This window comes from Burkholderia sp. SIMBA_062 (assembly GCF_046534765.1).
Classification (GTDB): domain Bacteria; phylum Pseudomonadota; class Gammaproteobacteria; order Burkholderiales; family Burkholderiaceae; genus Burkholderia; species Burkholderia ambifaria.
Genome location: NZ_JAWRYD010000034.1, coordinates 1 through 55,551 on the forward strand (window position 1 = coordinate 1; position 55,551 = coordinate 55,551).

54 protein-coding genes, 2 tRNA genes and 1 pseudogene (1 of these 57 only partly in view) are annotated in these 55,551 nt (G+C 66.8%); 34 read left to right on the top strand and 23 right to left on the bottom strand.

Going from position 1 to position 55,551, the window contains the following annotated elements; genetic code table 11:
- Positions 1-260: 260 nt before the first annotated feature.
- The 4 genes from SB786_RS28520 to SB786_RS28535 form a co-directional block, all read right to left on the bottom strand.
- Positions 261-2,627 (bottom strand): RelA/SpoT family protein, encoded by a 2,367-nt coding sequence (locus tag SB786_RS28520; RefSeq protein WP_006756190.1) that lies wholly within the window; start codon positions 2,625-2,627, stop codon positions 261-263.
- Between the two features lie 63 nt (positions 2,628-2,690).
- Positions 2,691-2,894, bottom strand: coding sequence for a DNA-directed RNA polymerase subunit omega (gene rpoZ, locus SB786_RS28525; RefSeq protein WP_006756189.1), 204 nt, complete (start codon positions 2,892-2,894; stop codon positions 2,691-2,693).
- A gap of 58 nt (positions 2,895-2,952) precedes the next feature.
- The gene (gene gmk, locus SB786_RS28530) at positions 2,953-3,636 is read right to left on the bottom strand and encodes a guanylate kinase (protein ID WP_006750850.1); all 684 of its coding nucleotides are present in this window, start codon (positions 3,634-3,636) and stop codon (positions 2,953-2,955) included.
- An 81-nt stretch (positions 3,637-3,717) separates the two neighbouring features.
- Positions 3,718-4,641 (bottom strand): YicC/YloC family endoribonuclease, encoded by a 924-nt coding sequence (locus SB786_RS28535; RefSeq protein ID WP_006756187.1) that lies wholly within the window; start codon positions 4,639-4,641, stop codon positions 3,718-3,720.
- Between the two features lie 174 nt (positions 4,642-4,815).
- Here SB786_RS28535 and rph point away from each other — a divergent pair, with 174 nt between their 5' ends.
- The 9 genes from rph to SB786_RS28580 all read left to right on the top strand — a co-directional run bounded on the left by rph (position 4,816) and on the right by SB786_RS28580 (position 11,188).
- Positions 4,816-5,556, top strand: coding sequence for a ribonuclease PH (gene rph, locus SB786_RS28540; protein WP_410730404.1), 741 nt, complete (start codon positions 4,816-4,818; stop codon positions 5,554-5,556).
- Complete coding sequence (gene rdgB / locus SB786_RS28545) at positions 5,549-6,178, top strand: RdgB/HAM1 family non-canonical purine NTP pyrophosphatase (protein ID WP_006756185.1); 630 nt, start codon at positions 5,549-5,551, stop codon at positions 6,176-6,178. The genes rph and rdgB overlap by 8 nt, the downstream gene beginning before the upstream one ends.
- Before the next feature lie 34 nt (positions 6,179-6,212).
- Positions 6,213-7,427 carry a radical SAM family heme chaperone HemW gene (hemW, locus tag SB786_RS28550; protein ID WP_006756184.1) on the top strand — a complete coding sequence of 405 codons (1,215 nt, stop codon included), beginning with the start codon at positions 6,213-6,215 and terminating at the stop codon, positions 7,425-7,427.
- Between the two features lie 42 nt (positions 7,428-7,469).
- A tRNA-Ser gene (locus SB786_RS28555) sits at positions 7,470-7,557 on the top strand.
- Positions 7,558-7,715: 158 nt separating this feature from the next.
- A complete protein-coding gene (locus SB786_RS28560) occupies positions 7,716-8,117 on the top strand; it encodes a hypothetical protein (protein WP_006756183.1) in 402 nt (133 codons plus the stop codon).
- Between the two features lie 154 nt (positions 8,118-8,271).
- Positions 8,272-8,565 (top strand): hypothetical protein, encoded by a 294-nt coding sequence (locus SB786_RS28565; RefSeq protein WP_410730405.1) that lies wholly within the window; start codon positions 8,272-8,274, stop codon positions 8,563-8,565.
- Positions 8,566-8,803: 238 nt separating this feature from the next.
- Positions 8,804-9,295: an energy transducer TonB gene (locus SB786_RS28570; RefSeq protein WP_410730406.1), complete on the top strand. Its 492-nt coding sequence runs from the start codon at positions 8,804-8,806 to the stop codon at positions 9,293-9,295.
- Positions 9,296-9,590: 295 nt separating this feature from the next.
- Positions 9,591-10,904, top strand: a complete 1,314-nt coding sequence (locus SB786_RS28575; RefSeq protein ID WP_410730407.1) for an MFS transporter — start codon at positions 9,591-9,593, stop codon at positions 10,902-10,904.
- 104 nt (positions 10,905-11,008) lie between these two features.
- Positions 11,009-11,188 (top strand): hypothetical protein, encoded by a 180-nt coding sequence (locus tag SB786_RS28580; protein ID WP_410730408.1) that lies wholly within the window; start codon positions 11,009-11,011, stop codon positions 11,186-11,188.
- A 48-nt stretch (positions 11,189-11,236) separates the two neighbouring features.
- On the opposite strand, the gene waaC is transcribed toward SB786_RS28580, so the two are convergent.
- Positions 11,237-12,235, bottom strand: coding sequence for a lipopolysaccharide heptosyltransferase I (gene waaC / locus SB786_RS28585; RefSeq protein WP_410730409.1), 999 nt, complete (start codon positions 12,233-12,235; stop codon positions 11,237-11,239).
- A gap of 170 nt (positions 12,236-12,405) precedes the next feature.
- Here waaC and SB786_RS28590 point away from each other — a divergent pair, with 170 nt between their 5' ends.
- A complete protein-coding gene (locus SB786_RS28590) occupies positions 12,406-13,965 on the top strand; it encodes a chloride channel protein (protein WP_410730410.1) in 1,560 nt (519 codons plus the stop codon).
- Positions 13,966-14,082: 117 nt separating this feature from the next.
- Here SB786_RS28590 and SB786_RS28595 read toward each other — a convergent pair whose 3' ends face one another.
- The 5 genes from SB786_RS28595 to SB786_RS28615 all read right to left on the bottom strand — a co-directional run bounded on the left by SB786_RS28595 (position 14,083) and on the right by SB786_RS28615 (position 17,370).
- Positions 14,083-14,484: a YXWGXW repeat-containing protein gene (locus tag SB786_RS28595; protein WP_410730411.1), complete on the bottom strand. Its 402-nt coding sequence runs from the start codon at positions 14,482-14,484 to the stop codon at positions 14,083-14,085.
- 168 nt (positions 14,485-14,652) lie between these two features.
- The gene (minE, locus tag SB786_RS28600; RefSeq protein ID WP_006750836.1) at positions 14,653-14,907 is read right to left on the bottom strand and encodes a cell division topological specificity factor MinE; all 255 of its coding nucleotides are present in this window, start codon (positions 14,905-14,907) and stop codon (positions 14,653-14,655) included.
- Between the two features lie 12 nt (positions 14,908-14,919).
- Entirely contained in the window at positions 14,920-15,735 is an 816-nt protein-coding gene (minD, locus tag SB786_RS28605; RefSeq protein ID WP_006750835.1) for a septum site-determining protein MinD, read from the bottom strand.
- 59 nt (positions 15,736-15,794) lie between these two features.
- Positions 15,795-16,559 carry a septum site-determining protein MinC gene (gene minC, locus SB786_RS28610; protein WP_105831597.1) on the bottom strand — a complete coding sequence of 255 codons (765 nt, stop codon included), beginning with the start codon at positions 16,557-16,559 and terminating at the stop codon, positions 15,795-15,797.
- Positions 16,560-16,716: 157 nt separating this feature from the next.
- Positions 16,717-17,370, bottom strand: a complete 654-nt coding sequence (locus SB786_RS28615) for a GNAT family N-acetyltransferase (protein WP_229061854.1) — start codon at positions 17,368-17,370, stop codon at positions 16,717-16,719.
- 539 nt (positions 17,371-17,909) lie between these two features.
- Here SB786_RS28615 and SB786_RS28620 point away from each other — a divergent pair.
- Entirely contained in the window at positions 17,910-19,070 is a 1,161-nt protein-coding gene (locus SB786_RS28620) for an alkane 1-monooxygenase (protein ID WP_410730412.1), read from the top strand.
- 33 nt (positions 19,071-19,103) lie between these two features.
- On the opposite strand, the pseudogene SB786_RS28625 reads toward SB786_RS28620, so the two are convergent.
- The 3 genes and pseudogenes from SB786_RS28625 to serS form a co-directional block, all read right to left on the bottom strand.
- Positions 19,104-19,310 (bottom strand): annotated as a pseudogene (locus SB786_RS28625) (methyl-accepting chemotaxis sensory transducer); the annotation flags it as partial.
- A 102-nt stretch (positions 19,311-19,412) separates the two neighbouring features.
- Positions 19,413-19,503, bottom strand: a tRNA-Ser gene (locus SB786_RS28630).
- Positions 19,504-19,617: 114 nt separating this feature from the next.
- A complete protein-coding gene (serS, locus tag SB786_RS28635) occupies positions 19,618-20,919 on the bottom strand; it encodes a serine--tRNA ligase (RefSeq protein ID WP_410730413.1) in 1,302 nt (433 codons plus the stop codon).
- A gap of 251 nt (positions 20,920-21,170) precedes the next feature.
- On the opposite strand from serS, the gene SB786_RS28640 reads away from it, so the two are divergent.
- Positions 21,171-21,437: a DUF2164 domain-containing protein gene (locus SB786_RS28640; RefSeq protein WP_006750829.1), complete on the top strand. Its 267-nt coding sequence runs from the start codon at positions 21,171-21,173 to the stop codon at positions 21,435-21,437.
- A 37-nt stretch (positions 21,438-21,474) separates the two neighbouring features.
- On the opposite strand, the gene SB786_RS28645 is transcribed toward SB786_RS28640, so the two are convergent.
- From SB786_RS28645 to SB786_RS28655, 3 genes are all read right to left on the bottom strand, one after another.
- Positions 21,475-22,785: a replication-associated recombination protein A gene (locus SB786_RS28645; RefSeq protein ID WP_410730414.1), complete on the bottom strand. Its 1,311-nt coding sequence runs from the start codon at positions 22,783-22,785 to the stop codon at positions 21,475-21,477.
- Positions 22,786-22,978: 193 nt separating this feature from the next.
- Positions 22,979-23,668, bottom strand: a complete 690-nt coding sequence (gene lolA / locus SB786_RS28650) for an outer membrane lipoprotein chaperone LolA (RefSeq protein WP_410730415.1) — start codon at positions 23,666-23,668, stop codon at positions 22,979-22,981.
- Between the two features lie 46 nt (positions 23,669-23,714).
- Positions 23,715-26,024, bottom strand: a complete 2,310-nt coding sequence (locus tag SB786_RS28655) for a DNA translocase FtsK (protein WP_410730416.1) — start codon at positions 26,022-26,024, stop codon at positions 23,715-23,717.
- Between the two features lie 416 nt (positions 26,025-26,440).
- On the opposite strand from SB786_RS28655, the gene trxB reads away from it, so the two are divergent.
- The 3 genes from trxB (at position 26,441) to SB786_RS28670 (ending at position 28,929) form a co-directional block, all read left to right on the top strand.
- Entirely contained in the window at positions 26,441-27,403 is a 963-nt protein-coding gene (gene trxB / locus SB786_RS28660; RefSeq protein WP_006756164.1) for a thioredoxin-disulfide reductase, read from the top strand.
- Between the two features lie 136 nt (positions 27,404-27,539).
- A complete protein-coding gene (locus SB786_RS28665) occupies positions 27,540-28,319 on the top strand; it encodes a Smr/MutS family protein (protein ID WP_410730417.1) in 780 nt (259 codons plus the stop codon).
- Complete coding sequence (locus SB786_RS28670) at positions 28,306-28,929, top strand: trimeric intracellular cation channel family protein (protein WP_006750823.1); 624 nt, start codon at positions 28,306-28,308, stop codon at positions 28,927-28,929. The genes SB786_RS28665 and SB786_RS28670 overlap by 14 nt, the downstream gene beginning before the upstream one ends.
- An 87-nt stretch (positions 28,930-29,016) precedes the next feature.
- Here SB786_RS28670 and SB786_RS28675 read toward each other — a convergent pair whose 3' ends face one another.
- The 4 genes from SB786_RS28675 to SB786_RS28690 all read right to left on the bottom strand — a co-directional run bounded on the left by SB786_RS28675 (position 29,017) and on the right by SB786_RS28690 (position 33,416).
- Positions 29,017-30,132 (bottom strand): ABC transporter ATP-binding protein, encoded by a 1,116-nt coding sequence (locus SB786_RS28675; protein WP_006750822.1) that lies wholly within the window; start codon positions 30,130-30,132, stop codon positions 29,017-29,019.
- Positions 30,133-30,244: 112 nt separating this feature from the next.
- Entirely contained in the window at positions 30,245-31,102 is an 858-nt protein-coding gene (locus SB786_RS28680) for a carbohydrate ABC transporter permease (RefSeq protein WP_410730418.1), read from the bottom strand.
- Positions 31,092-32,030 (bottom strand): carbohydrate ABC transporter permease, encoded by a 939-nt coding sequence (locus SB786_RS28685; protein WP_006756156.1) that lies wholly within the window; start codon positions 32,028-32,030, stop codon positions 31,092-31,094. Before SB786_RS28685 ends, SB786_RS28680 begins: the two co-directional genes overlap by 11 nt.
- 138 nt (positions 32,031-32,168) lie before the next feature.
- On the bottom strand, positions 32,169-33,416 hold the full coding sequence (locus SB786_RS28690; RefSeq protein ID WP_212061260.1) for an ABC transporter substrate-binding protein: 1,248 nt from the start codon (positions 33,414-33,416) through the stop codon (positions 32,169-32,171).
- Positions 33,417-33,845: 429 nt separating this feature from the next.
- On the opposite strand from SB786_RS28690, the gene zwf reads away from it, so the two are divergent.
- From zwf to SB786_RS28720, 6 genes are all read left to right on the top strand, one after another.
- Entirely contained in the window at positions 33,846-35,315 is a 1,470-nt protein-coding gene (gene zwf, locus SB786_RS28695; RefSeq protein ID WP_410730419.1) for a glucose-6-phosphate dehydrogenase, read from the top strand.
- Between the two features lie 87 nt (positions 35,316-35,402).
- Positions 35,403-36,083 carry a 6-phosphogluconolactonase gene (pgl, locus tag SB786_RS28700; RefSeq protein WP_410730420.1) on the top strand — a complete coding sequence of 227 codons (681 nt, stop codon included), beginning with the start codon at positions 35,403-35,405 and terminating at the stop codon, positions 36,081-36,083.
- Positions 36,061-37,989, top strand: coding sequence for a bifunctional transcriptional regulator/glucokinase (locus SB786_RS28705; protein ID WP_410730421.1), 1,929 nt, complete (start codon positions 36,061-36,063; stop codon positions 37,987-37,989). The genes pgl and SB786_RS28705 overlap by 23 nt, the downstream gene beginning before the upstream one ends.
- A 575-nt stretch (positions 37,990-38,564) precedes the next feature.
- Positions 38,565-38,996: an STM2901 family protein gene (locus SB786_RS28710; RefSeq protein WP_410730422.1), complete on the top strand. Its 432-nt coding sequence runs from the start codon at positions 38,565-38,567 to the stop codon at positions 38,994-38,996.
- A complete protein-coding gene (locus tag SB786_RS28715) occupies positions 38,996-39,352 on the top strand; it encodes a DUF1493 family protein (protein ID WP_410730423.1) in 357 nt (118 codons plus the stop codon). The genes SB786_RS28710 and SB786_RS28715 overlap by 1 nt, the downstream gene beginning before the upstream one ends.
- 73 nt (positions 39,353-39,425) lie before the next feature.
- A complete protein-coding gene (locus SB786_RS28720) occupies positions 39,426-39,887 on the top strand; it encodes a type VI secretion system amidase immunity protein Tai4 (RefSeq protein ID WP_410730424.1) in 462 nt (153 codons plus the stop codon).
- Between the two features lie 173 nt (positions 39,888-40,060).
- Here the strand turns inward: SB786_RS28720 and SB786_RS28725 are convergent, their stop codons facing one another.
- Entirely contained in the window at positions 40,061-41,278 is a 1,218-nt protein-coding gene (locus SB786_RS28725; RefSeq protein ID WP_410730425.1) for a Bcr/CflA family multidrug efflux MFS transporter, read from the bottom strand.
- A gap of 247 nt (positions 41,279-41,525) precedes the next feature.
- Between SB786_RS28725 and SB786_RS28730 the strand changes: the two genes are divergently transcribed.
- The 9 genes from SB786_RS28730 to SB786_RS28770 all read left to right on the top strand — a co-directional run bounded on the left by SB786_RS28730 (position 41,526) and on the right by SB786_RS28770 (position 49,520).
- The gene (locus SB786_RS28730; protein WP_410730426.1) at positions 41,526-41,978 is read left to right on the top strand and encodes a hypothetical protein; all 453 of its coding nucleotides are present in this window, start codon (positions 41,526-41,528) and stop codon (positions 41,976-41,978) included.
- 183 nt (positions 41,979-42,161) lie between these two features.
- The gene (gene hemL / locus SB786_RS28735; protein WP_124834138.1) at positions 42,162-43,445 is read left to right on the top strand and encodes a glutamate-1-semialdehyde 2,1-aminomutase; all 1,284 of its coding nucleotides are present in this window, start codon (positions 42,162-42,164) and stop codon (positions 43,443-43,445) included.
- 12 nt (positions 43,446-43,457) lie between these two features.
- Positions 43,458-44,579: a bifunctional diaminohydroxyphosphoribosylaminopyrimidine deaminase/5-amino-6-(5-phosphoribosylamino)uracil reductase RibD gene (gene ribD / locus SB786_RS28740; RefSeq protein ID WP_410730427.1), complete on the top strand. Its 1,122-nt coding sequence runs from the start codon at positions 43,458-43,460 to the stop codon at positions 44,577-44,579.
- Positions 44,580-44,593: 14 nt separating this feature from the next.
- Positions 44,594-45,223, top strand: a complete 630-nt coding sequence (locus tag SB786_RS28745; RefSeq protein ID WP_166726307.1) for a riboflavin synthase — start codon at positions 44,594-44,596, stop codon at positions 45,221-45,223.
- Between the two features lie 181 nt (positions 45,224-45,404).
- Entirely contained in the window at positions 45,405-45,923 is a 519-nt protein-coding gene (locus SB786_RS28750) for a DUF1993 family protein (protein WP_410730428.1), read from the top strand.
- Between the two features lie 185 nt (positions 45,924-46,108).
- Complete coding sequence (ribBA, locus tag SB786_RS28755) at positions 46,109-47,251, top strand: bifunctional 3,4-dihydroxy-2-butanone-4-phosphate synthase/GTP cyclohydrolase II (RefSeq protein ID WP_175672105.1); 1,143 nt, start codon at positions 46,109-46,111, stop codon at positions 47,249-47,251.
- Positions 47,252-47,303: 52 nt separating this feature from the next.
- Entirely contained in the window at positions 47,304-47,819 is a 516-nt protein-coding gene (gene ribH / locus SB786_RS28760) for a 6,7-dimethyl-8-ribityllumazine synthase (protein ID WP_006754953.1), read from the top strand.
- The gene (gene nusB, locus SB786_RS28765; RefSeq protein ID WP_006754954.1) at positions 47,816-48,253 is read left to right on the top strand and encodes a transcription antitermination factor NusB; all 438 of its coding nucleotides are present in this window, start codon (positions 47,816-47,818) and stop codon (positions 48,251-48,253) included. Before ribH ends, nusB begins: the two co-directional genes overlap by 4 nt.
- A gap of 70 nt (positions 48,254-48,323) precedes the next feature.
- On the top strand, positions 48,324-49,520 hold the full coding sequence (locus SB786_RS28770; protein WP_006761431.1) for a pyridoxal phosphate-dependent aminotransferase: 1,197 nt from the start codon (positions 48,324-48,326) through the stop codon (positions 49,518-49,520).
- 111 nt (positions 49,521-49,631) lie between these two features.
- On the opposite strand, the gene SB786_RS28775 is transcribed toward SB786_RS28770, so the two are convergent.
- Entirely contained in the window at positions 49,632-50,747 is a 1,116-nt protein-coding gene (locus SB786_RS28775) for a transglycosylase SLT domain-containing protein (protein ID WP_410730429.1), read from the bottom strand.
- A gap of 595 nt (positions 50,748-51,342) precedes the next feature.
- On the opposite strand from SB786_RS28775, the gene SB786_RS28780 reads away from it, so the two are divergent.
- Positions 51,343-52,899, top strand: a complete 1,557-nt coding sequence (locus tag SB786_RS28780) for a UbiD family decarboxylase (protein ID WP_410730430.1) — start codon at positions 51,343-51,345, stop codon at positions 52,897-52,899.
- Positions 52,900-52,933: 34 nt separating this feature from the next.
- Positions 52,934-53,605 carry a LysE family translocator gene (locus tag SB786_RS28785; RefSeq protein ID WP_410730431.1) on the top strand — a complete coding sequence of 224 codons (672 nt, stop codon included), beginning with the start codon at positions 52,934-52,936 and terminating at the stop codon, positions 53,603-53,605.
- A 117-nt stretch (positions 53,606-53,722) separates the two neighbouring features.
- Here the strand turns inward: SB786_RS28785 and SB786_RS28790 are convergent, their stop codons facing one another.
- Positions 53,723-54,016, bottom strand: a complete 294-nt coding sequence (locus tag SB786_RS28790; RefSeq protein WP_006754959.1) for a hypothetical protein — start codon at positions 54,014-54,016, stop codon at positions 53,723-53,725.
- 516 nt (positions 54,017-54,532) lie between these two features.
- On the opposite strand from SB786_RS28790, the gene SB786_RS28795 reads away from it, so the two are divergent.
- Both SB786_RS28795 and SB786_RS28800 read left to right on the top strand, forming a co-directional pair.
- Positions 54,533-55,462 carry a Rossmann-like and DUF2520 domain-containing protein gene (locus tag SB786_RS28795; RefSeq protein WP_410730432.1) on the top strand — a complete coding sequence of 310 codons (930 nt, stop codon included), beginning with the start codon at positions 54,533-54,535 and terminating at the stop codon, positions 55,460-55,462.
- A gap of 76 nt (positions 55,463-55,538) precedes the next feature.
- Positions 55,539-55,551, top strand: the start of a protein-coding gene (locus tag SB786_RS28800; RefSeq protein WP_006752080.1) for a YggT family protein. Its footprint extends 551 nt past the window's final position; 13 of the gene's 564 nt are visible here — the first part of the coding sequence; its start codon is at positions 55,539-55,541; its stop codon lies off the right edge, out of view.

The window sequence follows — 55,551 nt, forward strand, 5'->3', positions numbered from 1 at the left end:
CTGTAGCTCAGTTGGATAGAGTACTTGGCTACGAACCAAGGGGTCGTGGGTTCGAATCCTGCCAGCCGCGCCACCTTAGAAGGGCCTTCCTCCGGGAAGGCCCTTTTTCTTTGCCCACTCGTCCATGCTTCTTCCCGGCGATCGTCGCTCCCGCTCTGCTCGAGCCGAGCCGCCACCGCACCACGCCGCCCGGCCCGCGTCACCCATGAAAAACGGCGGCCCGTGGCCGCCGTCGTATCCCGCTCAGGCAACGCGTCGCGTCAGTAATCTTGGCGCTCGCGCTCGATGCGCATGCCGCCGTCGTGACGCGCATGCACGCTGTCGTCGGTCGAGCGCTCGCGCATGATCCGCATGACATCCGGATTGGTCCGCACGCGCCGCATCACGTTCGCCAGGTGCACGCGGTCGCTGACCTGGATCACGAAGCGCAGCACCGTCGATTCGTGCGTCAGATCCTCGTCCATTGCGATGTGGACGATGTTCGCGTCGGCCGACGTGATGTCCGCCGCCACGCGCGCGAAGATGCCCTTCGTGTTCTTCACGAGCGCCTTCACCGCCACGTCGAACAGGCGACCCGGCTGCGGCGCCCACTCGACGTCGATCCAGCGGCCCGGATCGCGGCGATGGATGCGCTGCGCGACACGGCAATCGGTCGTATGAATCGCCATCCCGAGGCCGATGCCGATATAGCCCATGATCGCATCGCCCGGAATCGGCCGGCAGCACGCCGACAGCTGCACGGACATCCCTTCGGTGCCGGTAATGACGACCGGCGGCGCATTGTGCGCGGGATGCCGCTCGGACTTCGGCAGATCGTCGTCCGCATCGCGGCCGCTCGTCAGCACCTCGATGCGCTTGGCCATCACCGCGGCAACGCGGCGGCCGAGGCCGATGTCCGCGAAGATTTCCTGGCGGCTCTTGTTGCCCGTCCACTGCACGAGCTTCTCCCATACTTCCGGCGCCACGTCGGCCAGCGCAAGCCCGTAACCCTTCAGGCTCTGGTCGACGAGCCGCTCGCCGAGCTGCACCGACTCGTTCAGGCGCATCGTCTTCAGATAGTGACGAATCGCCGAGCGTGCCTTGCCGGTGCGCACGAAACCGAGCCACGCGGGGTTCGGCTTCGAATACGGCGCGGTGATCACCTCGACGATGTCGCCGCTCTTCAGCTCGGTACGCAGCGGCAGCAACTCGTTGTTGATCTTCACGGCCACGCACTGGTTGCCGAGATCGCTGTGGATCGAATACGCGAAATCGAGCGCCGTCGCGCCGCGCGGCAGCGCCATGATCCGCGACTTCGGCGTGAACACGTAGACCGCATCCGGGAACAGGTCGATCTTCACATGCTCAAGGAATTCGCTCGAATCGCCGGCTTCGCTCTGGATGTCGAGCAGCGACTTCAGCCACTGGTGCGCGCGCTTCTGCACGTCGTTCAGATCGGCGCCGCCGTTCTTGTATAGCCAGTGCGCGGCCACGCCGGCCTCGGCGATCTCGTGCATCTTGCGCGTGCGCACCTGGAACTCGATCGGCGCGCCGAACGGCCCGACGAGCGTCGTGTGCAGCGACTGATAGCCGTTGATCTTCGGGATCGCGATGTAGTCCTTGAACTTGCCGGGCACGGGCTTGTACAGCGCGTGCAGCGCACCGATGCACGTGTAGCAGTCGAGCGGGCTCTCGACGACGACGCGAAAGCCGTACACGTCGAGCACCTGCGAGAACGACAGCTGCTTGTCGCGCATCTTGCGGTAGATGCTGTAGATCGTCTTTTCGCGGCCGGTGATCTCGGCGTCGATCTTCGCGTCGGTCATCGCGCGCTGCGCGGCCTCGAGGATCTTGCCGATCACTTCGCGGCGGTTGCCGCGCGCGGCCTTCACGGCCTTCTCGAGCGTCGCGTAGCGATGCGGGTTGAAATTCGCGAAGCTCATGTCCTGCAGCTCGCGATACGTGTTGTTCAACCCGAGGCGGTGCGCGATCGGCGCATAGATGTCGAGCGTCTCGCGTGCGACGCGGCGGCGCTTTTCCATCGGCACCGCGCCGAGCGTGCGCATGTTGTGCAGACGGTCGGCGAGCTTGACGAGGATGACGCGCACGTCGCGTGCCATCGCGAGCAGCATCTTGCGGAAGTTTTCCGCCTGCGCTTCCTCGCGGCTGCGGAACTCCATCTTGTCGAGCTTCGACAGGCCGTCGACGAGTTCGGCGACCTTCGGGCCGAAGCGTTCGGCCAGCTCGCTCTTGGTCACGCCCTGGTCTTCCATCACGTCGTGCAGGAGCGCTGCCATCACGGCTTGCGCGTCGAGCTTCCAGCCGGCGCAGATTTCCGCGACGGCGACGGGATGGGTGATGTAGGGTTCGCCGCTCTGGCGATATTGACCGAGGTGGGCTTCGTCGCTGAAGTGGAACGCCGCCTTGACCTCTTTGATTTCGTCCGGAGGGAGATACTCGGCCAGCACGGCCGTCAGTTTCGCGATCGAAACGACGCCGTGCTTGCGCGGCTGCTCCGGAGTGGCGGTCGGCCCGAACAGATGCCGGAAGGACTGTTCGAGGACCGCGTCGATGTACTGGCGCGCAGGCGACCGGGCCATGGCTTCGGTGGTCGAATCCGCGGAGGCGGACGATGGGGTGGTGCTCATATTCGCCTCCAGGTTGAGTCGTTGCGCGCGTGGATTACATGGCTGGAACGGGCCGGATGCGCGTTACACCGGCACCTTCTTCAACATCTCGACGCCGACGTGACCGGAAGCGATCTCGCGCAGCGCGACGACGGTCGGCTTGTCGCGGCTCTCGATCTTCGGCGTATGGCCTTGCGCGAGCTGCCGCGCGCGGTAGGTGGCGGCGAGCGCCAGTTCGAAGCGGTTGGGGATTTGCTTCAGGCAGTCTTCGACAGTAATGCGAGCCATGTTGGTAATTCCTTCTGAATATAGTCCTTATTCTACCTTATGTCCCTCTACCCCCGCGTCATTCCGCGTGGGGCAGATGGATGCCGAGCTCGATGAACAGCTCCGTGTGTCGCGCGTACTGCGAAGCAAAGCGCAGGCGCGTTGCCGTGACGATGCATTCGAGCTCGGCCAGCGCACGATCGAAATTCTCGTTGATCACGACGTATTCCGCCTCGGATGCGTGCGCCATCTCGCTGCCCGCGGCGAGCAGGCGTCGCGTGATCACGTTCGGCTCGTCCTGCCCGCGCTTCTTCAGGCGCTCCTCGAGCGCATCGAGCGACGGCGGCAGAATGAAAATGCCGACCGCGTTGCGGAACTGCTTCTTCACCTGCTGCGCGCCCTGCCAGTCGATCTCGAGCAGCACGTCGTGGCCGTTCATCATCTGCTCTTCGATCCAGACGCGCGACGTGCCGTAGTAGTTGCCGTGCACTTCGGCGCTCTCGAGGAATTCGTGCGCGGCGTGGCGCGCGCGGAAATCCTCGACGGTCGTGAAGTGGTAGTGCTGGCCGTCCTGCTCGCCCGGGCGCGGCTTGCGGGTCGTGTACGAAATCGACAGGCAGATGTCGCTGTCCTTCGACAGCAGCGCGTTCACGAGCGTCGACTTGCCGGCGCCCGACGGCGCGATGACCATGAACAGGTTGCCGGGATAGACGCCGCCGTGCAGCGCATGCGACGCGTGGCCGTCGCGGGTGAATTCGGTCATGTCAGCCTCCGCCGTGCCGCCCCGATAACACTCGCCGCCCCGTCGAGGGACAGCAAACGTAGTGAGGGTTGTTTCATCTCTTTACTCCAGGTTTTGCACTTGCTCGCGCATCTGCTCGATCAACAGCTTGAGCGCCATCGATGCGTCGGCCAGTTCCTTCGCCGCCGCCTTCGAGCCGAGCGTGTTCGCTTCGCGATTCAGTTCCTGCATCATGAAGTCGAGACGCTTGCCGACGCGGCCGCCCTTCTCGATCACGTGACGCGTTTCGTTCAGATGCGCGGTGAGTCGCGACAGCTCTTCCGCGATGTCGATCCGGATGCCGTACATCGTCACTTCCTGACGAATGCGTTCCGCGGCTTCCTCGCGCGTGACGATCGCGGCGCTGCCTTCGGGCGCCGCGAGGCCGAGCGCTTCCTGCAGCCGCTCGACGATCTTCTGCTGATGCTTCGCGATCAGCTCCGGCACGAGCGGCGTGATGCGCGCGACGATCGCTTCCATTTCGGTGACGTTCGACAGCAGCATCGTCGCCAGTTGCGCGCCTTCGCGCGAACGCACGACGACGAGTTCGCCGATCGCCTCCTTGCCGCACGCGAGCACCGCATCGCGGATCGCATCCGCCGACACGCCGCTCTCGGCGAGCACGCCGGGCCAGCGCAGGATCTCGCCCGCGCGCAGGCGGCCGACACCCGGGAACGCATCGAGCACCGAGCGCTCGAGCTCGGCGAGCTGGCCGAGCGCCGACTGGTTCAGCGCGCCTGCGCCGATGCTCTGCTCGCCGCGCTGCAGGTTGATGCGCACATCGACCTTGCCGCGCGACAGCTTGTTCATCAGCATTTCGCGCAGCGCGGATTCGCACGCGCGCACGTCGTCCGGCATGCGGAAATTCAGGTCGAGGAAGCGCGAGTTCACGGTGCGCAGTTCAACCGACACGCTGGTGCCGCCGTTGCCGGTGGCCGTCGCGAGTTCGCGCGTCGCGCTCGCATAGCCCGTCATGCTGTAGATCATGGTTCGTCTCGCCGTCTGGGTGCCCTTGCGGGCGGGAATATGTCGAGGCGCCCGGCGCATTGCAAGGCGCGGGGCGGGAAGCGCGCATTATCCCATTTTTGCACCCTACCCCGCCGGGCAACGCTGCCGTTCGGCGCTAAAATCGGGGTTTCCTCTTCCGTCCACGATTCCCCCATGACGTCTTCCCTGTCCCGCCCGAGCGGCCGTCGCGCCGACGAACTGCGCAAGGTCGCGCTCACGCGCCATTACACGAAACACGCCGAAGGCTCGGTCCTGGTCGAATTCGGCGACACCAAGGTGATCTGCACCGCGAGCGTCGCCGAACGCGTGCCCGAATTCCTGCGCGATCGCGGTCAGGGCTGGCTGACGGCCGAATACGGGATGCTGCCGCGTGCGACGCACACGCGCAGCGACCGCGAGGCCGCACGCGGCAAGCAGACGGGCCGTACGCAGGAAATTCAGCGCCTGATCGGCCGCGCGCTGCGCGCGGTGTTCGATCTCGACGCGCTCGGCCCGCGCACGATCCATATCGACTGTGACGTGATCCAGGCCGACGGCGGCACACGCACGGCGAGCATCACCGGCGCCTTCGTCGCCGCGCACGACGCCGTGTCGAAGCTGATCGCGGCCGGCAAGCTCGCGCGCTCGCCGATCACCGATCATGTCGCCGCGATCTCGGTCGGCGTGTACGAAGGCGTGCCATTGCTCGACCTCGACTATGCGGAAGATTCGCGCTGCGACACCGACATGAACGTCGTGATGACGGGTGCCGGCGGCTTCGTCGAAGTCCAGGGCACCGCCGAAGGCGTGCCGTTCTCGCGCGCCGAGATGAACGCGCTGCTCGACCTCGCGCAAAGCGGGATCGGCGAGCTCGTGCAGTTGCAGAAGGACGTGCTGGGCGCCGGCCATGTCTGACGATCGCACCCTCGCGCCGTTCTCGCGCATCGTGCTCGCGTCGAACAACGCCGGCAAGCTGCGCGAATTCACCGCGCTGTTCTCGACGGTCGGCATCGAGATCGTGCCGCAGGGCGACCTGGCCGTGCCCGAGGCGGAAGAGCCGTTCGGCACGTTCATCGAGAATGCGCTGACGAAAGCGCGGCATGCGTCGCGGCTCACCGGCCTGCCGGCGATTGCCGACGATTCCGGCCTGTGCGTGCGCGCGCTGCGCGGCGCACCGGGCGTCTATTCGGCACGCTACGCGCAGCGCGCGGGTCGCGACGCGGGCGACGCGGCGAACAATGCGTACCTCGTCGAGCAGTTGCGGGGCGTCGACGACCGGCGCGCATACTATTGCTGCGTGCTCGCGCTGGTGCGCCACGCGGACGATCCCGAACCGCTGTTCGCCGAAGGTCGCTGGGCGGGCGAGATCGTCGACACGCCACGCGGCGAGCACGGATTCGGCTACGACCCGTATTTTTACCTGCCGTCGCTCGGCGCGACGGCGGCCGAGCTCGAGCCGGCCGTGAAGAACACGCACAGCCATCGCGCGCTCGCGCTGAAGGCGCTGCTCGCTCGGCTCGCAGAGGAACCCGCATGATCGTCTTCGTCACGCATTCGCAGCCGGAGGCCGCATGAGCCAGGCGGCGGAAACCGGCGCGCGCGTCGTCGCGACGTTCACGTCGCCCGGGCAGGTGCGGCTCACGTCGCTGCCGCCGCTCGCGCTGTACGTGCATTTTCCGTGGTGCGTGCGCAAGTGCCCGTACTGCGATTTCAACTCGCACGAGTGGAAAGGCGAGCGATTTCCGGAAACCGAATATCTCGACGCGCTGCGTGCCGATCTCGAGCAGGCGCTGCCGCTCGTCTGGGGCCGGCAGGTGCATACGGTGTTCATCGGCGGCGGCACGCCGAGCCTGCTGTCCGCAGGCGGGCTCGACCGGCTGCTGTCCGACGTGCGCGCGCTGCTGCCGCTCGATGCGGACGCCGAGATCACGCTCGAGGCGAACCCGGGCACGTTCGAGGCCGCGAAGTTCGCGCAGTTTCGGGCGAGCGGCGTGAACCGCCTGTCGGTCGGCATCCAGAGCTTCAACGAAGGCCATCTGAAAGCGCTCGGCCGCATTCACGACACCGCGCAGGCTCGCGCGGCCGTCGAGATCGCCGCGAAGACATTCGACAACTTCAACCTCGACCTGATGTTCGCGCTGCCGAACCAGTCGCTCGACGAATGCCGGACGGACATCGAGACCGCGCTGTCGTTCGCGCCGCCGCATCTGTCGCTGTATCACCTGACGCTCGAGCCGAACACGATGTTCGCGAAGTTTCCGCCCGCGGTGCCCGACGACGACGCGTCGGCCGACATGCAGGAATGGATTCACGAACGCACGGCCGAGGCCGGTTACGGACGCTACGAAGTGTCCGCTTACGCGAAGCCGAATCATCAGTGCAAGCACAACCTGAACTACTGGCGCTTCGGCGACTATCTCGGGATCGGCGCGGGCGCGCACACGAAGCTGTCGTTCCCGAACCGGATCCTGCGGCAGGCGCGCTACAAGCATCCGGCGACCTTCATCGAACAGGCGATGGCCGGCACGCCGGTGCAGGAGGAGCGTGAAGTCGGCGCGCGCGACCTGCCGTTCGAGTTCATGCTGAACACGCTGCGGCTCGTCGAGGGCTTCCCCGTGCACAGCTTCGTCGAACGCACCGGCCTGCCGATCGGCACGATCGAGCCGGCACTCAAGGAAGCGGAGCGGCGCGGGCTGATCACGCGCGATTTCGCGCAGATCGCGCCGACGCCGCTCGGCCAGCGTTTCCTCAACGACCTGCAGGAATTGTTCCTGCGCGACGACTGAAGCGGAACGAAGCGGCATTTCGGTTACAATGCGGCCTCGTGTGGAAGCGTGGCCGAGCGGTTTAAGGCACCGGTCTTGAAAACCGGCGACGGGAAACCGTCCGTGAGTTCGAATCTCACCGCTTCCGCCACGCGTTCGCCAAACCCCGTCCATTCCTCGAATGACGGGGTTTTTGTTTGTCCGCCGCCCGCCGTCCGCAGCGCGCGGTGGCCCACCCGCCTGCCGACACGTCCCGCCGGATGCCGTTACAATCCGCCGCTCCGATTCGCGAAACGGGAAACCCACGTCATGAAGCCCTTCATCGCCTCGTCGCTCGTCGCCCTGCTGGCCGCCGTCAGCACGCACGCAGCGGCCGCCGATTCCGCCTCCGGCGCCGACGCGCAAACGCCGTCGTGCGCGATCGCGTACGTGAAAGGCGTCGGCGGCTCGCCGCGCGGCCTGCGCGAATATCTCGCGAGCCCGACGCCGTACAACTACCTGAAGGAAAACGAGCTCCAGTGCAAGGTGTCGGATGACGGACGCGCGTCGAACTGCACCGGCGTCACGTATATCCGCAACGAGCAGGTCAGCGTGTACGACGATTCCGACCCGACGACGCTGACGGTCGTCGCGCCGGTGGAACTCGATCATGGTCAGAAGTATCCGGTGATTCTCGTCGTACAGCGCAAGGACGCGCGCTGCACGCGGTAACGCGCGACCCGGCACGCTCGACTTCGCAGGCCATGCGCACAAGCCTCACGGGCCGCGCCGCCATCGCCTAGAATTCGATCAGCACGGCGACACGACCGCCGCCGCGACTCGATGCCGCCCGCGCCATCCGTGCGAGCGGCACACGGAGACCGCCATGACCGAACTGTCGACCGCGACGGATCACGTCGATTACGAAGGCTTCGAGATCCACGTCGTGCCGGGCCTCGCCCCCGGCAGCGACATGCGTTACACCTACACCGGCTATGTCTGCCATCCTGGCGTGAATCCCGCGCTGCCCGATCATGCGGTGCCCTTCCACGCGGACGGCGAGGAAAGCTACGCGAGCGTCGACGAAGCGGTTCGGGAAGCCGTGCACATCGGCAAGAGCATCATCGACGGCACGCATCCGGACCTGTCCGTTCTGTCGCTCGTGACGCACGGCTACTGAGCGGGGCCCGCCGCATTCATCGCTGCCGCCGCGCGCGACTCGCGTGCACGCAACGCGCGCCCGCACCGTCACATGTCGCATCACATCGCGACACCGGGCGGTCCGCCGCGCGCCGTCATCCGCGAATCGCCACGTCGCGGCGCGCGCCTTATGCGTTTCTCCCGATAACACGTCGTGCACGGACGTCTATCATTTTTTTATCGTCACCCTCCGGCACTTCCCCCTGCCGGCACTTCCCATGTTCTCTCTTCCCCGCCCTCGCGTCGACCGGCCGCGCGTTGTCGCGCTGGTCGCCGCCACGATGCTTGCCGCCTGCACGATCACGCCGCCGCCGTCGCTGCACTCGGTCGTGACCATCCCGTCGATCACGCGTAGCGGGAATCTCGCCCAGTACCGCGTGGAAGTCGCGCGGTGCGTCGCCGAGCACAATCCGTCCGGCGTGTCGCGCGGGACGCCGCAGGCGATGCTGCGCTCGCTCGTCGTCGTCGCGTTCACCGTCGATCGCAGCGGCCGCCTCGTCAACGCATCCGTCTATCGCAGCAACGGTGACAGCGAAGCGGAAGCGCTCGCGCTCGCGTCGCTGCGCCGCTCGGCACCGCTGCCGGCACCGCCATCGAAACTGCTGGACGGCAATGGCCGGATCGAGATGATGGAAGGCTGGCTGTTCAACGACGACGGCCGCTTCCAGTTGCAAAGCACCGCATCGGCGCAGGCGCAATCGCTCGACTGAGCCCGCGCCGCCCGCGATTGCCGCTATGTCGCGGCGCTGGCTATAATTTTCCCCAATCGCGCGGCCATCCTCCCGCGCGCGCGTTCGTACGCCGCACCCGGCATGCGAGCCGACCATGCCGGCACCGGGCGGCGGCGACTATCCGTCTCCATCGTCGACCGGCGGGCGACGTCCGCGCCACGGCGCGCGCGTCCACACCGCTACCGCATCATCCGCTCGGCGGCTCTTCCGGCAGGCGCCTGCCTGCCCGAGCGCACGCCCAGCCGACCGCCCCAACGACAAATCGGAGACATCCATGTCCGCATCTCCCCCGGCCGTTGCACACGCAACCGGTTCGGCCGGCGCCGCCGTCAGCCACCGGCGCATCGTGTTCGCGAGCTTCATCGGCACCGCGATCGAGTTCTACGACTTCTACGTGTACGCGACCGCCGCGGCGCTCGTCATCGGTCCCGTGTTCTTTCCGCATGGCTCCGCGACCGCGCAGGCGCTGTCCGCATTCGTCACGTTCGGCATCGCGTTCATCGCACGGCCGATCGGCTCGTTCCTGTTCGGCCACTTCGGCGACCGCATCGGCCGCAAATCGACGCTCGTCGCGTCGCTGCTCGTCATGGGTGTGTCCACCACCGCGATCGGCTTCGTGCCCGGCTACGACACGATCGGCGCGCTCGCGCCGGTGCTGCTGTGCGTGCTGCGCTTCGGTCAGGGGATCGGCCTCGGCGGCGAATGGGGCGGCGCGGCGCTGCTCGCGACCGAGCACGCGCCGCAAGGCAAGCGCGGCTGGTTCGGGATGTTCCCGCAGCTCGGCCCGTCGGTCGGCTTCCTGATGTCGAACGGGCTGTTCTTCGCGCTCGCGCTGTCGCTGTCCGACGAACAATTCCGCAGCTGGGGCTGGCGCATCCCGTTCCTCGTCAGCGCGGTGCTCGTCGTGCTCGGCCTGTACGTGCGGCTGAAGATCACCGAGACGCCGGCGTTCCAGGCCACGCTCGATCGCAACGAGCGCGTGCGCGTGCCGGTCGCGACGCTCGTCTCGCAACACTGGCGGCCGACGCTGCTCGGCGCGCTCGCGATGGTGGTCTGCTACACGCTGTTCTATATCTCGACGGTGTTCTCGCTGTCGTACGGCGTATCGACGCTGCATATTCCGCGCCAGAGCTTGCTCGGCCTGCTGTGCTTCGCGGTGGTCTTCATGGGGCTCGCGACGCCGCTGTCGGCATGGGCGTCGGACCGCTTCGGGCGCAAGCCGGTGCTGATCGTCGGCGCGATCGCCGCGCTGCTGTCCGGCTTCGCGATGGAGCCGCTGCTCGGCAGCGGTTCGATGCCGCTCGTCGCGCTGTTCCTGATGCTCGAGCTGTTTCTGATGGGCGTGACGTTCGCGCCGATGGGCGCGCTGCTCCCCGAGCTGTTCCCGACCAACGTCCGCTATACGGGCGCGGGCGTCTCGTACAACCTCGGCGGGATCCTCGGCGCGTCGATCGCGCCGTACATCGCGCAGTTGCTCGCCGCGCACGGCGGCCTGTCGTGGGTCGGCGGGTACGTGTCGGTCGCGGCGGCGATCAGCCTGATCGGCGTGCTGCTGATGCGCGAAACCCGCGACGCATCGCTCGTCTGAGCCTCCGGGGCGCCGCCGGTTGTGCAGCGGGCGGCGCTGCCTATACTCGACCGTGGGGGCGTCGTTGCGCGCCCACGGGAATCCTCCCCAAAGAAGCCGCCGCGATGAACATCCGCCTCGACAACGCTGACCTCATTCTGATCCTGGCGCTCGCGCTGGGTGGCGCGCTGCTGCTCGCGGCGCGCTTCCGGCCGAAAACCTGGCGCGGCCTGCTGCTCGACGCGCTGCTCGCCAATCTGGCGGCGATTGCCGCGGTGGTCGCGTTCGAAACGCTGCTCGCCTGAACCGGGCGGCTTCGCTTCCGCGCGGCCGGGTCACGCGAATCGCCGGCGCTAGGCCGTCAGCTGCGCGGGCCGTGCGGCATAGGCCGGTGCGACCGCATCGATCGCATCGAGGGCCTGCGTAACCGACGGCGGCGCCCCCGGCTCGCCGATCGACAGCGCATTCGGTGCACCGCCAATCCCGCAATGGTGGCGCGACGTCGCGACGAAAATCATCACGGTCGGCCGCTGCAGCGCGTGCGCCATGTGCACGAAGCCGGTGTCGACGCCCACCACGAGCGCGGCCCGGCCGATGGCCGCGCCGAGTTCGCGCACCGACATCGCCGGCAGCACGATCGCGCCCGGCGCGCGCGCGGCAATGTCCCGCGCGTCGTCATGTTCGGCGGGCGACCCCCACGGCAACAGCACGCGCACGCCGCGCGCCATCATCCGGGTGGCCAGCGCGGCCCAGTGGTCGGCCGGCCATTTCTTGTCCGGATTGGAAGTCGCATGAAACAGCAGCATGAACGGCGTGCCGTCGGTCACGGCGGGCGGCAGGCTCGCGTCCTGCGGCGGGACGATCCCGTACGCGGCGATGCCGTCGGGCACATAGCCCAGCGCCTCCCCGGCGCTCACGCGCATCCCGTGCCATGCGTCGCAGTCCGGCCTGGGGCCGAAGCGATGCGAATACGCAAAACGGGCGCCCGTCTCGCCGAGATCCTGCGTCTGGTAGCCGACGCGGCGCGCGGCGCGCGCGAGTACCGAGATGATCGCGCTCTTGTAGACGCCGTGCAGATCGATGACCGCATCGTAGCGGTGCGCGCGCAACGCGCCGATCGACGCGGAGATCGCCTTCAGGTCGCCGCGGTTGCGCAGCTTCTTGAACCGCCGCAGCGGCGCGCACAGCACATTGCTCACGCCCGGGTGCCAGCGCACCACCTCCGCGCAGGATTCGTCGACGGCCCAGTCAACCGTCACGCCGGGAAAGGCGCGATGGAGGTCCGCGACGACAGGCAGCGTCTGGACGACGTCGCCGAGCGACGTCACTTTCACGATGAGGATGCGTTTCACGTTCTTTGTGGGAAATGTCGGACCATTGCGCCATGCTAACGACGCTTGGCGGGTACAAACATTACCTCTACATTACATTTGCAACAAAATGCATCGTTTTTGTGAAGATTTGTCGAGCCCCGCATCCGGTTCTTTTTATAATGCATTCTTTGCCCTCCGGCCCGCCGCCGATGCAACGCTCCACCGTTCCCACGCTGTTTCCCGCCCTCACCCGCCGCTCGCTGCGGATCTGGCGGCAGTACGGTGTGTTCTGGCTCGGCGCGATCGCCGTGGGCCTCGCGGCCGTGCTGTACGCGCGGCTGATCGACTGGGGCTACGACACGTTTCGCACGCTGCGCGAGCACGCCGCATGGCTGCCGCTGCTGCTCACGCCGTCGATCGCCGCGGCATCCGTATGGATGACGCGCCGCTTCTTTCGCGGCGCGGAGGGCAGCGGGATCCCACAGGTCATCGCGACACTGCATGCGAGCCCGGGCACGTTCGGCGCGCGACTGCTCACGCTGCGGATCCTGTTCGGCAAGGTCCTGATCTCGTTCCTGGGGATCCTCGGCGGCTTCACGATCGGCCGCGAAGGCCCGACCGTGCAGGTGGGCGCGGCGCTGATGTTCAACCTGCGGCGCTTCTACCCGCGCTCGAACGCGCAGATCGAGCGGCAGCTCGTGCTCGCCGGCGCGGCGGCCGGCCTGTCGGCCGCGTTCAATACGCCGCTCGCCGGGATCGTGTTTGCAATCGAGGAACTGACCCGCAGCTTCTCCGCGCGCGCAAGCGGCGTGCTGATCACCGCGATCATCCTCGCCGGTGTCGTCGCATTGGGCCTGAACGGCAATTACACGTATTTCGGCACGATCGACGCCGGCCAGCATTTCCCGAAAATGCTCGCGGTCGCCGTGCTCGTCACCGCGCTCGTGACCGGCGTCGCGGGCGGCCTGTTCAGCTGGCTGCTGCTCAATACCGGGCGCTGGCTGCCCGCGCGCCTGCTCGGCCTGTATCGCGAGCGCCCGATCGCGTTCGCGGCGGTGTGCGGCTTCGTGATCGCCGTCGTCGGCATCGTGTCCGGCGGGACGACGTTCGGCAGCGGCTATGCCGAGGCACGCGGCCTGCTCGACGGCCACGAACAGCTGTCGGTGCTCTATCCGTTCCTGAAGATGGTGTCGATGGTCGCGTCGTACCTGCCGGGCATCCCGGGCGGGATCTTCGCGCCGTCGCTGTCGATCGGCGCCGGGTTCGGCAACCTGCTGCACATCGCGTTCAGCCACATGAGCTTGCCGATGCTGATCGCGCTGGCGATGGTCGGCTACCTCGCGGCCGTCACGCAGTCGCCGATCACGTCGTTCGTGATCGTGATGGAGATGATCAACGGCCACGCGCTGGTGATTTCGCTGATGGCGACCGCGCTGGTGTCGAGCCGCATGGCGCGCTTCTTCGCGCCGCCGCTCTACGAAACGCTCGCGCAGCGCTATCTCGCGCCGCCCGCGGCCGCCGTCGAACCTGCGCGCGCAGCGGCGCCGGCGGCGACAACCGGCGTCACCGAGCCGCAGGACGCGGCCGCAGCGCCCGCCGATCCGCTCGACACGCTGCGCGAAGGGGATGGCCGCGAGCCGGACACCGCGGCGGCCGATACCAACACGGACACCGGTGCCACGCACACGCCGGCGACGCCGCACGACGGCGGCCGGCCGGCATCCGGCGCGAACGGCCCGGCGCAACCGGGCCCGCGCGACACTCAGTAGATCACCACCGGCGCCGGCCGATAGTAGACAGGCCGGGCCGGCACGACGATACAGCCGGCGAGCGTGATCGCGACGAGCGCAATGGCAATGACGGTTCGTTTCATCGCACGCGCTCCGTCAAGCCCAGTGGCCGCGGGTCCAGAACCAGTTCGGGCCGCGCTGATGCCAGTGGCCCGGCACCCAGTGCATGCCGACACGCTCGGCTTCCCAGTGGCCACCGATCCACACGTAGCGACCATGATCCCAGCGCCAGTGACCGCGCTCCCACACATAGCCGACGCGCGCGTCGGGCACGACCTCGTAGCGCACGGCCGGCGGCGCGTTCGGCGCGACGACGACGACTTCCTCGGCAGGCGCGGCCACCGGTTCGGCGACGACCATCCGGCCCGATTGCACCAACACCGGCGCGCCGACGAGGATCTCGTCCGCGCGTACAGCGAGCGGCGCGGCGACGGCTGACAGGCCCGCGGCGAACAGCGCGAGCGAAACGATACGACGTTGAACAACAGAGACAGCCATCACAACCTCCTGATTGAGAAATGACGCGAGCGACGCGAGCGTATTCGTTCAATGCGGGAGGTCGACCAACGGCCGACAGACACCGTGTTACGGCGAGCCCGAAAGTGCAACAGGGCGTAAGACGCGCACGGCGGCATGCGCCGCCGTGCGGAGAGAGACCGACAAAAGTCAGGCTTGCGGGATCTCGATCTTCACTTCGAGGACTTCGAGATCGTCCTGGCGCTCGAGGCTCACGCGGATGTCGTCGTTCGAAATACGGACGTACTTCGAGATGACCGCGACCAGCTCCTTCTGGAGCGCCGGCAGGTAATCGGCCGGTGGCCGGCCGCCGACCCGCTCGTGCGCGATGATGAGCTGCAGGCGCTCCTTCGCGACCGATGCGGACTTCTTCTTCTCACCGAGGAGAAACGAAAGGATGGACATGGGCGGCCTCCGTTACTTGCTGCCGAAGAGGCGCTGCAGCAGGCCCGGCTTCTGGTAATCGGTGAAGCGCAGCGGCTTGTCCTCGCCGAGGAAGCGAGCGACGACGTCCTTGTACGCTTCCGCCACGTCGGTGCCGTCGATATGCACGGCTGGCAGACCCTGGTTCGATGCGTGCAGCACGGCTTCCGATTCGGGCACCACGCCGATCAGCTTGATGCGAAGGATCTCGCTGATGTCCTCGAGCGACAGCATCTCGCCTTCGCTCACGCGCTTCGGGCTGTAACGCGTGATCAGCAGGTGCTCCTTGATCGGATCCTTGCCTTCGGTCGCGCGCTTCGTCTTCGACGACAGGATGCCGAGAATGCGGTCCGAGTCGCGCACCGACGACACTTCCGGGTTCGTGACGATCAGCGCCTCATCGGCGAAGTACATCGCATGCAGCGCACCGGCTTCGATCCCGGCCGGCGAATCGCAGACGATGAAGTCGAAGTCCATCGCGACCAGGTCGTTCAACACCTTCTCGACGCCGTCGCGCGTGAGCGCATCCTTGTCGCGCGTCTGCGACGCCGGCAGGATGTACAGGTTCTCGCACTTCTTGTCCTTGATCAGCGCCTGGTTCAGGTTCGCTTCGCCCTGGATCACGTTGACGAGGTCGTACACCACGCGCCGCTCGCAGCCCATGATGAGATCGAGGTTGCGCAGGCCAACGTCGAAGTCGATCACGGCCGTCTTGTGGCCACGCAGCGCGAGGCCCGACGCGAAGCTCGCGCTGGTCGTCGTCTTGCCTACGCCGCCCTTGCCCGAAGTCACCACGATGATTTTTGCCATTTACCCAATACCCTGTGTTCGTCAATGAGAGCCGATCGATCCGGCGTGCGCGGCGTGAATCACGTCAGGCGCAGCGGTTCGATCATCAGTTTTTCCTCTTCGAGCCGGATCTGCACCGCTTTGCCCAGTATGTCGGCGGGCAACGGGTTCTCGGTCGTTCGATAGATACCCGCGATTGAAATCAGTTCCGGTTCGAGACACGTGCAGAAAATGCGCGCGTCGTGATTGCCGTGCACGCCCGCGAGTGCGCGGCCGCGCAACGGCGCGTAGATGTGGATGTTGCCTTCCGCGATGATCTCGGCGCCGTGACTGACCGGCGCAAGCACCACGAGGTCCCCTTTCGCGTAAATCTGCTGCCCCGAACGCAGCGGCCGATCGATCACCAGCGTCTGGCCGCCCGCCGAAATCTGCGTCGGTGCGGGCTCCGGCGCCGGTTCGGCCGCCGCAACGGCCTCGGCAACGACAGGCGCCGGCTCCGCTTCGTCGGCCGGCTTCGCGGCCGACACGCGGCGATCGCGCGCCTCCAGCAACGGCAGACCGGCTTCCCCCGCCCAGCCCTGCGTGGCCAGCGCCACGACGCCCACCGGGCGCATCCGCACGTCGTTCAGCATCTGGCGGATGTCGGCGAGCGCGACGCGTTCGCCGTCCGCGAGGCGGCGGACGTCGATCGCGACGACATCGTCGGCAAAAAACTCGGGAGTCGCTTCGAAGCGCTTGACCAGTTCGGTACGCAACGCATCGAGATCGGTCGTCTTCACGGTGAACAGCAACGTATCGACCGATCCGCTGCGCAGCTCGAAGAATGGCGATTTTTTAAGCGACATGGACACTCTGCAAAAAATTTTTGCGTATTTTACAGGCGTCCACGCGTGCAGCCATCATTTTTGGGAAACCAGGCCGCGGCGAACGCGCGACCAGAAGGGGGGCAGTGGGACGGGCGACCGGGCCATCATTGCGCCGTGCGGCCCGCACGTTCATGCGTCAGGGTGTGTTGAAGTGCGACACGAACAACGACTTCATCGCGCCGGGCATGCGCGCGATTGGTGCATGCTCGCCCGTGTTGCCGAAACCCGCGCGTTCGTAGAAACGGATGGCGTTGCGGTTCGCATCGGCGATCCATGCATAGACGTCCTGTGCACCGCGTTCGGCCAGCCACGCGGTGGCCGTTTCCAGCAACAGCACGCCGCCGCGCAGATGACGGACCGCGTGCGCGACCCACAGCTCGCTGACGAACGCGCGCCGCTCGGGCGTATTGTCGAAATACGCGCCGATCATGCCGGCCGGATGGCCTTCGGTGTACAGCAGGAAAGTCGTCGACTCGTCGGACGTGGCGCGCAGCGCGGCGATGGCCGCCGCCGCGTCGGCATCGACGTTCAGCAATTCGGCCTCCGGCGCTTCGCCGGGCGCGTAGGGCTCACGCAATGACGCGGCGCGGAGTTCGCGATACACGCGGCCCTGGTCGGCAGCGATACGACGAACGGTCAAGGTCGAACTCATGCAGGCACAGCCCCCTTCGGACAGCAAGCTACTAGCTTCAACCGAAAGCGGGGCATGAGTCAAATCGTTATTTTCAAATGACAGCGCGGATCGAAAGGCAACGGATGTCGCGCTGGCGCGGGTGTGCAGATGCAGCATTGGCGCGGCGATGCGCAGTGAGGTATGGCGAGCGAGCCACAAGGGCGGACATGTCGCCCTCCTCGCCTTGTCATGTATGGGATTCATGTGGCGCGCGTCCTGCATTTGATCGCCGCGACCGTAATCGTTCGTAACATATGTACGAAAAAGGACTGGCGCGCCGCACGTCGTTGAGCCGCACTTATTGCATTGCAACATTCGTTGCGAAGCTGGCCACTGGAGGCACGCGAGCATCACAACCTACATTCCTCTGACGAGACCCCGGCCGCACGGCTGGATCGGGCCGCGTGGGCCTGTTTCAATCACCCCCTTGCCGGCCCTTCCCGACCCGCGTCATCGGCAGCCCGCCGTTTGGAGTTTCATGCCTAGCGCCGGAGTTTGGAAAGCGTGCGCGACGGTCGTATAACTGGCACAACCGGGCCACCGATCCGGTGCCGCGCGCCGTGTCGCGGACCAACGACGATTCGAACGACGATAAACGTGCACGTGTGGCCGCCGCGCCCGCAAGCGCAGGAGCCGGCCCCGAAAGGAGGGAGACAATGGCAATGACCGACGAATCGGCCTCGGGCTGGTCGGATGGCAAGCGTTATCTGTGGCTGCTCGGTGCGGTGACGATCACGCTGCCGATCTTCTCGGCCCAGCTTGCGTTGTCGACGGGCCTTCACCTGTTCTGGTGGTTCGGCCCGCTGTTCGCGTTCGGCGTGATTCCGATCCTCGACACGCTGATCGGCGGCGATCGCGACAATCCGCCCGAAGCCGTCGTCCCGCACCTCGAACGGGCGCGCTACTACCGCTACATCGTCTATCTCGCGACGCTGGTCGAATACATCGCGTTCTTCATGTGCGTGTGGATCGTCGGCACGCATGCGCTCGCGTGGTATGACTACGTCGGCTTCGCGCTGTCGCTCGGCGCCGCGACGGGCATCTCGATCAACACCGCGCACGAACTCGGGCACAAGACCAGCCGCTTCGAACGCTGGCTCGCGAAAGTCACGCTCGCGCCGGTTGCGTACGGGCATTTCTTCGTCGAGCACAACCGCGGCCATCACGTGCGCGTCGCGACCGCCGAGGACCCGGCGAGCGCGCGCTACGGCGAATCGTTCTGGGCCTTCCTGCCCCGCACGGTCACGGGAAGCATCCGCTCGGCCTGGCGGCTCGAAACAGCGCGCCTCGAACGGCTCGGGCATTCGCCATGGACCTGGCGCAACGAGGTCCTGCATGCGTGGGCGATGACCGTCGTCGTGTGGGGCATCGCGATCGCGATGGCCGGCAAGGTCGTGATTCCGTTCCTCGTGATCCAGGCCGTATACGGCGCGTCGCTGCTCGAAGTCGTCAACTACGTCGAGCACTACGGGCTCGGCCGTCGCAAGCTGCCGAACGGACGCTACGAACGCTGCGCGCCGCAGCATTCGTGGAACAGCAATCACGTCGTCACCAACCTGTTCCTGTATCAACTGCAGCGGCACGCCGACCATCACGCGAACCCGACGCGCTCGTACCAGGCGCTGCGCCACTTCGACGACTCGCCGCAACTGCCGGCCGGCTACGCGACGATGATCCTGTTCGCCTATGTGCCGCCGCTCTGGTATCGCGTGATGAATCCGCGCGTCGTCGCGCACTACGGCGGCAACATGGCGCAATCGAACATCAAGCCGTCGATCCGCGCTCGCGTGCTCGCGCAGTATTCGGCGGCGGCGTGATGCAAGACCGCGCGGCCGCACTCGGCGATATCGTCACGCGGCTTGCGGCAGCCTGAACACGGCGACCGCGTGCCGCAGCGCGCTCGCCTGTTCGGCCAGCGCCTGCGTCGCGGCCGACGCCTGTTCGACCAGCGCCGCATTGCGCTGCGTCGCTTCATCCATCTGCGTGACCGCGACGTTCACCTGCTGGATGCCGCCGCTCTGCTCCTGCGATGCGGACGAGATCTCGCCGACGCTCGTGCGGTCTCCCCCGTACCCCGGCATCGACGCAGCCGTGCTCATGAAACCGGCGACCCAAACGAAAAACCCCGTGATCCTTTCGGATCACGGGGCTTCGTATTTTGGCGGAGAGGGTGGGATTCGAACCCACGGTACGGGGAAACCGTACGCCTGATTTCGAGTCAGGTACATTCGACCACTCTGCCACCTCTCCTTCCTTGCTACATCTCGCGGCTGGTCGTTTCCGCGAGAAAAAGATTATAAGACGATCGTTTCCTCGCTGACAAGCCCTTTCGGCAAATTTTTTGCGCGGGGTTTGAAGGCCGCGTTACGACGCCTGTGCAGGCGCGTCGATTCGCTCCATGCCGCCCATGTACGGACGCAGTGCTTCCGGCACCGTGACCGAACCGTCGGCATTCTGGTAGTTCTCGAGCACCGCGACGAGCGTGCGTCCGACCGCGAGGCCCGAGCCGTTCAGCGTATGCACGAGTTCCGGCTTGCCCTGCGCATTGCGGAAACGCGCCTGCATCCGGCGCGCCTGGAACGCCTCGGTGTTCGAGCAGCTCGAGATCTCGCGATAGGTGTTCTGCGCGGGCAGCCACACTTCGAGGTCGAACGTCTTCGCGGCCGAGAAACCCATGTCGCCCGTGCACAGCGTGATCACGCGGTACGGCAGGCCGAGCTTCTGCAGGATCGCTTCCGCGTGGCCGACCATCTCGTCGAGCGCCGCGTACGATGCGTCGGGAGCAACGACCTGCACCATCTCGACCTTGTCGAACTGGTGCTGGCGGATCATCCCGCGCGTGTCACGGCCGTACGAGCCGGCTTCCGAGCGGAAGCACGGCGAATGCGCGGTCAGCTTGATCGGCAGCGCGGAGCCTTCGACGATCGATTCGCGCACGGTGTTCGTCAGCGAAATCTCGGACGTCGAGATCAGGTATTGCGTGATCGTGTTCTCGCCGCCACCCTTCTCGACGCGGAACATGTCGTCCGCGAACTTCGGCAGCTGGCCCGTGCCGTACAGGATCTCGGGATTCACGATGTACGGCGTGTACGTCTCGCTGTAGCCGTGCTGCAGCGTGTGCGTGTCGATCATGAACTGCGCGAGCGCGCGGTGCAGGCGTGCGATCGAGCCGCGCAGCATCGTGAAGCGTGCGCCGGCGAGCTTCGCGCCGGTTTCGAAATCGAGACCGAGCGGCGTGCCGACGTCGACGTGATCCTTCACCGCGAAGTCGAACTGGCGCGGCGTGCCCCAGCGGCGCACCTCGACGTTGTCGGCTTCGTCGTTGCCGACCGGCACGCTTTCGTGCGCGATGTTCGGCATGCCCAGCATCAGGTCGGACAGGCGCGTCTGGATCTCGCCGAGCTTGACCTCCGACGCCTTCATCTCGTCGCCGATCCCGCCGACTTCGGCCATCACGGCCGACGTGTCCTCGCCCTTCCCCTTCATCGCGCCGATCTGCTTCGACAGGCTGTTGCGGCGCGCCTGGAGCTCTTCGGTACGGGTCTGGATCGCGCGGCGTTCCGCTTCAAGGGCGGAAAACGCGGCGACGTCGAGGGTGTAGCCGCGATCGGCGAGGCGCTTCGCGACGCCGTCGAGGTCTTTGCGCAGCAACTGGATGTCGAGCATGGGAGGACTTGGGAAATCGTTGTGTAAGACGGGAATTCTAACGCACCGCGCGCTCGCCACGGCACTGGCCGGAAGGACAGTGCCGCAAACGCGCGACAGACGTGGCAGTATCGCATTGTCGGCCTGCGCGTCGGCAGCCGGCGAAGCACGTCGTGCAGCGCCGCCGCGCAGCGCGCGACAACCGCGCCGGCCGGGCGTCACGCGGCGGGCCACGCACCCGCCTTCGCATCACCATCACCAGAGGGAACCCGATGGCCATCGAGCTGGACAAGGATGTCCGCGACCGCGCGATCGCGTCGCTGCAACGCTATTTCACAGAAAACATGGACGAGCCGATCGGCAACATCCAGGCCGGCGCGCTGCTGCACTTCTTCGTCGAGGAAATCGCGCCGGCGATCTACAACCTCGCGATCGCCGATGCGCAGGAGCGCCTGCACGCACGGGTCGCCGAACTCGACATCGAATGCCACGCGGAGCCGTTCGAGTACTGGAAGAAGCAGCCGGGCCGCAAGCGCTGACGCAGCCGGCACCGCGCCCGCCGCCGCGTGTGGCCGGTCAGTCCTTCTTGCCGGCCTCGCGGTCGAGTTCGCGCAGCCACGCGAGCTTGTCGGCGATCTTCGATTCGAGCCCGCGCGGCACCGGCTTGTACCAGCGCGGCTCGCGCACGCCTTCCGGCAGGTAGGTCTCGCCAGCCGCATAGGCGTTCGGCTCGTCGTGCGCGTAGCGATACGCATGACCGTAGCCGAGTTCCTTCATCAGCTTGGTCGGCGCATTGCGCAGATGCACGGGCACCTCGCGCGACTTGTCCTGCTTCACGAACGCCATCGCCTGGTTGAACGCGTTGTAGCCCGCGTTGCTCTTCGCCGCGCACGCGAGATAGATCACCGCCTGCCCGAGCGCCAGCTCGCCTTCGGGGGAGCCGAGCCGCTCGTAGGTCTCGGCCGCGTCGTTCGCCACCTGGAGCGCGCGAGGGTCGGCCAGGCCGATGTCTTCCCACGCCATCCGCACGATGCGGCGCGCGAGATATTTCGGATCCGCGCCGCCGTCGATCATCCGGCAGAACCAGTACAGCGCGCCGTCCGGGCTCGAACCGCGCACCGACTTGTGCAGCGCCGAGATCTGGTCGTAGAAATTGTCGCCGCCCTTGTCGAAGCGCCGCGCGTTCAGCGTCATCGCGCTGCTGACGAAATCGGCATCGATGGTCGTGATTCGGGAGGACGAAGCGGCCGTCTGCGCCTGCTCGAGCAGGTTGAGGAAGCGCCGCGCATCGCCGTCCGCATAACCGATGAGCGTATCGACCGCCTTGTCGTCGAACGCGAGGCCGTCGAGCGCGATTTCCTGCGCACGCTTGAGCAGCTGACGCATCTCGTCGTCGTTCAGCGACTGCAGCACGTACACCTGCGCGCGCGACAGCAGCGCCGAGTTGACTTCGAAGCTCGGATTCTCGGTCGTCGCGCCGATGAAGGTCACGAGGCCCGACTCGACGAACGGCAGCAGCGCATCCTGCTGCCCCTTGTTGAAGCGGTGGATTTCGTCGACGAACAGGATCGTGTGGCGGCCGGTGCGGTTCAGCGTGTCCTTCGCCTGCTCCATCGACTCGCGGATGTCCTTCACGCCGCCGAGCACCGCGGACAGCGCGATGAATTCGCAGTCGAACGCGAGCGCGGTAAGACGCGCGAGCGTCGTCTTGCCGACGCCGGGCGGCCCCCACAGGATCATCGAATGCGGCTTGCCGGATTCGAACGCGAGCCGCAGCGGCTTGCCTTCGCCCAGCAGGTGCGTCTGGCCGATCACCTCGGCGAGCGTCTTGGGCCGCAGCGCCTCGGCGAGCGGCCGGCGCGGCTCGACTTGAAACAGGTCGGACATGAACCCTCGCTCCAGATCAGACAATGGCGGCCGAACGGGCCGCCGGACCCAATATTATGACAGCCGCGCGACTGCGCCGCCGTGGCCTGCGGCTGGTGCCCGCGGCGGGTGCCCGCGCCCGGTGCCCGCGCCCCCAAACAACACGGGCCTGCCGTTGCCGGCAGGCCCGTGTCGGGACAACGGTGCGACGCCGTCAGCCGTTGATCACGTCCGCGCCCTTCGGCACGACGAACTTGAACGTATCACCCTTCAGCGGCGGATTCGTCTGGATGTTCGTGAACGTGAGCAACGTGACGTTGCCGAACACGTCGTGCAGTTCCATCGCAGCGAGCGTGCCGTTGCGGAAACCGATGCCGATCCGCTGGAACTGCGTGTCCTGCGCCTTCGGCAACATCTCGAGCCAGTCGATCCCGCCCTTCTCGCCCGCATCGCGCAGCGTGTAGTTCTTGTCGAGATCGTTGCTGCCGAACAGGATCGCGGCCGGGCTCGCGCCCAGCGCGCCGTTCAGCTTGCGCTCTGTGACCTGGTTCAGGTCGCGGTCGTACACGTAGAGCTTGTCGCCGTCGGCCTGCAGCACCTGCTGGTACGGCTTCTGGTACGTCCAGATGAACTTGCCCGGACGCGAGAACATGAACGTGCCGCTCGAATTGTCGTTCGGCTTCGGCGCGGCCTGCGCGGCACTCGCGCCCTTGCTCGGCGCCTTGACGATCTGCTGCGTGAATTCGCCCTTCGCCGAACGCACCTGCGACACGAATGCCTTCAGTTGCTCGGTGCCGCTCGCGAACGCGTGCGTCGCCGCGAGCATCAGCGATGCGCCGGCGAGCGCCGCGCCCAGCCAGCGCCGCGTCGAACGAAGGGACAATGCGAACGAATGTTGCTGCATATTGCGGTTTTCTCCGTGGGTGGCCGGCGCCGCGGGCGCCGCGGACTCATTCCGCGTCGCGCGCCGGCACAAGAATTTCGCGGTTGCCGCTCGACGACATCGCCGACACGAGCCCCGACTGTTCCATCTGTTCGAGCAGCCGCGCCGCGCGGTTATAGCCGATCCGCAGATGGCGCTGCACGAGCGAAATCGACGCGCGGCGGTTCTTGATGACGATCTCGACCGCCTGGTCGTACAGCGGATCAGACTCGCCGCCGCCTTCGCCGGTTCCCGCGCCGGCCGAACCCTCGTCGCCGTCGGCGGTGCCGCCTTCGAGCAGCCCTTCGACGTAGTTCGGCTCGCCGTGCTCCTTGAGCTTCTCGACGACGCGATGCACTTCGTCGTCGCCGACGAACGCGCCGTGCACGCGCACGGGCAGCCCGCTGCCCGGCGGCAGGTACAGCATGTCGCCCATCCCGAGCAGCGATTCGGCGCCCATCTGGTCGAGAATCGTGCGCGAGTCGATCTTCGACGACACCTGGAACGCGATCCGCGTCGGCACGTTCGCCTTGATCAGGCCGGTGATCACGTCGACGGACGGGCGCTGCGTCGCGAGAATCAAGTGAATGCCGGCCGCGCGCGCCTTCTGCGCGATCCGCGCAATCAGCTCCTCGACCTTCTTGCCGACGACCATCATCAGGTCGGCGAGCTCGTCGATCACGACAACGATGTTCGGCAGGCGGCCAAGCGGCTCAGGATCGTCCGGCGTCAGGCTGAACGGATTCGGAATCTTTTCCTCGCGCTTCGCCGCGTCGTCGATCTTGTTGTTGTAGCCGGAGAGGTTGCGCACGCCGAGCTTGCTCATCAGCTTGTAGCGGCGCTCCATCTCCGCGACCGTCCAGTTCAGCGCATGGCCGGCCTGGCGCATGTCGGTGACGACCGGGCACAGCAGGTGCGGAATGCCTTCGTAGACACTCATTTCGAGCATCTTCGGATCGATCAGGATCAGGCGCACCTGCTCGGCGGTCGCCTTGTACAGCAGCGACAGGATCATTGCGTTGATCCCGACCGACTTGCCCGAACCGGTCGTGCCGGCGACCAGCAGGTGCGGCATCTTCGCGAGATCCGCGCACACCGGCTTGCCGCCGATGTCCTTGCCGAGGCTCAGGGTCAGCGCCGATGATGCGGCCGCATAGACTTCCGAGCCGATGATCTCGGACAGGTGCACCGTCTGGCGGCGCTGGTTCGGCAGCTCGAGCGCCATGTAGTTCTTGCCGGGGATCGTCTCGACCACGCGGATCGACACGAGCGACAGCGAACGCGCGAGATCCTTCGCGAGGTTGACGATCTGGCTGCCCTTCACGCCGGTGGCCGGCTCGATCTCGTAGCGCGTGACGACCGGGCCCGGATACGCGGCGACGACGCTCGCCTCGACGCCGAAATCCTTCAGCTTCTTCTCGATCAGCCGCGACGTGAATTCGAGCGTATCGGCGGAAATCGCTTCCTGCGTCTTCGGCGCGGGATCGAGCAGCGACACCGGCGGCAGCGTCGAATCGCCCGGCAGGTCGGTGAAGAGGGGCACCTGGCGCTCGCGCTCGACGCGCTCGGACTTCGCCGGCGTGACGACCGGCGGCACGATCGTCACGGGCTCGTGATCCTCGATGCGCACACGCTCCTCCTCGACCTTGCCTTCGCGGCGCACGGCCGCGGCCTCGCCGAGCTTGCGGTCGCGCCCGGCCTCGCGGCGCAGCTTCGCGACGTTGACGGCGGACAGGATCGCGCCGCCGACGCGCTCGGCGACCGACAGCCACGAGAAGCGGAAATACAGCGACAGGCCGATGGCGAGCGCGATCAACAGCAGCAGCGTGCCGCCGGTGAAGCCGAACGCGTGCGACATCGCGCCCGCCACGGCCTCGCCGATCACGCCGCCCGGCGCGCGCGGCAACTGTACCTTCAGCGACCACATCCGCAGCGCCTCGATGCCGTCGCACGCGAGCACGACGAGCACGAATGCGAAGATCTCGGTGAGCCAGCCGATCGGCCGCTCCGGTTCGTCGACGACCGCCTCGTGACGCGTGATGCGCCGGTAGTTGACCGCGATGCGCCGTCCGAGCGGCACGATCAGCCAGTAGGCCGACAGGCCGAACAGCAGCAGGATGATGTCGGCCGTCCACGCGCCCACGCGGCCGGCCCAGTTCGAGATGTGGTCCACCTGGGCCGCGTGCGTCCAGCTCGGATCGCGCCGGCTGTAGCTCAACAGGGCCATCACCAGAAAAGCGCAGAGCGCGACCTGGAGAATCCAGCGGATCTCCGTGAGGAGCTTCGACATCCGGTGCGGCAACGCCTGTGCCTGGGCGGAATAAGGAGCTTTTGCCATGAATCCGTATAAAGAGGACGGGCCGCGCGCCCGCCTGTCGTTCGATCGCGCTCATTGTAAACGCTGCACCGGGCCGCCAAGTGTAAATGACGGTTACATGAGAGGGCCGGGCGTGTGAAGCACACACCGCACGCGCGATCCGGAGCCTGTGGCCAGCCAGTCCCTGGCGCCCGCCCACGGAAATGCGCCGCCACGGGCAACGGCGGCCGTGCCCCGCCCCGCCGGCGCCGCCGCGCTGCGCCGCGAGCCACCTCCCGGGAAACGCTATCGCCACGATTGAAACTCTCGTTCGGCAGTGCAGCAACGGGGCCTTTATAATGCGCGTCTGATACCCATCTATGACGGCATCCCGGTCAACCCGGACCGTCCGGCGAGCCTTATCCCGCCCGCCGCGGCCGCCTTTTACGGATTCGCACATGTCCACGCCCAAACACGCCAAAGTCCTGATTCTCGGTTCCGGCCCCGCCGGCTACACGGCTGCCGTCTACGCGGCACGCGCCAACCTGTCCCCGGTGCTGGTCACCGGCATCGCACAGGGCGGCCAGCTGATGACCACGACCGACGTCGAAAACTGGCCGGCGGACGCAAAGGGCGTGCAAGGCCCGGAACTGATGGCGCGCTTCCAGGAGCACGCCGAGCGCTTCAACACCGAAATCGTATTCGACCACATCCACACCGCGAAACTGCACGAACAGCCGATCCGGCTGATCGGCGATTCCGGCGAATACACGTGCGACTCGCTGATCATCGCGACCGGCGCGTCCGCGCAGTATCTCGGCCTGCCGTCCGAGGAAGCCTTCATGGGCAAGGGTGTGTCGGCCTGCGCGACGTGCGACGGCTTCTTCTATCGCAACCAGGAAGTCGCGGTGATCGGCGGCGGCAACACGGCCGTCGAGGAAGCGCTCTACCTGACGGGCATCGCGAAGAAGGTCACGGTGATCCACCGCCGCGACAAGTTCCGCGCCGAGCCGATCCTGATCGACCGCCTGCTGGAGAAGGAAAAGGAAGGCGTCGTCGACATCAAGTGGGATCACGTGCTCGACGAAGTGACGGGCGAGCAGTCGGGCGTCACCGGCCTGCGCATCAAGAACGTGAAGACCGGCGCGACGCAGGATCTCAACGTGCAGGGCGTGTTCGTCGCGATCGGCCACAAGCCGAACACCGACCTGTTCCAGGGGCAGCTCGAGATGAAGGACGGCTACATCCTGACGAAGAGCGGCCTGCACGGCAACGCGACGTCGACCAGCGTGCCGGGCGTGTTCGCCGCCGGCGACGTGCAGGACAACGTGTACCGCCAGGCGATCACCAGCGCCGGCACGGGCTGCATGGCCGCGCTCGACGCACAGCGCTACCTCGAAAGCCTGCACGACAAGAAGTAAGCGTCAAGCGTTCGGCCGCCGGGCGCTACAATGGCGTCCGCTGCCGCGAAGCGGGCTTGACCGGAAAGCCGCTGCCGCCGTGCAGCGGCTTTTTTGTGCCCGCGCGTCCGAACGCGCCTGCCCCGGTTACCGAATCATGGCGAAGAACCAGCCCCATCCGAGCGATCCCGCGAAGCGGCAGATCGCCGCCCGTCCCGCGAACCCGGCGCCCGCCGCGCCGCCGCCCGCGCCCGATGCCGCCACGTTGCGCGGCCAGGGCCTGGCCGGCCTCGGCGCGCTTCGCAAGTCGCTGCAAGGCGAAGCCGACCGCCGCGAGCGCGCCCGCGTCGAAACCGCGAAGGTCGCGCGCCAGGCGGAAGCCGACGCGAACCTGTTCCGCAATGAAATCGGCGCGATCCAGCCGCTGAACGCGCCGCCGCGCGCGAAGCCCGGCCGCATGCCGCCCGACCCGGTGCCGAAGCAGACGCAGCGCGACGAGGAAGACGTGCTGAACGCGACCCTGTCCGACGAATTCGATCCCGAGACGCTGCTCGACAGCGACGAATCGCTGTACTACCACCGCCCCGGCATCAGCCGCGAGGTCGTGCGCAAGCTGCGCAGCGGAGCGTGGATCGTACAGGCGCAGCTCGACCTGCACGGGATGCGGCGCGACGAGGCGCGGGACGCGCTCGCGGAGTTCATCCGCGAGGCCGGCAAGAAGGGGTTGCGCTGCCTGCGCGTGATCCACGGCAAGGGGCTCGGCTCGATCGGCAAGGAGCCCGTGCTGAAAGGCAAGGTGCGCGCGTGGCTCGTACAGAAGGAAGAAGTGATCGCGTTCTGCGAGGCGCGCAGCCACGACGGCGGCGCGGGCGCGGTGCTCGTGCTGCTGCAGCCGCTGCCGGCGCCCGCGGACCGGGGGCCGCGTGCCGCATCCTAGGCTGACGCTCGCGATCTCGATACTGGAAGCGATCGCGACGCTCGCGTTCGCGATCTCGGGCTTCATCGAGGCGCGCAAGAACCGTCTCGACTCGGTCGGCACGTTCGTCGTCGCGCTCGCCACCGCGTTCGGCGGCGGCACGCTGCGCGACATCCTGCTCGAACGCCGGCCGTTCTACTGGGTCATCCACGACGACTACGTGATCGCGATCTTCGTGCTCGCGCTGTTCGCGCCGATCGTGCTGCGGATGCTGTCGCGACTGTCGGCCGAGCGGCTGCTGCTGGTGGCCGATGCGATCGGGCTCGGCATCTTCAGCATCTCGGGCACCGCGATCGCGCTCGATGCCGAGATGCCGCGCTTCATCGCGGTGATGATGGGCGTGATCACCGGCGTGGTCGGCGGCATCATCCGCGACGTGCTGTGCAACGACATCCCGCTGATCCTGCGCGATTCGCGGCCGTACGCGACCTGCGCGTTCGTCGGCTGCTGGTTCTACCTGCTGCTCGCGTGGCTGCAGTTCGACTCGGTGTACAGCGTGCTGTTCGCGACCGGCTTCATCCTCGTCGCGCGGCTCGCGACGTTCAAGTTCGACGTGCGGTTGCCGCACTGACGCTGCCGCGCCGCGCATCGCCACACGCAAAAACGAAAGGGGCCGTTCAGAGACGGCCCCGTCTCTTTCATTCAGCGCAAGCGCCGCTCACGCGATCCGCTCTTCCGACGCCGGATCGAACAGCACCGCCTTCGACACGTCGAACAGCAGTGACAGCGTCTGGTCGGGCTGCGGGTTCGCGGCCGGATGCACGCGGCTCACGATCCGCTTGCCATTGACCTGCGCGAACACGTGCGTGTCCGGGCCGGTCGGCTCGGTCACGTCGACGCGCACGTCGAACGGCTGCAGGTGCGACGCGTCGCCGTTGTGCGCGTGGCGCACGTCGGTGATGCGTTCCGGACGCAGGCCAAGGATCACCTCGCGGCCCACGTGCGACTTCAGTTGGCCATCGAACGGCAGGTTGAGCGCACCGCGCTTGACGCCCGTGTCGATCTCGAGCGCGATCCCGCTGCCCTGCTCGACCAGCTTGCCGTTGATGAAGTTCATCGGCGGCGCGCCGATGAAGCCCGCGACGAACAGGTTCGACGGCGAATCGTAGATGTCCTGCGGCGCGCCGAACTGCTGGACCACGCCGTCCTTCATCACCGCGATCCGGTCGCCGAGCGTCATCGCCTCGATCTGGTCGTGCGTCACGTAGACGATCGTCGTGCCGAGACGCTGATGCAGCAGCTTGATTTCGGCGCGCATCTCGATGCGCAGCTTCGCGTCGAGGTTCGACAGCGGCTCGTCGAACAGGAACAGCGACGGATCGCGCGCCAGTGCGCGGCCCATCGCGACGCGCTGGCGCTGGCCGCCCGACAGCTGGCCCGGCTTGCGGTCGAGCAGGTGCTGGATCTGCAGCATCGCCGATACGCGCTCGACGATCTGCTGCTGCTCGCTCTTGGGCACCTTGCGAATGTTCAGGCCGAACGAGATGTTCTCGCGCACCGTCATCGACGGATACAGCGCGTACGACTGGAACACCATCGCGATGTCGCGATCCTTCGGCGACAGGTCGTTGACGACCTTGCCGTCGATGCAGATCTCGCCGCTCGTCACGGTCTCGAGGCCGGCGATCATGTTGAGCAGCGTCGACTTCCCGCAGCCCGACCCGCCGACCAGAATCAGGAACTGTCCGTCCTCGATCTCGATGTCGACACCCTTCAGGACCGGCACCCCGTTCGGGTAGGTCTTGTACACGTCACGGATGGAAAGGCTTGCCATGCTGTGAATCCTCTGTCTCGTCTCGCGCGGCGCATTGCGGCGCCGCGTCGGGTTCGTTTCGATGCGCCGCGCGTCGGGCGCGGCCGGTTCGTCGTATCGGATGAAACCGCGCTTACCCCTTCACCGCGCCCGCCGTCAGCCCGCGCACGAAGTAGCGGCCGGCGACCACGTAGACGAGCAGGGTCGGCAGCGCGGCGATGATCGCCCCTGCCATGTCGACGTTGTACTCCTTCACGCCCGTCGACGTGTTGACGAGGTTGTTCAGCGCGACCGTGATCGGCATCGAGTCGACACCGGAGAACACGATCCCGAACAGGAAGTCGTTCCAGATCTGCGTGAATTGCCAGATCAGGCACACCATGAAGATCGGCAGCGACACGGGCAGCAGGATCTTCGTGAAGATCGTGAAGAAACCCGCGCCGTCGATGCGTGCGGCCTTCACGAGCTCGGCCGGCACGCTCACGTAGAAGTTGCGGAAGAACATCGTCGTGAACGCGATGCCGTACACGACGTGCACGAACACCAGGCCCGGAATGGTATTCGCGAGGCCGAGCATCCCCTGCAGGCGCGCCATCGGCAGCAGGATCACCTGGAACGGGATGAAGCAGCCGACCAGCATCATCGTGAACAGCGCATCCGCGCCGCGAAAGCGCCAGTGCGTGAGCACGTAGCCGTTGAACGCGCCGATCAGCGACGAGATCAGCACGGCCGGAATCACCATCTGCAGCGAGTTCAGGAAGAACGGCTTCATCCCGTCGCAGCGCACGCCGGTACACGCGCCGCTCCACGCCTTCACCCACGGATCGAAGGTCCAGCTGGTGGGCGGCGTCAGCAGGTTGCCGGTGCGCAACTGGTCGAGATCCTTGAAGGACGTCGACAGCATCACGTAGATCGGGAACAGGAAATACAGCGCGAACAGGATCAGTGCCGCATAGATCACCGCCCGGCTGATCGTCATCTTAGGCTGCATTGCGGGTGCTCCTCGATTCCATATACATCAGCGGCACCAGCACCGCGACCACGGTCGCGAGCATCATCACCGACGACGCCGCGCCCAAGCCCAGCTGGCCGCGGTTGAACGAAAACGTGTACATGAACATGGCCGGCAGCGACGACGACGTGCCGGGGCCGCCCGCCGTCAGCGCGACGACCAGGTCGAAGGTCTTGATCGTGATGTGGCAGAGGATCAGCAGCACCGAGAAGAACACCGGGCGCATGCTCGGGATCACGATCTTGCGGTAGATGGTCGGCAGCGTCGCGCCGTCGACCTGCGCGGCCTTGAAGATCTCGGCGTCGACGCCGCGCAACCCGGCGAGGAACAGCGCCATCACGAAGCCGGTCGACTGCCACACGGCGGCGATCACGACACAGAAGATCGCCTTGTCCGGATCGTCGAGCCAGCCGAACGAGAAGCTCGTCCAGCCCCAGTCGTGCATCACCTTCTCCAGGCCGAGGCCCGGGTTCAGGATCCACTGCCACGCGGTGCCCGTGACGATGAACGACAGCGCCATCGGGTACAGGAAGATCGCGCGCAGCGCGCCTTCGTTGCGGATTCGCTGGTCGAGCAGGATCGCGAGAAACAGCCCGAGCGCGACGCAGATCGCGATGAACGGAATCCCGAACCAGCCGAGGTTCGCGGCGGAGGTCCACCACACGTCGTTCTGGAACAGGTCCGAGTAACGGCCGAAGCCGTCGAATTCGTAGTTCGGCAACAGCCGCGAGTTGGTCAGCGACAGATAGCCGGTAATCAGGATGAAACCGTAGATGAACACGACGGCGATCGCGAGGCTCGGCGCGAGCACGAGCTTCGGAATCCAGCGATCGGCGAAGGCCGACATCGGCGACGTGCGCCGCGCGACGGCAGCGCCGGATCCGTTTCCGCTAAGAGGGGCAGCCACTTGATTCGACTCCTGGAACGAGGGCGGCGCAGGCCGGGCCGGCGCCGAGTACGGCGCGGGCCCGCGGGCGAGCCCGTTTGCTGCACGTGCAAAAACGCCCGGCCGACGATGCGTTTCCGGCCGGGCGCGCGTTGCGCCTTACTTCACCTTCGCGGCTTTCGCGAGCGCGGCGACCGCGCTCTTCGAATCCTGCTGCGAGTTCATGAACTTCGTGACGACGTCGGTGATCGCGCCGGCCGTCGCGTCGCCCTGCGCCATCCCGTGCGCGAGCGACGGCACGAAGCCGCCCGACTTGATCGCGGTCTGCTCGTCGGCATACGACTTCTTCGCGCAGTCGTCGAACTTGTCCATCTTCACGCCGAGGCGTACCGGCACCGAACCCTTCAGCAGGCTGAACTGCTCCTGGAAGGCCGGCGTCATGATGGTCTTCGCGAGGGCGAGCTGGCCCGGCGTCGCGTCCTTCTGGCCCTTCTGCTGGAAGAACACGAACGAGTCGACGTTGAACGTGTACGAATTCGCGGTGCCGGGCACCGGTGCGCAGATATAGTCCTTGCCGGCCTTCTTGCCGGCGTTCTCGAACTCGCCCTTCGCCCAGTCGCCCATGAACTGCATGCCGGCCTTGCCGTTGATCACCATCGCGGTCGCGAGGTTCCAGTCACGGCCGTTGCGGCCGGTGTCGAAGTAGCCCTGGATCTTGCGCACGGTGTCGAACACCGACACCATCTGCGGCGAGTTCAGCGTGGCCTGGTCGAGATCGACGAGCGCCTTCTTGTAGAACGCCGGGCCCTGCGACAGCACGACGTCTTCCCACAGCGTCAGGTCCTGCCACGGCTGGCCGCCCATCGCGACCGGCTGGATGCCCGCGGCCTTCAGCTTGTCGGCCACCGCGAAGAACTCCGGCCAGGTGGTCGGCACCTTCGCGCCGACCTTGTCGAGCGCGGCCTTGTTGATATAGAGCCAGTTCACGCGGTGCACCGAGAACGGCGCGGCGACGGTATGGCCCTTGTACTTGATGATCTTGTCGATTTCCGGCGGCAGGTTCTGCTTCCAGTCGCCGGCAGCGGAATCGATGTTGACGAGCACGCCCTGGTCGGCCCAGTCCTGGATCAGCGGGCCCTTGATCTGCGCGGCCGACGGGGAGTCGCCGCTGATCACCTTGGTCTTCAGCGCGGTCATGGCCGCCGCGCCCGCGCCGCCCGCGACCGCGAAGTCCTTCCACACGTAGCCCTGCTTCTGGAGGTCGTCCTTCAGCACGCCGACGGCCTTCGACTCGCCGCCCGAGGTCCACCAGTGCAGCACCGTTACGTTCTCGGCCGCCTGCGCCGCCACGGCGCCGGCCATCAGACCCGCGGCGCAGAGCGCGCCCATGATCGAGCGAACTTTCATTACTTATCTCCTCCAGACTGAATCAACTCGTGAAGTTCCCTGACCGGGAACCGGCTTCTTGATAAACGACGGGGAAATCGAGCCGCGGGACGCGTGCAGCGTACGGGGCCGATGACCGGCCGGGCTCTTACAGAAAGCGTGAATCGAGATTCAACGGCGTGTCTCCTCATTGTGTTTCTGGCCTGCCGCGATGCCGCGGCGCGAGCCCGGGGCGACGGCGCGCGGACGATGCGCACCATCAATGTCCGATAACATTCGGCACAAGGCGCTCCCGAAGGCGAAGCTCGCGCAGTTCATCGACCGCACTTCTTTTTTTCTTCACCCAGGTGCTACCCCTTGCGGCGGATTGTAGTTAAACTACAATTCAGTGTCAAAAATATTTTTATCGCACTACGGATCGCTTCCCAGCACCCCAACCGGCGGAGACACATGCATACCGATTCCAGCTTTACCTTCGTACTTTTCGGCGGCACCGGCGACCTGTCGATGCGCAAGATCCTGCCCGCGCTGTTCGAAGCGCACCGCGGCAACATGCTCGCGGAAAGCGGCCGGATCGTTGCCGTCGCGCGGCACGAATCGGATCGGGCGGGTTATCTCGAGTGGGTCGACACGCACGTGAAGCCGCATGCGGCGAAGGCGGCCGGCAAGGCGTTCGACGACAGCGCGTGGCACGCCTTCCTCGAGCGCATCGAATACGTGAAGCTCGACCTCGGCCGCGCGGAGGACTACGCCGTGCTGCGTGACGCGGTCGCGCAACTGCCCGGCATCCGCGTGTTCTATCTCGCGACGGGGCCGTCGCTGTTCGTGCCGATCTGCAAGGCGCTCGCGTCGGTCGGCCTGAACGAAGGCGCGCGCATCGTGCTCGAGAAGCCGCTCGGCTACGACCTGCGCTCGTCGAACGCGATCAACGATGCGGTCGGCGAGATCTTCGCCGAGGACCAGATCTACCGGATCGACCACTACCTCGGGAAAGAGCCGGTACAGAACCTGCTGGCGCTGCGCTTCGGCAATGCGCTGTTCGAGCCGCTGTGGCGCCGCGAATGGGTCGAGAGCATCCAGATCACGATTGCCGAGGAGCTCGGCGTCGAAGCGCGCGGCGATTTCTACGACAATACGGGCGCGCTGCGCGACATGGTGCAGAACCACCTGCTGCAGTTGCTGTCGATCGTCGCGATGGAGCCGCCGCACTCGATGGATTCCGACTCGGTGCGCGACGAGAAGCTGCGCGTGCTGCGTGCGCTGAAAGCGGTCGATCCGCGCGACATCGGCAAGGTCGCGGTGCGCGGCCAGTATCATGCGGGCGTGATCAAGGGTGCGCAGGTGCCGGCCTACGCGACCGAGCCGGGCGTGAAGCCCGACAGCCAGACCGAAACCTTCGTCGCGCTGAAGGTCGAGATCGAGAACTGGCGCTGGGCCGGCGTGCCGTTCTTCCTGCGCACCGGCAAGCGTCTCGCCGATCGCGTCGCGGAGATCGTCGTCAATTTCCGTCCGGTGCCGCACTCGGCGCTCGGGCCCACCGCGCTGCGCGCCGGCGCGAACCGCCTCGTGATCCGGCTGCAGCCGAACGAGACGATTCGCCTGTACTGCCTCGCGAAGCAGCCCGGCGAAGGGATGAACCTCGCGAGCGTGCACCTCGACCTCGCGTTCGACCAGTTCTTCAAGGAAGGGCAGATGGAGGCCTACCAGCGCCTGCTGCTCGACGTGATCAACGGCCGCCTCGCGCTGTTCGTGCGCCGCGACGAGCAGGAAGCCGCGTGGCGCTGGGTCGAGCCGATCCTGAACGAATGGGCGCGCTCGCTGAAGCCGCCGAAGCCGTACGCGGCAGGCACGTGGGGGCCGGCCGCGGCGAGCGCGATGCTCGCGCAGCACGGCACCTGCTGGCTCGAAGAAGAAAATTGATGCAAACCGTTGCCGTGCGCGTTTGGCGCACGGCAACGTGCCCCACGATTCACACGAATTGAACAGACAAAGCAGTCCGGAGGAGATGTGATCGAGATTCACGCTTTCGACACCCAGGAAGCGCAAAGCGAAGCGCTCGCGCGCGCCGTGGGCGATGCGCTGCGCACAGCGCTCGCCGGCCCCGCGCGCCCGACGCTCGCGGTGTCCGGCGGCACGAGCCCGCGCCCGTTCCTGCAAACGCAGTCGCACGCGGCGCTCGACTGGGCTGGCGTCGACGTCACGCTGGTCGACGACCGCTGGGTGCCGGACGACGACGCGGCCAGCAACGCGCAACTCGTGCGCGACACGCTGCTGCAACACGCGGCGGCCCCTGCCCGCTTCCTGCCGCTCGTCGACACGCGCAGCACGCTCGATGCGCACGTCGCCGCGCTGAACGCGAACGCCGACTACCGCGTGCCGACCGTCGCCGTGCTCGGCATGGGCGAGGACGGCCACACCGCGTCGATCTTCGCGGACGCGCCCGAATGGGACCACGCGATCACGACGCCCGAGCGCTTCGTCGCCGTGCATCCCGGCGCCGCGCCGCATGCGCGCGTGAGCTTTTCGCTCGATGCGCTGAAGCACGTCGACCAGCTCTTCCTGTTGATCGCGGGCAGCCGCAAACGCGACGTGCTCGACGCCGCGGCCGCCACGCTGCAGAAGAACGCGATTTCCCACCTGGCCAACGACAAGGGGACCAAGCTCGATGTCTACTGGTGCGCAAAGTAAGGCTGTCGTCGCGGCCCAGCATGCCGACGGCCCGCGCCTGCTCGCGGACGTCGGCGGCACCAACGCGCGTTTCGCGCTGGAAACCGGCCCGGGCGAGATCACGCAGATCCGCGTCTATCCCGGCGCCGACTATCCGACGATCACCGACGCGATCCGCAAGTATCTGAAGGACGTGAAGATCAGCCGCGTGAACCACGCGGCGATCGCGATCGCGAACCCGGTCGACGGCGACCAGGTCACGATGACCAATCACGACTGGAGCTTCTCGATCGAGGCGACGCGCCGCGCGCTCGGCTTCGACACGCTGCTCGTCGTCAACGACTTCACCGCGCTCGCGATGGCGCTGCCCGGCCTCACCGATGCGCAGCGCGTGCAGATCGGCGGCGGCACGCGCCGCCAGAACAGCGTGATCGGGCTGCTCGGGCCCGGCACCGGCCTGGGCGTATCCGGCCTGATTCCGGCCGACGATCGCTGGATCGCGCTCGGCAGCGAAGGCGGCCACGCATCGTTCGCGCCGCAAGACGAGCGCGAGGATCTGGTGCTGCAGTACGCGCGCAAGAAGTTTCCGCACGTGTCGTTCGAACGCGTGTGCGCCGGCCCCGGCATGGAGATCATCTATCGTGCGCTCGCCGCGCGCGACAAGAAGCGCGTCGCCGCGAACGTCGACACGGTCGAGATCGTCGAGCGCGCCCACGCGGGCGAAGCGCTCGCGCTCGAGGCGGTCGAATGCTTCTGCGGGATTCTCGGCGCGTTCGCGGGCAGCGTCGCGCTCACGCTCGGCGCGCTCGGCGGCGTCTATATCGGCGGCGGCGTCGCGCTGAAGCTCGGCGAACTGTTCACGCGCTCGTCGTTCCGCGCGCGCTTCGAGGCGAAGGGCCGTTTCACGCACTATCTGCAGAACATCCCGACCTACCTGATCACCGCCGAATATCCGGCGTTCCTCGGCGTGTCGGCGATTCTCGCGGAGCAGTTGTCGAACCGTTCGGGCGGCGCGTCGTCGGCGGTGTTCGAGCGGATTCGCCAGATGCGCGACGCGCTGACACCGGCGGAGCGCCGCGTCGCCGATCTCGCGCTGAACCATCCGCGCTCGATCATCAACGACCCGATCGTCGACATCGCGCGCAAGGCGGACGTGAGCCAGCCGACGGTGATCCGCTTCTGCCGCTCGCTCGGCTGCCAGGGTTTGTCGGACTTCAAGCTGAAGCTCGCGACCGGCCTCACCGGCACGATTCCGATGAGCCACAGCCAGGTGCATCTCGGCGACACGGCCACCGACTTCGGCGCGAAGGTGCTCGACAACACGGTGTCCGCGATTCTGCAGCTGCGCGAACACCTGAACTTCGAGCACGTCGAGAATGCGATCGAGATCCTGAACGGCGCGCGCCGCATCGAGTTCTACGGGCTCGGCAACTCGAACATCGTCGCGCAGGACGCGCACTACAAGTTCTTCCGCTTCGGGATTCCGACGATCGCGTACGGCGACCTGTACATGCAGGCCGCGTCGGCCGCGCTGCTCGGCAAGGGCGACGTGATCGTCGCGGTGTCGAAGTCGGGACGCGCGCCCGAGTTGCTGCGCGTGCTCGAGGTCGCGATGCAGGCCGGTGCGAAGGTGATCGCGATCACGTCGAGCAACACGCCGCTCGCGAAGCGCGCGACCGTCGCGCTCGAGACCGACCACATCGAGATGCGCGAGTCGCAACTGTCGATGATCTCGCGCGTCCTTCATCTGCTGATGATCGATGTCCTCGCGGTCGGCGTCGCGATCCGTCGCGCGTCGACCAACGGCGAGTTGCCGGAGGCCGTCGCGCAGGCGCGCGCACGGGCGAGCGACGACGAAACGGCCGACGTGCTCGACTGGTTGAGTCATGGGGCTTCGCCGGCGGCGAAGGACGTCGCGCGGGATTGACGCTTCGGCGAAACGCCGTCGATCCACGACACCCCGAACGCTGGATTCAGGCCCGGCGTTCGGGGTGTTTTTGCATGAGCGGCACCGCCCCGCACGACAGCGGCCCGGCAGGCATCGATGATGCCGTCTGCCGAGGGCTGCGCGTGACGTCATACGTTCGTACACACTCCCATTTTCGAACGAGTCCAATTGTCAGCAGTTGCCCAGGCTCGGTAACTTCCTTCACTCCGCGTGATGCCGCCATCCCGGTCCGATGCGAGAAATAGCGCGTTTCTCACAGAACCCCGATTGGCATCGACAGCATCACGTTCATCCAGTTTGCGGAGAGGGATATGCCTAGACCACGTTTTTCAGCCGTATGGGCAGCAGCAATGCGCATTTACGCGCCGATAAATTCCGCGGAGAAAGTTACGCGAACGATTGGGGGCAACGTGCCCACCAATATCCAGCGATGGGGCAAAGCAGAAGTGATCAAATTCCCGCCTTCGCTGGGAGGCAGCACCCTGGACGATAGGCGGGGGATCGTGCTCTTCGAGATTTCAGCCTCGTCGAGAGCCTGAGAGAGGAATACTATAATGAACAATACCTATGACTTTGGTGCACATCGAGATCTCACGCCAATGGAGCTGTTTTTCCTCGTCTTTATCGATGAGACATGCAAGGAGCTTGGTGTTGACGATGTAGCAGCAGTGGTTGCCATTGCGGCCGGTCAAAACTGGATGCCAACACGAGCAAAGCCCTTTGGTACCACGCCAGGTACTTCTGTTGCGTCGATATTGAGTCGCAAGTATCTTGACTACGATTTGAAGAAGAAGATCCTCCCAACGCTGACCAACGCCAGCGTTAAGCGCTTGAGGTTCATTCTGGTAAGAAACATTGGGGTTTTCGTTGGGCGCGCGGTTCCTGTCGTTGGCTGGGTCATTGCTGCCAACAATGTCACGATGATCAGCATTCGTTCCGTGTCGCGCTATAACGCGCTTGTTAAGCCCGAGGACAAGGTGTTCTGATGAGCCAGTTTACATGGAACGAGTTTGAGGATTTTGTGAGAAGGGAGGCCGGTGTTAGCCCCAAAAAAATTCTCACAAAAGGTCATGCCGTCGAGGGTGATTTGGATATCACTGGCGACGATGCGGTCGAGTTTATGGAGAGCTTCTTCGATAAATTTCCGGTGCGAGTTGGAGATTTTGAGTTCAATCGCTACTTCTCAGGAGAGGGCTTTAGCTTGATTGAAGTGGCGCGGATGGCTTTCTCCAGAAAACGCCGCGAAAAATATGACAAAGTGCCACTGACTCTAGGCATGCTCTATCAGGCTATTTTGGATGGAGAGTGGAACAATCAGCGCTTGGAAAGTCTGCCGCGCTGATTGCACCTCGCCAAATAGACCGGTTTATTTTTTAGGCGACGTGCTGGATCTGTGTACACCTCTGGAGTCTGCCATGAGACAAAATCCGCTGCTCCGGTGTGTGATATTTTCGGCACTGACGTTGGCGGCACAATCGGGCCATGCAACAGATACAACGTCGTCGCCGCACGCTCGCGCCCGAACCTACGCGCAGAACTATAAGGACATGGTGCTCGCCGAATGCGTCGCGACCGCTTATCGGAATGAACCGTCCGCTACGATGGACGCGGGAAGCAGCGCCAGTGCACTGATGGACTGGACCGACTTCGATCTGGAACGGAACCCCGACGCGGGCAAATCGCTGGTCAATCGCTTTCTTGCACGAGACTACCGCAATCCGATCGTCGAATCCGAAATCAAAGGCGTGAGGTTCGATTTTTTGAAATGCCTGGATCTGTACCACAGCAAGGAACTCGACGCCCAAGCCAAGCGGTTTGTGATCAACCCAAAGCGAAGCTACGAACTCGACGATCGTTCGTCTGGCCGTTCCAGGTGACGCGGACGTGAGCAGTCAAATGCGTGGCCGACATTTGACTGCACGCACGCCCCGACACCGCGAAATTGCTGTTCGACGCGCCGGGGCTGCCCGCGAGGCGATCAAAAGCAAATCGCGGGCGCGGCGCGTTCACGCATTCGCGGTCCCCTCGCCCGCCTGTCCCGCCAAGCGGATCAAGCCCCCGCTTTCACCGGCCGGCCATGCCAGCGCAGCACGAGATAGCGCCCGGCGAAACACAGCACGCCCGACACACCGATCGTCACGCCCATCGCGAACGGCGTGCCGTCCGCGAGTGCGCCGATCGCGACGCTCGCGAGCGCGCCGAGCGCGAGCTGCATCGCACCGAACACGGCCGCCGACGCGCCCGCGTTGTGCGGGTAGCGATGCATCAGGTCGGTCGTGCAGTTCGCGGACAGGATCCCGACCACGCCGACCACGAAGAACAGGCACACGACGATCGACCACAGCCCGCCCCACCCCGTCAGCGCGACGAGCGCGACCGCGAGCGACGCGATGCAGCTCACGAGCGATGCGGCAGAAATGAGCCGCAGCGAGCCGATGCGGCCGACGAGCCGCGTGTTCGCGAAGTTGCCGATCATGATCCCGACGACGTTCAGCCCGAACAGCAGCCCGTAGTGCTGCGGCGACACGTGGAAATACTCGATGTACACGAACGGCGTCGCGGTGATGTACGCGAACATTGCCGCGAACGCCATCCCGCCGCACAGCATGTGCCCCCACGCAACGGGATCGGACAGGATGCGCCCGTACGACGCGAACGATGCGAGCACGGCCGCGCTCTTGCGCCGCTCCTTCGGCCAGGTTTCGGGCACGCGCAGGTACGCGGTCGCCGCGCACAGTGCGCCGAACGCCGCCAGCACGACGAACACGCCGCGCCAGCCGGCGAAACGCAGGATCTGTCCGCCGATCAGCGGCGCAAGCAGCGGCCCGACCGCGGTGACGATCGCGACCATCGACAGCACCTTCGCCGCGTCGGTCGGCTCGTGCGCGTCGCGCGCGATCGCGCGGGCGAGCACCGACGCCGCGCCCGCGCCGAGCGCCTGCAGGAAGCGCACGACGATCAGCATGTCGATCGAGCCCGACACGAAGCAGCCGATGCTCGCGAGCGTGAACAGCGCGATGCCGCCGAGCAGCACCGGGCGGCGGCCCCACGTATCGGACAGCGGACCGTACAGCAGCATGCCGATCGAGAAGCCGGCCATGAAACTCGTCAGCGTGCGCTGGGCGGCGCCGGGGCTCACGGAGAAACCGGCGGCGATCGACGGCAGGCTCGGCAGGTACATGTCGGTGGCAATCGGCCCGCAGGCGGCGAGCGCGCCGAGCAACAGGATCAGCCGGGCATCGGGCCGGCGCCGGACGACGTGGGACATGGGTATCCGCAATGGAGGCCCGCGCGCATCGGGGCGCGCGTGGCGGTGAAGACGGGAGGCCGCGCCGCGGACGGCGCTCAGGCCCATGATTGTACGCGCAACTTTTTCGCGTGCCGCCGGCGCATGTGCCGCGCACAGCCGGCAAGCGCGCGCACGGCCAGTGTCGCGCGAGCTCGCGTGCGGATTCGATTAAGCTTGCTGCTCCGCGTTTTTCTCGTCTGACCAAATCGACACGACGACCGAACCGATGACCGCTTTCCTGCTGATCTGGAGCCCCAAGAAATGGCCGTGGCCCGAGTTGCCCGACGCCGCCGCGCGCGTGAAGGCCGGCGAGGCAGTGCATGACGTGTGGGGCTGCGGCTTCGCACGCGGCATCCTGCCGGGCGACCGTGTGTTCCTGCACCGCGTCGCGAAGGAGCCGAAGGGCGTGTTCGGCTCCGGCTACGTGACGCGCTCGCCTTACGAGGTGCCCGATCCGGCGACCCGGCGCGGGTACCGGCTGTGCATCGACTTCGTCTACGACTGGCTGGTCGACGCCCACGAGGACGTCGTGATCCCGCGCGACGCGCTGCGCGTGCATCCGTACTCGGTGCAGACCTGGGATGCGCAGAGCTCCGGCACCTCCATCAAGCCGATGGTCGAAGGCCCGCTGGAAAAACGCTGGGCCGAACTGACCGGCAAGCGCAAGTCGCCGCGATAAGCGGATCGGAGCCGGATTCGGCCCGCACTCGCCGTTCCCGCACGCCCGTCCCCACGCGCCGAAAGGCCGCGGACCGCCCGGCCGGCCGGGCCTGCGCGTCTCCGGTACAATCGGACGGACAGTTCCGCCCAGGCGCCGCGGCCCGTGCACAGGCCCCGCACCCTTCTCTCGCAGGTTTCGCTCATGTCCAACAATCAGATCCTCTTCGAACGCGCCCAGAAGACCATTCCGGGCGGCGTCAACTCGCCGGTGCGCGCCTTCCGTTCGGTCGGCGGCACGCCGCGCTTCGTGTCGCGCGCACAGGGCCCGTACTTCTGGGATGCCGACGGCAAGCAGTACATCGACTACATCGGCTCGTGGGGCCCGATGATCGTCGGCCACGTCCACCCGGAAGTGCTGTCGGCCGTGCAGAACGTGCTCGCCGACGGCTTCTCGTTCGGCGCGCCGACCGAGGCGGAAATCGAGATCGCCGAGGAAATCTGCAAGCTCGTGCCGTCGATCGAACAGGTGCGGATGGTGTCGAGCGGCACCGAGGCCACGATGAGCGCACTGCGTCTCGCGCGCGGCTTCACCGGCCGCAGTCGCATCGTCAAGTTCGAGGGCTGCTACCACGGCCACGCAGACAGCCTGCTGGTCAAGGCCGGCTCGGGCCTGCTGACGTTCGGCAATCCGACGTCGGCCGGCGTGCCCGCCGACATCGCGAAGCACACGACCGTCCTCGAATACAACAACGTCGCCGCGCTGGAAGAAGCGTTCGGCGCGTTCGGCGATGAAATCGCCGCGGTGATCGTCGAGCCCGTCGCGGGCAACATGAACCTCGTGCGCGGCACGCCCGAATTCCTGAACGCGCTGCGCGCGCTGTGCACGAAGCACGGCGCCGTGCTGATCTTCGATGAGGTGATGTGCGGTTTCCGCGTCGCGCTCGGCGGCGCGCAGCAACACTACGGGATCACGGCGGACCTCACCTGCCTCGGCAAGGTGATCGGCGGCGGGATGCCGGCCGCCGCGTTCGGCGGCCGCCGCGACATCATGGCCCACCTCGCGCCGCTCGGCGGCGTGTACCAGGCCGGCACGCTGTCGGGCAACCCGATCGCGGTCGCGGCCGGCCTGAAGACACTGCAGCTGATCCAGGCGCCGGGCTTCTACGACGCGCTCACCGCGCAGACGAAGCGCCTCGCCGACGGCCTCGCGGCCGAAGCGCGCGCGGCCGGCGTGCCGTTCGCGGCCGACTCGATCGGCGCGATGTTCGGCCTGTACTTCGCCGAGCGCGTGCCGACCAGCTTCGCGGAAGTCACGAAGAGCGACATCGAGCGCTTCAATCGCTTCTTCCACCTGATGCTCGACGAAGGCGTGTACTTCGCGCCGTCCGCGTACGAGGCCGGCTTCGTGTCGAGCACGCACGACGACGCGGTGATCGACGCGACGCTCGCGGCCGCACGCCGCGCATTCGCGGCCCTCGCCGCCTGACCGGAACCGCGCATGTTCTCGGATACCGATTTCGCCCACATGCAGCGCGCGCTGACGCTCGCGGCGCGCGGCATGTATACGACCGCGCCGAACCCGCGCGTCGGCTGCGTGATCGTCAAGGACGGCAACGTCATCGGCGAAGGCTTCACGCAGCCGGCCGGCCAGGACCACGCGGAGGTGCAGGCGCTGAAGGACGCGCGTGCGCGCGGCCATGACGTCGCCGGCGCCACCGTATACGTGACGCTCGAGCCGTGCAGCCACTTCGGCCGCACGCCGCCGTGCGCGAACGCGCTGATCGACGCGCGCGTCGCGAAGGTCGTCGCGGCGATGGAAGACCCGAACCCGCAGGTATCGGGGCGCGGCCTCGGGATGCTGCGCGACGCGGGCATCGACGTGCGCTGCGGGCTGCTCGCGAACGAAGCGGGCGAACTGAACATCGGCTTCGTGTCGCGGATGACGCGCGGCCGCCCGTGGGTGCGGATGAAGACGGCCGCGTCGCTCGACGCACGCACCGCGCTGCCGTCCGGCGAAAGCCAGTGGATCACCGGCGAGGCCGCGCGCCTCGACGGCCACGCATGGCGCGCGCGCGCATGCGCGATCCTCACCGGGATCGGCACGGTGCGCGAGGACAACCCGCTGCTGACGGTGCGCGGCATCGACACGCCGCGTCAGCCGCAACGCGTGCTGGTCGACAGCCGCCTCGACCTGCCGCTCGATGCGCGCCTGCTCGAAGGTGCGCCGCTGCTGATCTTCTGCGGCCGGCTCGATGCGGCCGGCGAAGTGCGCGCGAACGTGCTGAAGTCGCGCGGCGCGGAAATCGTGCCGCTCGCAAATGCGCACGGCAAGGTCGACCTGCCCGCGATGCTGGCAGCGCTCGGCGCGCGCGGCGTCAACGAACTGCACGTCGAGGCCGGCCACAAGCTGAACGGTTCGCTGCTGCGCGAGCAGTGCGTCGACGAATTGCTCGTCTATCTCGCGCCGAGCCTGCTCGGCAGCGACGCGGCCGGCATGTTCGACCTCGCCGCGCCGGCGAGCCTCGACGCGCGCACGCGGCTCGCGTTCCACAGCGTCGAGCGGATCGGCGACGATCTGCGGATTCTCGCGCGCGTCGCGCCGCCTGCCGCCACCCACTGAACGGAGCCGTCACGATGTTTACCGGAATTGTCGCGGCCGTCGGCCGCATCGAATCGATCAACCCGCTCGGCGCGTCGCCCGACGCGGGCGTGCGGCTGACGGTGCAGGCCGGTGGGCTCGACCTGGCCGATGTCGCGCTCGGCGACAGCATCGCAATCCAGGGCGCATGCATGACGGTCATCGAAAAGACCGAAACCGGCTTCGACGTCGACGTGTCGCGCGAAAGCCTGAACCGCACGGTCGGCCTCGCGCAACCGGGCGAAGTGAACCTCGAGAAGGCGCTGCGCGCGCACGACCGGCTCGGCGGGCACATCGTGTCGGGCCACGTCGACGGCCTCGGCACCGTGACGCGGTTCGCACCGGTCGGCGAATCGCACGAGTTGCGGATCGTCGCGCCGCGCGAGCTCGGCCGCTATCTCGCATACAAGGGCTCGATCACGGTCAACGGCGTGAGCCTGACCGTCAACACGGTCGACGATCGCGCGGACGGCTGCGAATTCTCGATCAACCTGATCCCGCATACGGTCGAGGTCACGACGCTGCGCCACGTGAAGGCCGGCGACAAGGTCAATCTCGAAATCGACATGATCGCGCGGTATGTCGAGCGGATGCTGTCGGCATCGCAGGGCGTGCATCAGGACTGATTGCGGGGGGCGCTGCCCCAGGACAGGAAATGGTGGCGGCGGTTCGCCCCGACACCTGGCCTGACGGCCAACGACGCGCACGGGTCATCGCGTCGCGCTAAGATGCAACGGCAGCGGTTTCGGCGCCGCGACACACGGCGCGCCGCGTACCGGCTGCCCCTTTTCCTCCAGGAGTCGTCCCATGTCCATCTCGATGTACCAGGCTTCGCTGCCCGTCCTCATCCGCGGCCTCACCAACCTGCAGCACATCCTCGGCAAGGCGCAGGCGCATGCGGCCGAGAAGCAGATCGACCCGCCGGTGTTCATCGGCGCGCGCCTTTATCCGGACATGCTGCCGCTCGTTCGTCAGGTGTACATCGCGACCGACACGGCCAAGGGCTGCGCCGCGCGGCTCGCCGGCGTCGACATCCCGAGCTATCCCGACGTCGAGCAGACGTTCGACGAGTTGCATGCGCGCATCCAGAAGACGATCGACTATCTGAAGAGCTTCGACGCCGCGCAGATCGACGGCAGCGAAGCGCGCCAGATCGTGCTCAAGATGCGCGTCGGCCCGATCGAGTTCACCGGGCAGTCGTACCTGCTGAACTTCGTGCTGCCCAACTTCTTCTTCCACGTGACGACCGCATACGACATCCTGCGCCACAGCGGCGTCGAACTCGGCAAGCTCGACTACCTCGGCGGCCGCAACGAGCACGCGTGACGCTCGGCCGCGCCCCGGCCGAGCCGCGGCCGGCCGTCCTCGGGCGGGCGGCGGCGGCCCGGGCAGGCGCGCGTCGCCGGCCGGTCGCACCGCTTTCCGGGGTGCTCGCCGGCCGCGCAGCCGGCGCCAGCCGAAACGCGGTCCGGCTGGCGTAAAATACGCACTTTCCTCTTTCTCGCCCCCTTATGACGCTCGCCTCCACGCTCGACATCATCGCGGAGTTGAAAGCCGGCCGGATGGTGATCCTGGTCGACGAAGAAGACCGCGAAAACGAAGGCGACCTCGTGATCGCCGCCGAATTCGTCACGCCGGAAGCGATCAACTTCATGGCCAGGTACGGCCGCGGCCTGATTTGTCTGACGTTGACGCAGGAACGCTGCAAGCAGCTGCACCTGCCGCTGATGACCTACCGCAACGGCACCCAGTACGGCACCGCGTTCACGGTCAGCATCGAAGCGGCCGAAGGCGTGACGACCGGCATCTCGGCCGCCGACCGCGCGCACACGATCGCCACGGCGGTCGCGCACGACGTGCGCCCCGAGCACATCGTGCAGCCGGGCCACGTGTTCCCGATCATGGCGCAGCCGGGCGGCGTGCTCGTGCGCGCCGGCCACACCGAGGCCGGCTGCGACTTCACTGCGCTCGCCGGGCTCACGCCGGCCGCGGTGATCTGCGAGGTCATCAAGGACGACGGCACGATGGCGCGCCTGCCCGACCTGCTCGAGTTCGCGAAGGAGCACAACCTGAAGATCGGCACGATCGCCGACCTGATCCATTACCGCAGCCGCACCGAATCGATCATCGAGCGGATCGCCGAGCGCACGATGCAGACCGCGCACGGCACGTTCCGCGCGGTGCTGTACCGCGACCAGCCGAGCGGCTCGCCGCACATCGCGCTGGTGCGCGGCACGCCGTCGCCCGACGTCGATACGCCCGTGCGCGTGCACGAGCCGCTGTCGGTCCTCGACCTGCTCGAGACGAGCATCTCGACGCACTCGTGGACGCTCGACGCCGCGATGCGCGACATCGCGGAACGCGACCTCGGCGTGATCGTGCTGCTCAACTGCGGCGACACGAAGGAACATCTGATCGACGTCTTCAAGGCGTTCGACGAGGAAGAAAAGGCCGCTGCGCTGAAGCGCCGGCCGGTCGATTTCAAGACGTTCGGCATCGGCGCGCAGATCCTGCGCGACGTCGGCGTCGGCAAGATGCAGGTGCTGTCGAATCCGCGCAAGCTGGGCAGCATGTCCGGCTACGGCCTCGAAGTCACGGGCTTCATTCCGATGCCCGGCGGCGAAGCCAAGTCCTGCCCGGCGTCCCACGCGTAACCCGCCACGGCGCTTTCGCCCTATAACCGTTCATCCACACCACGGACAGATCATGGAAATCGGACAATATCAACCGAATCTCGAAGGCGACGGCCTGCGTATCGGCATCGTGCAATCCCGCTTCAACGAACCCGTCTGCAACGGCCTGGCCGATGCATGCGTCGAAGAACTCGAGCGCCTCGGCGTCTCCGGTGAAGACGTGCTGCTCGTGTCGGTGCCCGGCGCGCTGGAAATCCCGCTCGCGCTGCAGAAGCTCGCGGAAAGCGGCCAGTTCGACGCACTGATCGCGCTCGGCGCGGTGATCCGCGGCGAGACGTACCACTTCGAGCTCGTGTCGAACGAAAGCGGCGCGGGCATCACCCGCATCGGCCTCGACTTCAACCTGCCGATCGCGAACGCGGTCCTGACGACCGAAAACGACGAGCAGGCCGTCGCGCGCATGACAGAAAAGGGTCGTGACGCCGCCCGCGTCGCGGTCGAGATGGCGAACCTGACGATGGCGCTCGACCAGCTCGGCGACGACGAGGACGAAGAAGAAGACGAAGAAGACGAAGAGGAGCGCGCATGAAGAAGAGCGCCCGCCGACAATCGCGCGAGCTGGCAACGCAGGGCCTGTATCAGTGGCTGCTGTCGAACGCGGCCCCCGGCGAGATCGACGCGCAACTGCGCGGCGCGCTCGGTTACGACAAGGCCGACAAGGAGCTGCTCGACGCCATCCTGCACGGCGTGATTCGCGAGCATGCGACGCTCATCGAAGCCCTCACGCCGTCGCTCGACCGCCCGGTCGACCAGCTGTCGCCGGTCGAACGCGCTGTGCTGCTGATCGCGACGTTCGAGCTCACGCATCATGTCGAAACGCCGTACCGCGTGATCATCAACGAAGCGGTCGAACTCGCGAAGACGTTCGGCGGCTCGGACGGCTACAAGTACGTCAACGGCGTGCTCGACAAGCTCGCCGCGAAGCTGCGCCCCGCCGAAACGCAGGCGCGCCGCAACGGCTGATTCCATTTGTACACGGGCGCGCAAGCGCCCGTTTTTCATTCTTCCTCCCCTTCCTCGCCCCGCCCGACCGATGAATACCACCGCCGATTCGCTCGTCACGCTCGCCGCACGCGTCGACGCGATCCAGCCCTTCTACGTGATGGAACTGATGAAGGAGGCACAGCGGCTCGAGTCCTCCGGGCGCGATGTTATCCACATGGGCATCGGCGAACCCGACTTCACCGCGCCGGAGCCCGTGGTCGAGGCGGCCGCGGCCGCGTTGCGCCGCGGCGTCACGCAGTACACGAGCGCGCTCGGCATCACGCCGCTGCGCGAAGCGATCGCCGCGCACTACGCCCGCGCCTACGGCCTCACGATCAGCCCCGAGCGGATCGTCGTGACGGCCGGCGCGTCGGCCGCGCTGCTGCTCGCCTGCCTCGCGCTCGTCGGCCGCGACGACGAGGTGTTGATGCCCGACCCGTCGTACCCATGCAACCGGCACTTCGTCGCGGCGGCCGAAGGCCGCCCGGTGCTCGTGCCGAGCGGCCCGGAAGCCCGCTTCCAGCTCACCGCGGACGACGTCCGCACGCGCTGGGGCAGCCGCACGCGCGGCGTGCTGCTCGCGTCGCCGTCGAACCCGACCGGCACGTCGCTCGAGCCGGACGAGCTGAAGCGGATCGTCGAAGCCGTGCGCGCCCGTGGCGGCTTCACGATCGTCGACGAGATCTACCAGGGGCTCAGCTACGACGCGGCGCCCGTGTCGGCGCTGTCGTTCGGCGACGATGTCGTCACCGTGAACAGCTTCTCGAAGTATTTCAGCATGACCGGCTGGCGACTCGGCTGGCTGGTCGTGCCGCCGTCGCTCGTCGGCACCTTCGAAAAGCTGTCGCAGAACCTGTTCATCTGCCCGTCCGCGCTCGCGCAGCACGCGGCGCTCGCGTGCTTCGAACCGGCGGCGCTCGACATCTACGAAGCGCGCCGCCTCGAATTCAAGCGTCGCCGCGACTTCATCGCGCCAGCGCTCGAACGGCTCGGCTTCACGGTACCCGTGATGCCGGACGGCGCGTTCTACGTGTATGCACACTGTGGCGGCGTCGCCCATCCGGCGGCCGGCGACAGCGCGGCGCTCACGCAGGCGATGCTGCACGACGCGGGCGTCGTGCTGGTGCCGGGCATGGACTTCGGCGTTCATGCGCCGCGCGACTATATCCGGCTGTCCTATGCGACCGCGTACACACGCCTCGAAGAGGCCGTTGAGCGGCTGGCGGCCCTGTTCGGCCAGCACTGACGTCCGGCCGGGCGTCCCGGCCGGTGCGGGCGCCCTTGCGGCCGCGCAAAATGCAAAAAGGCACCCGGATCGGGTGCCTTTTTGCTTGGGTCCGGCTGGAACCGCGTGACGTTACGCGCCGAGTTCCGAGTGGTCGCCGTGCGACTTCGCGGTGTCGACGCTGGCGTCGTCCTGCTGCGGCGCGCCCTTCGGCACGGCGGCACCCTTCGCGGCGATCGGCTGCGCGGCGTCCAGCGTCGCGTGCACGCGCTTCGCGCCCCCTGCGGCTGCCGTCGCGGACGCGGTCACGATCGGCTTCGACGGCTGGGCCGGCGCATTGATCGGCACGCTGCGGCCATGCGCGACGTCGCGCAGGCGGGCGCGCTCGGCCATGACCTTCGAGCCGTAAGCGGTGTCGTCCGGGTTCGTCGAGCCGTTGTACATGCGCAGGCCGTTCGCGAGCGAGCCGCCGCGGGCGATACAGTCCTTCAGCACCAGCGCGCCGACCTGCAGGTTCGCGAGCGGTTGCAGCGCGGTGTCGGTACCGCCGAAATATTCGAACTTGTCGGAATGGACCTTCGACATGACCTGCATCAGGCCCTGCGCGCCGACGCCGCTTTCCGCGTACGGGTTGAAGCCCGATTCGATCGCCATCACGGACAGCAGCAGCAGCGGATCGAGGCCGACGTCGCGACCGGTCTGGAACGCAGCCTTGACGAGCTGGCCGAGCGGCTCCTGCGCGACCCGGTAACGGCGCGACAGGTAGGTGGCGACGAGCGCCTGTTCACGGTTCGACGCGAGCGCACGATCGTCGCGCGCATCGGCCGGAACCCGCTGGGTCGGGATTCGTTTCGCGAGCGCGACGGGCGACGGGCCGTTGCGGGCCGGATCGGACGCATCGTTCTGCGCGGCGGTTTCCGGTGCGACGTCGAGACCGACGGCGAGCGCATCCGTTTCGGGGGCGTCTTCCTGCTGCGGCTGCGCGCCGGCAGGCGCGAAGTTCGGCAGCGGATGACCGGTCAGCAAGCGGGCCGGACCGGCCTGCACGGCCGCGGACACGACCGGCATCAGCTTCGCCGCGATGTTCCCGCGCACGGTCGGCAGCAGCCACAGGGCCAGTGCGATCGCGACAGCGAAACAGCCGACAACGCTGAATAAATGGTGACTGACACGCGTCCCGCGACGCAGCATGTCGCGCACGAATTGCGCATGCTGCTCATTGGGACGCCACGATAACCAAGCGTTCATTCAGATCATCTCCCATGAACATGACTCGTGCGGCTCGCTCAGCTCGATGGCGAGACAGAAAACGCGCCGCGGAATCACGACGCCGCGCGCCTTGGTTGGGACGCGCAAGCATCGGGGAAACGGTATAAGTACCGTTCGAGGCCACGGTGTAAGAGGGCCGGCACCTTCGCACATTGGGCGAGGCGGGCATACGCGGTGGCACCCACGCAAAAAACCAGCGTGTAGTAGCGCTGGCTGGGACTACGACAAAAGCCGTCGAATACGCCGTGCAGGTGTCGGCGGACGGTGACGCGCTGCGTCAAAGATCGGTGATTGGCGGCTCGAAGCCTTTTACCCTGCAGCCAATGTGAGCGGATTCTAGCAGGGTTTTATAGATCGTCAACACTATAAAACATCGAAATTATAACAAAAAGTAATTTTGAATCGCCCTTCAGATCGCGAGCCCCCTGCCGTAGGGGCTCCGCGCGCGGTCGACTTTTTTCACCGCCCGGCGTGCGCGCGGCGGCCCGGGTAAAATCGGCGATCGATTCGGGGCGCAGCCGGCCGCTGCGCCCGCCCATCGCTGCCCGCCTTGCGGGCGGCCCGGACCTTCTTCATGAAATACAAAGACTTACGCGATTTCATCCAGCGCCTCGAGGCGCTCGGCGAACTGCGGCGCGTCACGCAGCCCGTGTCGCCCGTGCTCGAAATGACCGAGCTGTGCGACCGCGTGCTGCGCGCCGGCGGCCCGGCGCTGCTGTTCAACGCGCCGCCCAGCAATGCGTTTCCGGTGCTCGGCAACCTGTTCGGCACGCCACGCCGCGTCGCGCTCGGGATGGGCGTCGATGCGGGCGACGACGCCGCGCTCGGCTCGCTGCGCGACCTCGGACGGCTGCTGTCCGCGCTGAAGGAGCCGGACCCGCCGAAGAGCCTGAAGGACGCCGGCAAGCTGCTGTCGCTCGCGAAGGCCGTGTGGGACATGGCGCCGAAATCGGTGTCGTCGCCGCCGTGCCAGGAGATCGTCTGGGAAGGCGCCGACGTCGATCTGCACAAGCTGCCGATCCAGACCTGCTGGCCCGGCGACGCGGGGCCGCTCGTCACGTGGGGCCTGACGGTCACGCGCGGGCCGAACAAGCCGCGCCAGAACCTCGGCATCTACCGTCAGCAGTTGATCGGCCGCAACAAGCTGATCATGCGCTGGCTCGCGCATCGCGGCGGCGCGCTGGACTTCCGCGAATTCGCGCTGCAGAACCCGGGCAAGCCGTATCCGGTCGCGGTCGTGCTGGGCGCGGATCCGGCCACGACGCTCGGCGCGGTGACGCCCGTGCCCGATTCGCTGTCCGAGTACCAGTTCGCCGGCCTGCTGCGCGGCAGCCGCACCGAACTCGCGAAGTGCCTGACGCCCGGCGTCGACACGCTGCAGGTGCCCGCTCGCGCGGAGATCGTCCTCGAAGGCTTCATTCATCCGCAGCAAGGCACACCCGCCCCTGCGCCGGCCGGCGCACCGCCGCGTCCGGCCGGCAACGCGTCCGCCGCGTACGAGCACGCGCTCGAAGGCCCGTACGGCGACCACACCGGCTACTACAACGAGCAGGAGTGGTTTCCGGTGTTCACCGTCGAGCGCATCACGATGCGCCGCGACGCGATCTATCACTCGACCTACACCGGCAAGCCGCCCGACGAGCCGGCCGTGCTCGGCGTCGCGCTCAACGAGGTGTTCGTGCCGCTGCTGCAGAAGCAGTTCACCGAGATCACCGACTTCTACCTGCCGCCGGAAGGCTGCAGCTACCGGATGGCCATCGTCCAGATGAAGAAGAGCTACGCGGGCCATGCGAAGCGCGTGATGTTCGGCGTGTGGAGCTTCCTGCGGCAGTTCATGTATACGAAGTTCATCGTGGTCGTCGACGAGGACGTGAACATCCGCGACTGGAACGAGGTGATCTGGGCGATCACGACGCGCGTCGACCCCGTGCGCGACACCGTGATGGTCGACAGCACGCCGATCGACTATCTCGATTTCGCGTCGCCTGTCGCGGGCCTCGGCTCGAAGATGGGGCTCGACGCGACCAACAAGTGGCCCGGCGAGACGAATCGCGAATGGGGCCGCCCGATCGAGATGGACGCGGCCGTGAAGGCGCGCGTCGATCGCCTCTGGCAGGAGATCGGACTCTAAGTCCGCACGTTGAACGTATCCGGCAAGAACGACGATGAGCTTCGCCCCCGCCTCGATGATGTCCGACGGATTCTTCCTGTCGCTATCGCTGTGTCTCGACATCGGCCTCGTCAACGTCGCGATGCTGTCGCTGACGCTGTCGCACGGCTTCCGGCCGGGCTTCTGGCTCGGCGTCGGCTCGTGCGTCGGCGATCTCGTCTACGCGGCGCTCGCGCTCGCGGGCATGGCCGTGCTGCTGCAGTTCGAGGCCGTGCGCTGGATCGTCTGGATCGGCGGCGGCGCGGTGCTGCTGTTCCTCACATGGAAGATGGCGCGTGAAGCGCTCGCGCCCGCCGGCGGCGCCGACGCAGGCGACGCCAACGACACGCCGCAGCCGCGGGCCAGCGCGCGGCGCAGCTTCGTGCGCGGGATGCTGCTCGCGATGTCGTCGCCGAGCGCGATCCTGTGGTTCGCGGCGGTCGGCGGCGCGCTGATCGCGAAAGCCGGTGCGACCACGCCGGCGACGGCGTCGGTGTTCCTGTCCGGCTTTTTCCTCGGTGGCCTCGCGTGGACCCTCTTCATGTGCACGCTCGCGAGCCAGGGCCGCAAGCGCGCGGGCGCCGGGCTGATGCGCGCGTGCCATGTCGCGTCGGCACTGCTGTTCGCGTATTTCTCGTACAGCGTGATCGTGGGCGGCTATCGCGACCTGATCGTCCACGCGGTGTGACCGCCGCGCGCCGGCCACTCGCCTGGCCGCGCGTCAAATGAAAAACGGCGCAACGCCCCGCGAGGGACGTTGCGCCGTTTTGCCGCGTGCGCTCAGGTGGCCGCGCGGACTATTGCATCAACGACGCCAATAACCATGGTGACCCCAGCCACCATAACCGTGACGCCAGTACGGACGACCGTAGTAGCCACCGACGACCACGGGGGGCGGTGCATAGTATGCGGGCGCCGGTGCGTAATACACCGGCGGGGGTGGCGGCGCGTAATACACAGGCGGCGGCGCTGCATACACCGGATATGCCGGTGCGACCGGGACGCCAATGCCGACCCCGATCGACACGTGGGCCTGCGCGGCGCTTGCGGCACCCAGGCCCAGCGCGGCGGCGGCGATGAACGGAATGAGCTTTTTCACTTCGATTCTCCTGCTGGAGCGGTAATTTGTGCGCCCCTGTCGGCAACGGCGGGCATGCACGTCGCATGGAAGCAATGTAGCGAAAACCCGCTTCTCGTGTATTGCGCATTTGTTGCAAATTGCAATTCAACGCGGGTGCAGCCAGCGTGCGGCCGCGCTGCGCAAACCTGCGGGTCCCCTTGCGGGTCGCGCGATTCCGTCCGACCAGTGAAATCGCGACACGCTGTCCGGTCAGTCTTACCGGATCCGGTAAGCGCGGCCGGCGCGCTTCCGTAATGAACGATTACAAATTCGAGACAAGACGCCGACAATTCAAGAGCGACGCGGGCCTGGGGCGATTTGGGGCCGGATGCGACGGTCGTCATCGAGGGGAGAAAACAACCGCGGCCCGCATTGACCGGTCGCCCGCATCGAACATCGGCGTCCAGATCGTCCCGCCCCGGCGCCGCCCGTCTGCGCCCGGCCCGTCATTCCTGCGATACTGGCGGCTGCTCCGTTTTCGCTTCGTGCCCCGTCATGTCTCTCCCCGACACTCCCCGCCTCGGCTTCATCGGCGCCGGCCGCCTTGCGCGCTGCGTCGCCCTGCGCTTCGCGGCGGCCGGCTTTCCGGTCGTCGCGATCGCGAGCCGCACGGCGGCATCGGCCGCGGCACTCGCCGCGCGCATCGACGGCTGCCGGGCGGTCGACACGCCGCAGCAGGTGGTCGACGCCGCCGACCTGATCTTCCTGACCGTCCCCGACGACCATCTCGCGTCGACCGCCGCGGCGCTGCGGTTCGACGCGGCACGCGCGGCGGGCCAGGCGCTCGTCCACTGCAGCGGCGCGTCGGCGGTCGAGTTGCTCGATCCGGCAAGACGGCAAGGCGCGGCCACCGGCGGCTTCCATCCGCTCTACCTGTTCGGCGGCACGGACGCCGATCTCGCCCGCATCGACGGCTGCTCGGTCACGCTCGAAGCCGACGGCGCGCTGCACGCAACCCTGCTGCGGCTTGCTGCCGCACTCGGCTGCCATCCGCTGTCGATTCCGGCCGGCGGCCGGATGCTCTATCACGCGGCCGCGCATTACGCGGCGAGCTTCGCGCTGTGCGGGCTGTCGGAAGCCGTCGAGCTATGGCGCGGCCTCGGCTTCGACGAGGCCGCCGCGCTGCGCGCGCTGCTGCCGATGCTCGCCGGCACGATCGAGACCGCACGCGACAAGGGCCTCGCGAACGCACTCGCGGGCCCGGTGTCGCGCGGCGACACCGGCATCGTCGAGCGCCAGCTCGCGCTGCTCGAGGCGCGCGGCGGTGATCACGCGACGCTGTATGCGCTGATGACCCGCCGCGCGGTCGCGCTCGCGGCGAAGCGCGCCGCGCCGCCGGCCGCGCTGCCGGCGCTCGCGCAGGCCGTCGAAACGTCGCTCGCGCGCACGACCGGGCACCCCTCCCCGCCGCACGACGAGGCGTGATAAGGTGTCGGCCGATGCGCCGCCATCCGGCGTTGGCGGCCGCACGCTACTCGACTGTAAAAAAAGGATGCCAACGATGTTCGGCGAGA

Bases quoted from the DNA above. Each gene is read 5' to 3' on its own strand.
- SB786_RS28520 (WP_006756190.1), bottom strand. From the start codon at position 2,627: ATGAGCACCACCCCATCGTCCGCCTCCGCGGATTCGACCACCGAAGCC.
- rpoZ (WP_006756189.1), bottom strand. From the start codon at position 2,894: ATGGCTCGCATTACTGTCGAAGACTGCCTGAAGCAAATCCCCAACCGC.
- gmk (WP_006750850.1), bottom strand. From the start codon at position 3,636: ATGACCGAATTCACCCGCGACGGCCACGCGTCGCATGCGCTGCACGGC.
- SB786_RS28535 (WP_006756187.1), bottom strand. From the start codon at position 4,641: ATGATCTACAGCATGACGGGCTATGCGAGCGCGACGCGCGAACTCGCG.
- rph (WP_410730404.1), top strand. From the start codon at position 4,816: ATGACGTCTTCCCTGTCCCGCCCGAGCGGCCGTCGCGCCGACGAACTG.
- rdgB (WP_006756185.1), top strand. From the start codon at position 5,549: ATGTCTGACGATCGCACCCTCGCGCCGTTCTCGCGCATCGTGCTCGCG.
- hemW (WP_006756184.1), top strand. From the start codon at position 6,213: ATGAGCCAGGCGGCGGAAACCGGCGCGCGCGTCGTCGCGACGTTCACG.
- SB786_RS28560 (WP_006756183.1), top strand. From the start codon at position 7,716: ATGAAGCCCTTCATCGCCTCGTCGCTCGTCGCCCTGCTGGCCGCCGTC.
- SB786_RS28565 (WP_410730405.1), top strand. From the start codon at position 8,272: ATGACCGAACTGTCGACCGCGACGGATCACGTCGATTACGAAGGCTTC.
- SB786_RS28570 (WP_410730406.1), top strand. From the start codon at position 8,804: ATGTTCTCTCTTCCCCGCCCTCGCGTCGACCGGCCGCGCGTTGTCGCG.
- SB786_RS28575 (WP_410730407.1), top strand. From the start codon at position 9,591: ATGTCCGCATCTCCCCCGGCCGTTGCACACGCAACCGGTTCGGCCGGC.
- SB786_RS28580 (WP_410730408.1), top strand. From the start codon at position 11,009: ATGAACATCCGCCTCGACAACGCTGACCTCATTCTGATCCTGGCGCTC.
- SB786_RS28590 (WP_410730410.1), top strand. From the start codon at position 12,406: ATGCAACGCTCCACCGTTCCCACGCTGTTTCCCGCCCTCACCCGCCGC.
- SB786_RS28595 (WP_410730411.1), bottom strand. From the start codon at position 14,484: ATGGCTGTCTCTGTTGTTCAACGTCGTATCGTTTCGCTCGCGCTGTTC.
- minE (WP_006750836.1), bottom strand. From the start codon at position 14,907: ATGTCCATCCTTTCGTTTCTCCTCGGTGAGAAGAAGAAGTCCGCATCG.
- minD (WP_006750835.1), bottom strand. From the start codon at position 15,735: ATGGCAAAAATCATCGTGGTGACTTCGGGCAAGGGCGGCGTAGGCAAG.
- minC (WP_105831597.1), bottom strand. From the start codon at position 16,559: ATGTCGCTTAAAAAATCGCCATTCTTCGAGCTGCGCAGCGGATCGGTC.
- SB786_RS28615 (WP_229061854.1), bottom strand. From the start codon at position 17,370: ATGCTGCATCTGCACACCCGCGCCAGCGCGACATCCGTTGCCTTTCGA.
- SB786_RS28620 (WP_410730412.1), top strand. From the start codon at position 17,910: ATGGCAATGACCGACGAATCGGCCTCGGGCTGGTCGGATGGCAAGCGT.
- serS (WP_410730413.1), bottom strand. From the start codon at position 20,919: ATGCTCGACATCCAGTTGCTGCGCAAAGACCTCGACGGCGTCGCGAAG.
- SB786_RS28640 (WP_006750829.1), top strand. From the start codon at position 21,171: ATGGCCATCGAGCTGGACAAGGATGTCCGCGACCGCGCGATCGCGTCG.
- SB786_RS28645 (WP_410730414.1), bottom strand. From the start codon at position 22,785: ATGTCCGACCTGTTTCAAGTCGAGCCGCGCCGGCCGCTCGCCGAGGCG.
- lolA (WP_410730415.1), bottom strand. From the start codon at position 23,668: ATGCAGCAACATTCGTTCGCATTGTCCCTTCGTTCGACGCGGCGCTGG.
- SB786_RS28655 (WP_410730416.1), bottom strand. From the start codon at position 26,024: ATGGCAAAAGCTCCTTATTCCGCCCAGGCACAGGCGTTGCCGCACCGG.
- trxB (WP_006756164.1), top strand. From the start codon at position 26,441: ATGTCCACGCCCAAACACGCCAAAGTCCTGATTCTCGGTTCCGGCCCC.
- SB786_RS28665 (WP_410730417.1), top strand. From the start codon at position 27,540: ATGGCGAAGAACCAGCCCCATCCGAGCGATCCCGCGAAGCGGCAGATC.
- SB786_RS28675 (WP_006750822.1), bottom strand. From the start codon at position 30,132: ATGGCAAGCCTTTCCATCCGTGACGTGTACAAGACCTACCCGAACGGG.
- SB786_RS28680 (WP_410730418.1), bottom strand. From the start codon at position 31,102: ATGCAGCCTAAGATGACGATCAGCCGGGCGGTGATCTATGCGGCACTG.
- SB786_RS28690 (WP_212061260.1), bottom strand. From the start codon at position 33,416: ATGAAAGTTCGCTCGATCATGGGCGCGCTCTGCGCCGCGGGTCTGATG.
- zwf (WP_410730419.1), top strand. From the start codon at position 33,846: ATGCATACCGATTCCAGCTTTACCTTCGTACTTTTCGGCGGCACCGGC.
- SB786_RS28705 (WP_410730421.1), top strand. From the start codon at position 36,061: ATGTCTACTGGTGCGCAAAGTAAGGCTGTCGTCGCGGCCCAGCATGCC.
- SB786_RS28710 (WP_410730422.1), top strand. From the start codon at position 38,565: ATGAACAATACCTATGACTTTGGTGCACATCGAGATCTCACGCCAATG.
- SB786_RS28715 (WP_410730423.1), top strand. From the start codon at position 38,996: ATGAGCCAGTTTACATGGAACGAGTTTGAGGATTTTGTGAGAAGGGAG.
- SB786_RS28720 (WP_410730424.1), top strand. From the start codon at position 39,426: ATGAGACAAAATCCGCTGCTCCGGTGTGTGATATTTTCGGCACTGACG.
- SB786_RS28725 (WP_410730425.1), bottom strand. From the start codon at position 41,278: ATGTCCCACGTCGTCCGGCGCCGGCCCGATGCCCGGCTGATCCTGTTG.
- SB786_RS28730 (WP_410730426.1), top strand. From the start codon at position 41,526: ATGACCGCTTTCCTGCTGATCTGGAGCCCCAAGAAATGGCCGTGGCCC.
- hemL (WP_124834138.1), top strand. From the start codon at position 42,162: ATGTCCAACAATCAGATCCTCTTCGAACGCGCCCAGAAGACCATTCCG.
- ribD (WP_410730427.1), top strand. From the start codon at position 43,458: ATGTTCTCGGATACCGATTTCGCCCACATGCAGCGCGCGCTGACGCTC.
- SB786_RS28745 (WP_166726307.1), top strand. From the start codon at position 44,594: ATGTTTACCGGAATTGTCGCGGCCGTCGGCCGCATCGAATCGATCAAC.
- SB786_RS28750 (WP_410730428.1), top strand. From the start codon at position 45,405: ATGTCCATCTCGATGTACCAGGCTTCGCTGCCCGTCCTCATCCGCGGC.
- ribBA (WP_175672105.1), top strand. From the start codon at position 46,109: ATGACGCTCGCCTCCACGCTCGACATCATCGCGGAGTTGAAAGCCGGC.
- ribH (WP_006754953.1), top strand. From the start codon at position 47,304: ATGGAAATCGGACAATATCAACCGAATCTCGAAGGCGACGGCCTGCGT.
- nusB (WP_006754954.1), top strand. From the start codon at position 47,816: ATGAAGAAGAGCGCCCGCCGACAATCGCGCGAGCTGGCAACGCAGGGC.
- SB786_RS28770 (WP_006761431.1), top strand. From the start codon at position 48,324: ATGAATACCACCGCCGATTCGCTCGTCACGCTCGCCGCACGCGTCGAC.
- SB786_RS28775 (WP_410730429.1), bottom strand. From the start codon at position 50,747: ATGAACGCTTGGTTATCGTGGCGTCCCAATGAGCAGCATGCGCAATTC.
- SB786_RS28780 (WP_410730430.1), top strand. From the start codon at position 51,343: ATGAAATACAAAGACTTACGCGATTTCATCCAGCGCCTCGAGGCGCTC.
- SB786_RS28785 (WP_410730431.1), top strand. From the start codon at position 52,934: ATGAGCTTCGCCCCCGCCTCGATGATGTCCGACGGATTCTTCCTGTCG.
- SB786_RS28795 (WP_410730432.1), top strand. From the start codon at position 54,533: ATGTCTCTCCCCGACACTCCCCGCCTCGGCTTCATCGGCGCCGGCCGC.